This is a genomic window from Olsenella uli, from assembly GCF_901212655.1.
GTDB classification, from domain to species: Bacteria; Actinomycetota; Coriobacteriia; order Coriobacteriales; family Atopobiaceae; genus Parolsenella; species Parolsenella uli_A.
The window spans coordinates 86045-143715 of sequence record NZ_CAAKON010000021.1 but is presented as its reverse complement, the minus strand read 5'-3'; the positions used below and the strand labels follow the sequence as shown (position 1 = coordinate 143715).

Here is a 57671-nt window from a genome sequence, read left to right as displayed (position 1 = left end):
CTGCCGCGCGGTCGTGGTTGCCCGGGAGCAGCTGGGTGGGCGGCCATGCGGGTCGTGGCCGCCCGAGGGTCGTTGGGCAGATGGCCTGGTTGTTGCCGTCGTCCGAGAGCCGTCGAGTGGGGAGCGCCATGTCTGACACACGAGAATCCGTTGGCCCCGCCGCGCCCGCGGTGCGTCCCGATGGGCGGGGGATGGTGATTCCGGGCTCCACGCGAGGGGGTGACGGGGGCGGAGCTGCGCCCGACGGCGGAGGGCTTGGCGCTGCGCCCGGGGATGACGGGCTCGGCTCCGTGCCCGAGGCCGGCCGCCCTGGCGGGAGCGTCCGCTCCCGGGCCCTCCCGCTTGACGTTCCCAACGAGATAGGACGGCTGCGTCGTGTGTGCCTGCACCGGCCGGGCGCGGAGCTTCTGAACCTCGTGCCGTCCGACCTCAGCCGCCTGCTGTTCGACGACATCCCCTTCCTCGAGGTGGCGCAGGCCGAGCACGACCGCTTTGCCGAGCTCCTGCGTCGCGAGGGCGTCGAGGTGCTGTACCTCGAGCGCCTCGTGGCAGAGGCCCTCGAGGCGGTTCCGGGCGCGCGCCAGGAGTTCACGAGCCAGTTTCTGGCCGAGTGCGGCGTGCACGACCGCTATGCCCTAGCCGCTATCCGCGAGCTCCTGGATGGCATCGCCAGTCCCTATGACCTCGTGCTCAAGACGATGGCGGGCATCTCCAAGCGCGAGCTGGAACTGCCGCTCGAGGGCAGGGGCGGGGCGCTCTGGGGGCGGCCCGGCGCGACGACCCTGGCCTCGCTCGTGGGCGAGGCGGCCGAGCCCGACACCGAGCTCATCGTGGACCCCATGCCCAACCTCTACTTCACGCGGGACCCGTTCTGCGTGGTGGGCCCGGGTGTGTGTCTGAACCGCATGTATCAGCGCACGCGCCGGCGCGAGACCATCTACGGCCGCTTCCTGTTTGCGTGCCATCCCGCGTACCGTCAGGTGCCACTCTGGTATGACCGAGACCTCACCTACCATGTGGAGGGTGGTGACGTCCTCGTGCTGGGCGAGCGCGCCGTTGCGGTGGGCCTGTCCCAGCGCACGGAGGCGGCCGCCATCGACACGCTCGCCGCGCGGCTCATCTGGGACGAGGCGTGCCCGGTGGAGGAGGTCTGGGCGTTCCGCATTCCGGAGAGCCGGGCGTTCATGCACCTCGACACGGTGCTTACGCAGATTGACGTGGACAAGTTCACCGTCCACCCGGGCGTCCTCGGCACGCTCCAGGTCTTTCGCATCTCACGTGGCGCCCACGAGGGCGAGCTTGCGGTGGAGGAGGTCGACGTGTCGCTCGCGCGCGTGCTGGCGCGCATCTTGGGCCTCGATGGCGTGCGGCTCATCCGCTGCGGCGGGGGAGACCCAATCGCCGCCGCACGCGAGCAGTGGAACGACGGCTCGAACACGCTGGCGATCGCCCCAGGCCGCATCTGCGTCTACCAGCGCAACACCGCCACCAACGAGGCGCTCGCCCGCGCAGGCCTGGAGCTCGTGGTGCTTCCGAGCTCCGAGCTCTCGCGCGGACGCGGCGGCCCGCGCTGCATGTCCATGCCCTTCGTCCGCGACCGGCTGTAGGGCCGGCTGGGCATTGCACTGGGCGGCGCGTCGTGCAGCGCGTCAGGTATTGCGCTGGGCCTGAAGGTGCTTGAATCGGCATCTTGACGTCGCTATAATCGCGAAGATGTTGTTCTTACGGCATATTATGCAAGAACATGAATAGAACCGACAATAGTACGCATACGGGTGAAACAAGCTGAGCCCAAGCGGGGTGCCGCGCGGCCCGGTAGACATGCGAGAAGGGTCACACCATGAACCACACGAAGGCAGACGAGGCCGCCGCGGCCAAGGGCATCAACCTCTCCGGCAGGAACTTCCTCAAGCTCCTGGACTTCACACCGGACGAGATCCGCTACCTCATTGACCTCGCAGCTGAGCTCAAGGCCATGAAGAAGGCCAAGCAGGCCCATGACTGGCTGCACGGCAAGAACGTGGTGCTGCTCTTTGAGAAGACCTCCACGCGCACGCGCTGCAGCTTCGAGGTGGGCGCCATGGACCTGGGCATGGGCGTCACGTACCTGGACCCCAAGAGCTCGCAGATGGGCAAGAAGGAGTCCATCGAGGACACGGCCCGCGTGCTTGGCCGCATGTACGACGGCATTGAGTACCGCGGCTTTGGCCAGGCCATCGTCGAGCAGATCGCCGACAAGGCGGGCGTGCCCGTCTGGAACGGCCTCACCACCGAGTTTCACCCCACGCAGATGATTGCCGACATGCTCACCGTGCTCGAGCGCTTCGGCCACCTCAAGGGCCTCAAGCTCACCTTCATGGGCGACGCGGGCAACAACGTGGGCGACTCGCTCATGGTGGTCTGCGCCAAGCTCGGCATGGACTTCTGCGCCTGCGGGCCGGTCGCCCAGATGCCGCACGCCGAGCTGGTGGAGCAGTGCCGGGAGATTGCGGCGGAGAACGGCTCGAGCATCCTGCTCACCGAGGACGTGGACGAAGGCCTCGCCGGCGCCAACGTGGTCTACACCGACATCTGGGTCTCCATGGGCGAGAGCGCAGACCTCTGGGCCGAGCGCATCAAGCTGCTCTCCCCGTACCAGGTGAATGCCGCCGCCATGGCCAAGGCCGCTGACGACGCCGTCTTCATGCACTGCCTGCCGAGCTTTCACGACCTCAACACCACCACGGCCCAGGACGTGCACGAGAAGTTTGGCCTCGCCGAGATGGAGGTCACCGACGAGGTCTTCGAGTCTGAGCGCTCGGTGGTCTTCGATGAGGCCGAGAACCGCATGCACAGCATCAAGGCGGTCATGTACGCAACGCTGAAGGACGAGTAGCCGGTCTGTCGCGCTGGCGTATCCCGAGGGCGCCCCACTTCGACCTTGAACGCGCTCAGGCAAACCTGAACTCGCGCGAAGGTGACAGTTAGTCACCTTCGGCTCGTGCGGAATCTCGCGTGTTCAAGGTCGGGGTGGGGCGCTTGCTTTGTTGGAGCGATGCGGGCGGAGGCCTTTCAGTGGCGCGCAGCTTGAGGCCTGCAACTCGTTTTTTCTTGTTGCATCGCTGATGGGATTCGTGTAGAGCGGCCGTCCGATTGACATACCCTTGAGGGAGTAGTTGGCACCCTATGGTGCGGCCTGTCAACATACTGACCTGCGGAGCATTGAAACTCTGCGAGCGTCTGGCATGCCTAAATATACGAGACTCATGTGTGGCTTGGGCGCCTGCAGCCAGGCCGAGCGCGCGAACTATGCGCTCGGATCAAGGTTGTGGAGCCCACCGGGGCCTCCCGCTTTGGGAGGCCCCGTGCCGCGCATGGAGTCTTGCTTGCGTTCGAGACCCCTGCGTGGCTTGTGCCGCGTGGGGGTCTTTCGTTGTGCGGGGGCGGTTTGCGCGGCCGTCCCCGCACGGCCCGTCGCGGCGTGCACCGCGTCTGGGCCGCGGACAGGCAGGGCGTGCCGTTACGTCGCGGCACGTCCCTCGTCCGCCGTCGTCGCACCCGCGGCGCCGCGCACGCAGCGATGGAGTAGGGGTGCCATGAAGTTCTACCTGACAAGTGCCGATGACGCGCTGCGCGAGCTTGGCTGCGACGCCACCCGGGGCCTCGCGCCCGGCGAGGTGCGCGCCTCCGCCAAGCTTCACGGGGCCAACGAGCTCACGCGCGAGAAGCCTGAGCCGCATCAACGACAACGTCACGGTGAGGGTGCTCCGCGAGGGTAAGGCGCAGGTCATCTCCCAGACGGAGCTCGTCGTGGGCGACGTCGTGGAGCTCGCGAGCGGCGACCACGTGCCTGCCGACGGTCGTCTGCTCGCCGCTGTCTCCCAGACCGGCGTCGAGTACGGTCTCGAGCGCAACGCCGCCGCTGTCGAGCGGGTGTGGCTGTTCTCGTCTGACGAGAAGCACATGACCACGCTCGTGCGGGAGGGTGTGGAGGCGCTGGCGCTCGTGAAGGGCTCGCCCGAATGCGTGCTGGAGATGTGCGCCATGAAGCCCGAGCTTCGCGCCAAGACCGAGGCTGCCATCGCCGACGCCCAGGCCCACGCCTATCGCGCGCTCGGCTTTGCCCACAAGTACGTGGAGGGTGGCACGCCGGAGGGGCTCTCCCACGACGCGCTCGAGACTGCGATGACCCTCGACGGCTTCGTTGCCATCGCAGACCCCCTGCGTGCGGACGTCCTCGACGCCATCTCCGAGTGCCGCTGCGCCGGCATCTCGCTCAAGATACTCACGGGAGACAACATCGTTACGGCCACGGCCATCGCCGTCGAGCTGGACATCATTGACGAGACTCATGTTGCCGTGGAAGCCCGCGACATCGTTTTGCTGGACGACTCCTTCTCCACCACCCTCAAGGCCATCCGCTGGGGTCGCGGCGTCTACGAGAACTTCAAGCGCTTCATCAGCTTTCAGCTCACGGTCAACGTGGCGAGCGTCATCGTGGTGTTCGTGTCCGTCGTGCTGGGCCTCACCTTTGTGCTGCAGGTGGTGATGGTGCAGTGCGCCGGCGCCTTCTTTGGCACGGTGCCGCTCCCGGCCGAGCTCTGGGCGCGCCTCTTTGCGCTCGCGGCCTCGGTGGTGGCGCTCGCCGAGCTCGCCAAGCTTGGGCTGCGTCTGGCTCGCCGCTAGGAGAGGCGCAAGCCGCCTGCGGCAGCCACCTGCTGCAGTCATCTGCGGCAGACGCTGCCCCGCGAGACCGTGGCTTTCTTGCGGGCGAGGTGCGCGGCAGAGGCTCCCTGTTCGGCGGCCCGCATCTTTGTGGCAGACGCAGGCGCGTTTCGTCCAAAGGGGCAGGGAGCCACTGCGCGCGCGGGCATCGTGATTGCGCTCGTGGTTTCGTCCGAAGGGGCGGGGGAGTCATCCCTCGCCCCATTTTGCGCAGAATCGCGCACGGCCCCTACCGTTCACCGGGCGAAATCCACCACTTACGTTCAAGAGTACGCAAAGACGCGCACGAACGCGCAAATTTGCGCGATACTCACGCTCGCAGCGAAAGGACCGAGCATCATTGAGGAGGCACACGTGCTCGCTGAGGACCGCCATGCAAAGATCGTCGAGATGGTCTCGGAAAACGGCAGCGCCACCGTGCCGGACCTTGCCGAGACCCTGGGCATCTCCGAATCCACGATTCGCCGTGACCTCGAGAAGCTCGACGCCGCGCGCAAGCTCGTGAAGGTGCACGGAGGCGCCACGAGCGTCGAGAAGGTCCACGTCACGCGAGACGTGGACGTGGCCGAGCGCTACTCGCTCAACATCTCCGAGAAGCGCCTTATCGCCGAGTATGCCGCCTCGCTCATCTCGCCGGACGACTTCGTCTACATCGACGCCGGCTCCACCACCGACGGGCTCATCGACTGCCTCGGCGAGGTTCGCGCCTCCTACGTCACCGGCTCCGTCTCCCACGCGTTGAAGCTCGTCTCTCGCGGCATGCGGGTTGTGGTCATCGGGGGCGAGCTCAAGGGCGTCACCGAGGCGCTCGTAGGCCCCGAGGCGCTTGAGTGTCTTGAGCGCATGAACTTCACCATCGGCTTCTGGGGCACCAACGGTATCTCCGCCGAGCGGGGCCTCACCACCCCGGATCGCAGCGAGGCCATGGTCAAGCGCCTCTCCATGGCGCGCTGCGACCGTCGCTTCGTCCTCGCCGACGCCAGCAAGTTCGATCGCATAGCGCCGGTCACCTTCGCCGACTTCACCGATGCCACCATCCTCACTGATTACAGGCCGCGCGCCTTCGAGGCCTTCGAGAACATCATGGAGGTAGGGAAATGATCTGCACCGTCACGTTCAACCCGTCAATCGACTACATCGTGCGCGTTGACGACATGCGCCTCGGCGTCATCAACCGCACCACCTACGAGCAGGCGCTGCCGGGCGGCAAGGGCATCAACGTGTCCATCGTTCTCGGCAACCTGGGCCACAAGAGCCGCGCGCTGGGCTTCCTTGCCGGCTTCACCGGCGCCGAGATTGCCCGCCTCGTCTCCGAGGGCGGCGTTGACGCGGACTTCATCCAGGTGGACGAGGGCATGAGCCGCATCAACGCCAAGATCAAGTCCAACGAGGAGACCGAGCTCAACGGTCAGGGTCCCAAGATCACCGAGGCCAACATCAAGGAGCTCTACGCCAAGCTCGATGCCCTCGGCGAGGGTGACACGCTCGTCATCTCGGGCTCGGTGCCCAACACGCTGCCCGGCGACATGTACGAGCGAATCATGGAGCGCCTGGCCGGCCGTGGCGTCCGCATCGTGGTCGACGCCGAGCGCGACCTGCTCACAAAGGTGCTGCCGCTGCGCCCGTTCCTCGTCAAGCCCAACAACTTCGAGCTGGGCGAGATCTTTGGCGTCGAGCTCAAGACGCGCGACGAAGTCATTCCGTACGCCAAGAAGCTCCAGGAGAGGGGTGCCCAGAACGTGCTCGTCTCCATGGCGGGCGAGGGCGGCGTCTTCGTGGGCGACGACGGCTCGGTCTTCCAGAGCCCGGCCGCCAAGGGCACCGTGGTGAACTCCGTGGGCGCCGGCGACTCCTCCGTGGCGGGCTTCCTGGCTGGCCTCATCGAGACCGGCTCCTACGAGACCGCCTTCAAGATGGGCCTCGCCGCCGGTAGCGCCAGCGCCTTCTCCGACCATCTCGCCCGCCGCGACGAGGTCGAAGCCCTCATGGCCGCCAACTAGTTTTTCTGAGCCATGCAGGGCCCTACGGCGTGAGCGTGCCTCCGACAAGCAACCGGAGTCACCCAGGTCAAACCAATCGGTACCGTAGTCCCAAGCCTCCGGCGAGGCTTGGGGGTCACAGGTACGAAGCGTGTCAAACATGGGGTCGTCCCCGTGAGAGAAAGGTAGGAAGCATGAGAATCAACGACCTGCTCAAGCCTGAGGCCATCAAGATCGGAGGTGCCGCAGCCAGCAAGGAGGATGCCATCGACAAACTCGTCGCGCTCATGTGCAACGAGGGCAACGTCGTCGACGTCGAGGGCTATAAGGCTGCCGTCCGCGCCCGCGAGGCCGAGAGCACCACGGCGCTTGGCGAGGGCATCGCCATCCCGCACGCCAAGACCGCCGCGATTTCCGCGCCCGGCCTGGCCGCGATGACCCTGCCCGACGGCGTCGACTACGACTCCCCGGACGGCCGGCCCACCAACCTGATGTTCCTCATCGCCGCGCCGGACACCAAGGCCGACGTTCACCTTGAGGTGTTGGCCCGCCTGTCCATGCTGCTCATGGACGAGCAGTTCCGCGACGACCTGCGCGCCGCCAGGACGTCGGAGGAGTTCCGCGCCGTCATCGACAAGGCCGAGGGTGCCAAGATTGCCGCCGAGGAGGCCAAGCATGCCGCCCAGGCGGCGCTTGTCGCCGCCGACGAGACCAAGACCGGCTATGACGTCGTGGCCATTACCGCTTGCCCCACGGGCATCGCCCACACCTACATGGCTGCCGAGGGCCTCGAGCAGCAGGCCAAGAAGATGGGCGTCCGCATCAAGGTCGAGACCCAGGGCTCGGGTGGCGCCAAGAACGTGCTCACCGCCGAAGACATCGCCGGCGCCAAGGGCGTCATCATCGCGGCCGACAAGAACGTCAACCTCGATCGCTTCGACGGCAAGCCGGTCTATAGCTGCCCCGTCTCCCAGGGCTTCAATGCCCCCGAGAAGCTCGTCAACATCATCCTGAACGGCGAGGCCCCCATCCACCACGGCTCCGGTGCCGGCGCTGATGCCGCTCCCGCCGCGGGCGAGAAGGAGTCTGTGGGCCGCAAGGTCTACAAGGACCTCATGAACGGCGTCTCCCACATGCTGCCGTTCGTGATTGGCGGCGGCATCCTCACCGCCATCGCGTTCCTGCTCGACCAGCCTGGCCTGGGCACCGCCGCCTACGGCTCCTCCACGCCGCTCGCGGCCCTGTTCAAGACCATCGGCGGCGAGGCCTTCGGCTTCATGCTCCCGATTCTCGCGGCCTACATCTCCATGTCCATTGCCGACCGTCCCGGCCTTGCGCCCGGCTTCGTTGGCGGCGTGTTCGCTAAGGCCGGCTACAGCTTTGGCTACCTGGCCTTCGCGCCCGAGCTTTCCGGTGACGCTGCCCAGGCCACGCTCATCTCCGGCGGCTTCATCGCGGCCCTGTTCGCCGGCTTTGCCGCTGGCTACCTGACCCTCGCCATCGAGAAGGCGTGCGACAAGCTGCCCGCCTCGCTCGAGGGCATCAAGCCGATGCTCATCTACCCTGTGCTCGGCGTGCTTGCCATCGGTCTCGTGATGCTCGCGCTCAACCCGCTGTTCGCGCTCATCAACACCGGCCTGAACGGCTTCCTCAAGGGCCTCGGCACCGGTAACATCGTCGTGCTCGGCCTCGTGCTCGGTGGCATGATGTCCATCGACATGGGTGGCCCCTTCAACAAGGCTGCCTACGTCTTCGGCACCGCCGCCCTCGACCCGAGCTCCGGCCTTGGCACCACCGGTCAGGTCATCATGGCCTCCGTCATGGTCGGTGGCATGGTTCCGCCCATCGCCATCGCCCTGTCCACCACGTTCTTCAAGGATCGCTGGACCAAGTCCGATCGCAACGCCGGCTTCGTGAACTACATCATGGGCCTGTCCTTCATCTCTGAGGGCGCCATTCCGTTCGCGGCTGCCGACCCGCTGCACGTCCTGCCGAGCTGCATCGTCGGCTCCGCCGTCGCCGGCGCGCTCTCCGCGGCCTTTGGCTGCACGAGCCCCGCTCCCCACGGTGGCGCCTGGGTGACCCCGGTCATCGGCAACTGGCTCATGTGGCTCGTTGCCTGCATCATCGGTTCTGTGGTGGCGTGCCTCATCCTCTCCTTCTGGAAGAAGCCGCTTCCGCCAGAGGAGTCTGGCCTCGAGAAGTAGGGTTTGCCACGCCCGGGCGGCGTTGCTGATATGCAGGAGCTGCCACCTGAGCGCTGGACCCGCTAGGTGGGACTGGCTCGCAGGTATACTGGAAGGCCGACGGGATTCGTCCCGGCGGCATTTTTTCATGACGATGGGGGATGCCATATGACGAACGAGAGCAGGACGGCCGACGCGCGCCCCGAGACCACGCGCGTGGCTGACGGCCCCGCCAAGACCGACTCGATCCCAGACGTCGTGGTCATCACCGGCATGAGCGGCGCTGGCCGCACCGAGGCCATGCACACCTTCGAGGACCTCGGCTACTACGTCATCGACAACCTGCCGCCGCGCCTCTTGCTCACGCTCGCGCAGGTGGTGGGCATCAACTCGGGCGTGGGCCGCCACCTCGCCATTGTGTGCGACCTGCGCAGCCAGGGCCTTTTCGACGAGCTCATGGACGCGCTGGACGCCCTCGCAGACCATGACATCTCCTACAAGATCCTCTACCTGGACGCCTCTGACGAGGTGCTCCGCCGCCGCTACAGCTCCGTGCGCCGCCGCCATCCCCTCGCGCGCGAGGGGGAGAGCAACGCCGAGGCCATCCGCCGCGAGCGCCTCGAGCTCACCGACGTGCGCGAGCGCGCGGACTACGTCATTGACACCACGGGCTACCGTCCCATCCAGCTGCGCCGGCGCATCCAGGGGCTCTTTAGCGAGCTCTCCGACCAGCAGTTGCTCGAGGTTCACGTCTTCTCCTTTGGCTTCAAGTACGGCATGCCCGTGGAGGCCGACCTCGTGATGGACGTGCGCTTCCTGCCCAACCCCTACTACGACCCCGAGATGCGCGCGCTCACGGGCATGGACGAGAAGGTCTACAGCTATGTCCTGGGCAGGCCCGAGACCAAGCACTTCCTCAAGGCCTGGTATGACCTGCTCGACGCCGTGATGCCGGGCTACGTGGCCGAGGGCAAGAGCCAGCTCTCCATCGCCATCGGCTGCACGGGTGGCCAGCACCGCTCCGTGACGCTCGCCAACTCCACGGCGAGCTACCTCGCGGCCCAGGGCTATCGCGTGGACGTGGCGCACCGCGACCTGCCACGCGCGGAGAGGCAGTAGCGTGTCGTTCACGGCCGAGGTAAAAGACGAGCTCTCCCGCGTGGAGGGCACGTGTCCCGAGTGTGACGTGGCCGAGCTCGCGGCGATGGTGCGCGTCTGCGGCGCGCTGTCGTTTCGCGGGTCGGGCAACTACGCCATCCGCGTCTCCACCGAGACGGGTGCCGTGGCGCGCACGGTCATCCGGCTTGCCCACACGATCTTTGACCTGGAGACCACGCTCACCGTGCGCCGCTCCAACCTGCACAAGACGCGCAACTACCTCATCGAGATTCCCGAGCAGAAGGGCCTCGAGCAGGCGCTCATCAAGATGGGCGTGCTCGTGCTGGGACAGGGGCTTGCCTCCGGCGTGGCGGCGCGCGTGGTGGCGCGTCCCTGCTGTCGTGCATCCTACCTGCGCGGGGCCTTCATGGCGGGTGGCTTCATCGCGGACCCACGCGGAGACTTCCACCTGGAGATCGCCGTCACGGGCGAGGAGCTTGCCGCAGACCTCGTGGAGCTCCTGGACGACGAGGGCGTGACCGCCCGCGTCAACAAGCGACGCGGGGCCTACGCCATCTACCTCAAGAGCTTTGATGACATCGTGCGTCTGCTCGCCATCATCGGCGCGAGCCGCACGGCCCTGGCCGTGGAGAACGTTCGCGTCATGAAGTCCGTGAAGAACGACGTGAACCGCCGCGTCAACGCCGAGATGGCCAACCAGGCGCGGAGCACCGGCGCTGCGGCGAGCCAGATCGAGCTCATCGACCGAGTCGAGCGCGAGGTGGGCCTGGACACGCTACCGCCCGCGCTCGCGGATTTCTGCCGCGCTCGGCGCGCGTATCCGGACCTGTCGCTCCGCGATCTTGGCCAGGCTATGGACCCGCCCATGAGCAAGAGCGCCCTCTACCATCGTGTGCTCCGCCTCGAGCAGCTGCTGAAGTAATTGACTGGCTGCTGGGGCAATCTAATGGCTGCCGAGACAATCGGGCGACCGTTGAGGCAATCGTGCGTCTGTTGAGATGGCCTCGAGCCGCATTCCCGCTGCCTTGCCTCCCCATCGGTCGACTGAGGTTGTGGCTTGCTGGTCCCCCGATTCCGGACATGCGGCAACCCGACCGTTGCGTCACATTGAGAAATGGTCTGAAAACTGTTCCCAGCCTGTATATCGAGGGCTGTACAACTTATCGAGGTGTCCAGAAATCAGTAGACATTTCGCAGCTCAAGCAGCATTTTTTTTCAATCTCATTACGCGTTGAGTGACTCGAATCGCAAAAGAAGCGGTACTATAACCAACGGTGTTCCAACGTGTGGCCCACAGGGCGCAAGGGGCGTCCAGAGGGCCTTCGAAAGGAGAAAGCATGGCAGTTAAGGTTGCTATCAACGGCTTCGGTCGCATTGGCCGTCTGGCGTTCCGTCAGATGTTCGGTCACGAGGGCTCCGAGATCGTCGCCATCAACGACCTCACCTCCCCGGACATGCTCGCTTACCTGCTGAAGTATGACTCCACGCAGGGCAACTACTCTCGTGACCATAAGGTCGAGGCCACCGAGGATGCCATCATCGTCGACGGCAAGAAGATCACCATCTACAAGGAGGCCGACGCCAACAACCTCCCGTGGGGCGAGCTCGGCGTCGACGTCGTCCTCGAGTGCACCGGCTTCTACACCTCCAAGGCCAAGGCCCAGGCTCACATCAACGCTGGCGCCAAGAAGGTCGTCATCTCCGCTCCTGCCGGCAATGACCTCCCGACCATCGTCTACAACGTCAACCACGAGCAGCTCACCGCTGATGACAACATCATCTCCGCTGCCTCCTGCACCACCAACTGCCTCGCCCCGATGGCCAAGGGCCTGAACGACTTTGCCCCCATCGTCTCCGGCATCATGACCACCATCCACGCCTTCACCGGCGACCAGATGCCGCTCGACGGCCCGCAGCGCAAGGGCAACAAGCGTCGTAGCCGCGCCTGCTCCGAGAACATCGTCCCGAACAGCACGGGTGCCGCCAAGGCCATCGGCCTGGTCCTCCCGGAGCTCAACGGCAAGCTCATCGGTGCCGCCCAGCGCGTCCCGACGCCGACCGGCTCGCTCACCAACCTCTACGCCGTCGTTGACAAGACCGTTACCGTCGACGAGGTCAACGCTGCCATGAAGGCCTACGCCGAGACCATCCCCGAGACCTTCGGCTACAACGAGGACGACATCGTGTCCCGCGACATCGTCGGCGAGACCCACGGTTCCATCTTCGACGCCACCCAGACCATGGTCCAGGACCTCGGCAATGGCCAGAGCCTCGTTCAGGTCACCTCTTGGTACGACAACGAGAACTCCTACACCTCCCAGATGGTCCGCACCATCAAGTACTTCGAGAAGTTCGTCGCCTAACTCGCGATTCGCGAACCTGGCGTGAGCCTCACGTAGCACAGCAGGGGCGCGGTCGCAGCATTTCCGCCGCGGCCGCGCCCCTTTTGTTTGGAGTGGGGGGAGGCGAAAGTCCCGCCCACTTGTGAGAGAAAGGACCACAGCATGGCCTTTACCAAGAAGACTGTTCGAGAGATCGACGTCGACGGCAAGCGCGTCCTGTGCCGCGTCGACTTCAACGTGCCCATCAAGGATGGCGTCGTGGGAGACACCACGCGCATCAAGGCCGCACTGCCCACGATCAAGTACCTCGTCGAGCACAACGCCCGCGTCATCCTCATGAGCCACCTCGGCCGCCCCAAGGGCGACGGCCCCGAGCCCGAGCTCTCCCTCAAGCCGGTCGCCGAGAAGCTCGCCGAGATGAGCGGCCTTCCCGTTTCCTTCGTCGCCGACACCTATGGCGCCGAGGCCAAGGCTGCCGTTGACGCCGTCGAGCCGGGTCACATCCTCGTCCTCGAGAATGTCCGCTTTGACAAGCGCGAGAAGAAGAACGACCCCGAGATCGCCAAGACCCTCGCCTCCTATGGTGACGTCTTCGTCCTCGACGCCTTTGGCACCGCCCACCGTGCCCAGGGCTCCGTCGTGGGCCCGGCTGCCTACATCCCGGCTGTCGCCGGCTTCCTGCTCGAGAAGGAGGTCGACACCCTCACGGGCATCTTCGCCGACCCCGAGCGTCCGTTCGTCGCCATTGTCGGAGGCTCCAAGGTCTCCAGCAAGATCGGCGTGCTCGATCACCTCATCGACTCCGCTGACACGCTGATCATCGGCGGTGGCATGGCCTACACCTTCTTCCTGGCCAAGGGCTACACCGTTGGTACCTCCCTCAAGGAGGAGGACTGGGTCGAACGCGCTGGCGAGATGCTCAAGAAGGCCGAGGACAAGGGCGTCAAGATCCTGCTCCCGATCGACAACGTCGTTGCCGATCACTTTGGCGAGGACGCCACGGGCGAGGTCGTCGACTCCGACAACATCCCCGACGACCGCATGGGCATGGACATCGGCCCCAAGACCGTTGCCCTCTTCGACGAGGCCATCAAGGGCGCCAAGACCGTCTTCTGGAACGGTCCGATGGGCGTCTTCGAGATGGATCAGTTCGCCAAGGGCACCGAGGCCGTCGCCCGTGCCGTTGCCGACTCTGACTGCACCTCGATCATCGGCGGTGGCGACTCCGTGGCCGCCATCAACAAGTTTGACCTTGCCGACAAGATGAGCTGGATCTCCACCGGCGGTGGCGCGTCCATGGAGCTCGTCGAGGGCAAGGCCCTTCCTGGAGTGGAGGCGCTGCTCGATGCGTAACCTCATGATTGCTGGCAACTGGAAGATGAACAAGACCTACACCGAGGGCGTCACCCTCGCCCAGGGTCTTGCCGACGCCCTCGCGGGCAAGGACCTCAACGGCGTTGACGTCGTGGTCTGCCCGCCGACGGTCGACCTCAAGGGCGTCTCCGAGGTCATCGACCAGAACAACGCCCCGTTTGCCCTTGGCGCGCAGAACGTGTACTGGGAGGAGTCCGGCGCCTACACCGGAGAGACCGCCCCGGACATGCTCACGGCCGTCAACGCCACGTACTGCATCATCGGCCACTCCGAGCGTCGCGGCTACTTTGGCGAGACCGACGAGGACGTCAACAAGAAGGCCAAGGCCCTGATGGCGCACAACATCGTGCCGATCAGCTGCTGCGGCGAGCCGCTTGAGGTCCGCGAGGCCGGCAAGCACGTCGAGTTCGTCGTTGACCAGATCAAGAAGGACACCGAGGGCCTCGACCTCTCCGATCCTTCCAAGTACGTCATTGCCTACGAGCCCATCTGGGCCATCGGCACCGGCAAGACCGCCACGGCCGATGACGCCCAGGAGGTCTGCGGCGCCATCCGCGCCACCCTCGCCGAGCTCTTTGGCCAGGAGACCGCGAACCAGGTTCGCGTGCTCTACGGTGGCTCCGCCAAGCCCGGCAACATAGCCGAGCTCGTTGCCAAGCCCGATGTGGACGGCGCCCTGGTGGGTGGCGCCTCGCTCAAGGCCGACTCGTTCTCCGAGATGGTCCTGAACGCGATCGCGTAGCAGCGACTAGGTCAACCTGAGGGAGGCCCGGCACACTCCACGCGTGAGGTCACTTGCTTCGCAAGTCCCTTAGTCTCACGCTTGGGAGTGTGTCGGGCCTCTTGCTGTTATCGGGGTCGCTGCGGTAAAGCCGGTTTGGCCTGCTGCTGAGGAGTCGGCCTTGAGCGCAAGGGCTCTAGCTTGCTTGGGTGGGCCCTGGGCATTCGTTGGAGCTGGGGCTTGTGGGCGTCGGCTTGTGGTATTGTTAGAAACTGTTTTGGCTGATTCCTGCTTGAAGGAGCAATATCTTGGTTCCGATGAATACGATTCTGCTGGTTGCGTGGGCCATCTCGGCCGTGGCGCTCATCATTCTGGTGCTCATGCACTCCGGCAAGGGCACGGGCGTCTCCGACATGATTGCGGCGTCCATGTACAACTCCAATGCCGGCAGCGGTATCTGGGAGCGCAATCTCGACCGTCTCACGGTCATCGCCGCCCTCGTCTTCATCGGCACGATCGTTGTCTTCATGCTCACCTACCCGCTGGGCACCATCGGTTAGGGTAGCTCGTTTTTTCCAATTGGCTTTGCGTCAATCGGGTTTATTGCGCGGCATGTTTGCGTGCGATCTTTCTGGGCCCCGCGTCTTCATGACGTGGGGCTTTTTGGTTATACGCAAGTTTGATTAGAGACTTTTGGGAAGCTATGTGGTCTTGTCAAGAAGTCAATCGAGCGTGCATTGCATGACCTTTCCTTCGGTATTCTGCGATTACCGATTACCGATTACCGATTACCGATTGCCGATTGCCGATTGGCCTTACATGCGTCGTTTTCGCTGGCACCAGGATCGCTGGGCAATCATTTTTGAAAATGGGGCTTGCGCGGGGGTAGAGGGGCATGTATATTACATCTCGCGCAACGGGAGCTGGAAATCCGGTAATCGTTAAGCACTTGAAAGTCGGAGTGGCGGAATTGGCAGACGCGCTAGCTTGAGGTGCTAGTGACTGACTAAAAGGTCGTGCGGGTTCAAGTCCCGCCTCCGACACCAGCAAAAGTACGGGCCTTCGGGCCCGTTTTTGCTATTTAGGCAGAGTGCTCCTGCCATCCTAAGGTGCCGCCGGCCAAGGCATGGACGCCAATCCGGTCGTGTTCCCGTCAGCCTATGGGGAGGGCCCATGTCAGACCAGAAGGCGCTCGCAAAGATCGGCAGCGTTGGCCGCCAGGCAGTTCCCGGCGTTCTCTCCACGCTCATGTCGCTCACCTCCGATGCCGTGCTCGTCTTCGACGGTGACGGCCGCATCATTGGGGGCAACCCCCAGGCGGAGGCTCTCACGGGGCTCGCGCTCCACGAACTTATCGGCACGAGTGCGGGCGACCTTCTGTTTGACGCCAACCGGGTTCATGGGGAAGATGCGAGCACGATTCCCCTTCCCACGGATGGCTCGCGCGTTGAGCTCTCCCTGCGGCTTGCCTCCGGCGGCGCTACCATCGTTGGCGCCCGCTGCGACCGTGTGAGCGCGCCGGGGGAGACGTACCTGCTCGTGATGCGTTCGCAAGACCGCTCCGTGGAGGCGAGGCGCGAGCACGACCGCCTGGTGGACGAGCTATCCCTCGCGAACCGACGCCTCTCGGGCACCCTGCGCATCGTGCTCGAGACCATCGACGCCCAGAACCTGGACATCCTCTTCAACGAGGTACTGGAGCAGATCTCCGACACCCTCGACGCCTCCGGCGTGCTCATCTTCCTCTCGGAGGCGGACGGCTTTAGGCTTCGTGGCCGCACGCGTTCGCTCTCCGGTCGAACGGTTCCGCAGTTCATGGCCTATGGCGAGGGACTCGAGACGATGGTGACGAAGGCCGGCGTGGCGCTGCGCCTGCGCCTCATGCCGCCGAGCGAGGAGAGCCTGCGCTCCGGAGCCCTCCAGACGCGCGAGCTGCTTGACGAGGACGCTGGCGTGCGTCGCCGCATCCCGGCGCGCCGGGTGCCGCCGTTCTCGAGCCTCATCTGCGTGCCCGTGTGGTTTGGCGGGCATGTCATCGCCATCATAGAGGTGGGCTGGGCCGAGGCTCGCGCCGTCCGCAGGGACGACGCGCGCCTGCTGGACTCGGTGGCCCAGTACCTCTCCGTGGAGCTCGCCGCCGCCATCTCTGCCATGCACGCCGAGCGCAGCCAGCGCCTGGATGCCGCTGCCGCCCGCCTCCATGACCATATCGACGCCCATCCGGAGCAGATTCTCGATGGTGACCTCTCCGAGGCCGCGCGCACCCTTTGCGAGGAGATGGACGTGCGTCTCGTCCCCATCAATGTGGGTGCGCACCAGGGTAGATGCATGGTTGACCTGCCGGAATGTGGCATCACGGAGTTCCCCTTTGCCATCGACAAGCTGGTCTGCGGCTTCCAGGACGCGGACATCGCCGTGGTTCCCATGACGCGGGGCTCCGAGCTGGCCGCCTGGCTGGCGCGGAGCGGCTGTCCCTCCACGGGTGCCCTGCTCGACCTTGGTGCGATCGCAGGCGAGCGCAGGGCGGCCCTCGTGCTGCGGTCGCTCGACAAGGAGCCTCTGGAAGACGGCGAGCTCGACCTCCTCAGGCGCGTGGCGCTCGACGTACGCCTTACGGCCGAGGCGGGCGAGCGACGGACGAAGGACACGCACATCTCCCAGGCACTCCAGAACGGCATGAGAAACGAGCTCCAGCACGTCGATGGCATCACGGGCCACGACCTCTATTCCTCGGCCACCAAGACCGCTCTGGTGGGCGGTGACTTCTATGACCTCATTCGCCTGCCCAATCGGCGCGCCTGCGTGATTCTGGGAGACGTCTCGGGCAAGGGCATCGAGGCTGCGAGCGTCTCCGCTGCCGTCAAGACGGCGCTTGGGGCCTACGCGTGGGAAGGGCAGCCCCCGGCGCGCATGGTGCGGCTGCTCAATGACTTCCTGCTGGGTTTCTCCCGGCTCGAGACCTTCGCCACGTTGTTCGTGGGCATGATCGACCTCAGGCACGCCACGCTCACCTACTGCTCGGCGGGCCACCCGCCAGCGCTTCTGCTGCGCGCCTCCACCAACGAGATGGAGACGCTCGACGAGCAGTCCAGCGTGGTGGGTGCCTTCAAGGGCATGATTTACCGCGACGGTCACGTGCGGCTCTTGGAGGGGGACAGGCTCCTGCTCTACACGGACGGCGTGACGGAGGCGCGGAGCCCCTCGGGTGCCTTCTTTGGCGAGGCGGGTCTGCGCGACGCCGTTATGGACGAAGCCTCGGCTGACTTTGACGGGCTGCTGGCAAGGTTGCTCGGTAGGCTCGACGTGTTTACCGAGCGCAACCTGGACGACGACGTTGCCATGGTTGCGCTGCGCTTCGATACGCTTGGCCACGCTCGCCGTTCCTCGCGCTCGAAGGGATAGGCTGCGCGTAGGGCCTAGGGCGTAGGACCTAGGGCGTAGGGTGTCGTGTACCGGTGCCCGGCGTCGGCCTCCACTCGTTGGACGTCGGGTGGTGGGCGTCGATCCCTGGCGCCGGGCTCCGCCCGCTTGGCGTCACTTGCCAGGGAATGTGCGCCGCTGGCACCTAAATCAAGCTTGCAAGGTTAGTGGGCGGGGATGCTGGGCAAAATGGCCACATGGCTACTGCATCCGACATACTCGTGATTCCCCTCGAGGGCGACCTGGACGTCGCCTCCGTCCCAAGGGTGCGCAGCTATCTCGAGCAGCGTATCGCGGAGGGCTGCACGCGTGTCATCCTCAACCTCGCGTGCACGGAGTATGTGGACAGCCTTGGGATGGGCCTCATCCTTGCTACGGCGAGGCGGCTGGCAGACCGTGGCGGTCAGCTCTCCCTTATCTGCGTGAGCGACGATGTGTACCGCATGCTGTGCATCTGCCGTCTCGTCGACTTCATCCCCGTGCGTAGAAACGCCCCCAAGCCCGCGATTCCCGCGCTCGACCCCATGGTGCTGCCCGTGTGGAAGAGCACGATGCGCGTGCCCGCCGAGCAGCTACAGGCTGCGCGCCGGCGCCTCGAGGAGCTGCTCGCGCGCACAGACCTCACGCCCGACGAGGCGTTCGACCTCACGCTTGCCGGGGGAGAGGCCCTTGGGAATGCCGTCGACCACACGTGTGCCGAGGGCGTGCTGCTGACGATCGCCGCATATCCGGACCGCGTCGTCATCGAGGTGACCGACTGCGGCGACGGGTTTGAGCTGCCGGCAGGCGAGGAACCTCCCTGCGGGTCTTCCGAGGGGGCGCCTGGCGAGATTGAGCGTGGCCGTGGCATCAAGCTCATGCGCATGCTGGCCGATGCGGTGGACATCCGGCGCAAGACGACGGGCTGCGGGACGATGGTGCAGCTCGTGAAGCTCTTCACGCCCCCTGCGGCGCGCGCGGTGGCAAAGGACTGACGGGTGGCCGTCGACGCTGCGTTCGGAATTCGTCTTCCAGGGGCTTGGCAGGGGCGTGATGTCCCCAAATGGCAATTACGAGTCACTCGGTTTGCCCTGTGCGGGCAATGTGCTCGCGGTTTTTTTAATTTAGGGCTTGCATTATTTGGCGCGTTCCCGTAACTTACTATCACGCACGCGGACATGGCTCAGTTGGTAGAGCACCACCTTGCCAAGGTGGGGGTCGCGGGTTCGAGCCCCGTTGTCCGCTCCATGAATTTGCAAGCCGGCCTTCGGGTCGGCTTTTTTTGTCCGGTTTGTTTGCGAAGCTTGTGCGAGAGAGTTGGCAATCTGGGCCTACCTGGCTGACGCGGCCGACAGCGGGCCGTTCGTCCCACTCTGCCCGGCTGCAGGCCTGCTGCGTCATACCGCCCGTTGGCAATGGCCAGCGCGACCAGACGGAGCTCATGAGGAGGAGTCCCATGGATATCATCGAGACGCTTGCGAGCGAGCTGGGCGTGGATGCCCGACAGGTACGTGCCGTCGTGGAGCTCATCGATGCGGGCAACACAATCCCGTTCGTCGCTCGCTACCGCAAGGAGGTCACGGGCGGGCTCGACGACGTTGCCCTGCGCGCACTCGAGGAGCGCCTCGCCTACCTGCGCAACCTCGAGGCTCGCAAGGCGGAGGTGCTGCGGGCCATCGACGGGCAGGGCAAGCTGACGCCTGAGCTGAGGCGCCAGATCACGGAGGCCACGGTCATGAGGCGCGTGGAGGACCTCTACAAGCCCTTCAGGAAGAAGCGCACCACTCGTGCCTCCAAGGCGCGCGATGCCGGACTGGGGCCTCTTGCCGAGCTCGTGCTCTCCCAGGCCGCGGGAGCCTCCTCGGCACTCGAGGCCGCCGCCTCCTACGCGAACGCGGCCGGAGGCTATGCCACGCCCGAGGAGGCGCTTGCGGGCGCCTGCGACATCGCCGCCGAGGCCATTGCCGAGGATCCCGAGAGCGTGGAGGACCTGCGCGGTTTCACCGCTCGCGAGGGGCTGCTCGTCACCGAGGCCGTGGACGAGGGTGCCAAAACGCCTTATGAGCAATACTACGGACACTCGGAGCCTGCCCGCTCGATGCCCAACCATCGCGTGCTGGCCGCGAACCGTGGCGAGCGTGAGGGCAAGCTGCGCGTTCGCCTCGACGTTGACAAGGACGTTGCCGTCGCTCGCCTTGGCAGGCACGTGCCGCGCCGGCGTGGGGTCTTTGCCGATGCGCTCGACGCCGCCGTGGCGGACGGCTACAAGCGCCTCATGGCGCCCTCGCTCGAGCGCGAGCTGCGCGGCGAGCTCACGAAGCGCGCGCAGCAGGACGCCATCCGCGTGTTTGCCAAGAACCTCGAGGTCCTGCTGTCCCAGCGTCCGGTAAGGGGGGCGCGCGTCATCGCCATCGACCCCGGCTTCAGGACGGGCTGCAAGGTCGCCGTGCTGGACGAGTTCGGCGGCCTGCTCGACCACACGACCATCTATCCCACGCCGCCGCGCTCAGACGTTGCCGGCAGCAGGCGAGAGCTGACCCGCCTTGCCAGCCGACATGCGACCAACACCGTGGTCATTGGCAACGGTACGGCAAGCCGGGAGACGGAGGAGGTCGTGGCGGGCTGGATCTCGGAGTATGGGCATGGCCTTCGCTACACCATCGTGAACGAGGCGGGGGCCTCCGTGTACTCCGCCTCCGAGCTCGCGAGCAAGGAGTACCCAGACCTTGACGTCACCACGCGCGGCGCCATGAGCCTGGGCCGGCGTCTCCAAGACCCGCTCGCGGAGCTCGTGAAGATTCCGCCTCAGTCCATTGGCGTGGGCCAATATCAGCACGACCTCGACCAGAAGGAGCTGGGGCGTGCCCTGGCGGCCGTGGTGGAGGACGTGGTGAACCGCGTGGGCGTTGACGTCAACACTGCCAGCGCGAGCCTGCTGGGATATGTGAGCGGCATCTCGCCAACCGTCGCCAAGAACATCGTGTCCTACCGGGAGGAGCGCGGTGCCTTCACGAACCGCCGGCAGCTCAAGAATGTGCCCAAGCTCGGCCCCAGGGCCTTCCTCAATTGCGCAGGCTTCCTTCGTATATCCGGGGGCGACAACCCGCTGGACGCCACGAGCGTCCACCCGGAGAGCTATGACGTGGCGCTTGAGGTGCTCAGGCGTGCCGGGGTGGGGCCCAAAGCGCTTGCTGCCGGTGGCGTCCCGGGTATCGGCAAACGCCTGGGCGACGTGGACGCGCTGGCAGATGAGCTCGGCTGTGGCGCACCCACGCTGCGAGACATCGTGGGGGAGCTCGAGAAGCCCGGCCGGGACCCGCGAGACGAGGCGCCCGAGGTGGTCTGGAGCCACTCGGTGCGTAGCCTCGAGGACCTCAAGCCCGGCATGAAGCTCAAGGGCACCGTGCGCAACGTCGTTGACTTTGGCGCCTTCGTGGACGTGGGCGTTCACCAGGACGGTCTCGTGCACATCTCCAAGTTAGCGCGACGCTTCGTGCGGCATCCGAGCGAGGTCGTGACGGTTGGCGACGTGGTGGACGTCTGGGTGCTTGCGGTGGACGTGGAGCGGGGCAAGATCTCGCTGTCCCTGGTGGAGGGCGAGTAGGCGCTCTGTGGCGACGGTGGATGCCGGGCGGTGCCTCGCCTCGCGGATGTGGGGCGGCTCGAGTCGCAGCGGGCGCGGGAGCGTGCGACCGCGAGCACACCTCTCGGTCGCGGCTCTGCCCCTTCTCGAACGCACCTCTCGGTCGCGGCTCTGCCCCTTCGGGAGCGTGCTCCTCGGACGAGGCTCAACCCTTTGCTGAAATTCGCAAAAAAGTGCTTGCGCGAATGCCTGGGTTTTCGTAGAGTATTTTCTTGCACGCGGACATGGCTCAGTTGGTAGAGCACCACCTTGCCAAGGTGGGGGTCGCGGGTTCGAACCCCGTTGTCCGCTCCATGATAATGAGCGGCCGGCCGAGCTGCCGGCCCTTTTCAGTGGCGACGTGGCCAAGTGGTAAGGCATGGGCCTGCAAAGCCCCTACCCCCAGTTCGAATCTGGGCGTCGCCTCCAAGTATGTGCAAGGACCTCGGCTGTGCTGGGGTCCTTTTTATTGGGTACCATGGGTGTGTGCGTGCTGTAAGCCTTCTTCGGGTGGCTTGCTGCTGGCGTCGTGTTGGCGGCGGGCCCTGAAGACGGCGGGCACCTCGTGCTCCGCACAGAAGGCCCTCGTGTCAGCGGAGAGCCGAACCGTCCTGAAGACCCGATGATGGGAGCCATGGGCCCGTGGTCAGCGTTCTGCTCATACTCATGCTCGTGGGTGCTGCCTATGTGCTGTTCCTCTGGATCGCACGCACGGTGGGGTATCGCCGGGCGAGCGGGCAAAGCTTCCGGAAGCTTGCCCGGCGCGGGCGCGTGCCAGAGGACATGCGCGAGGTGGCAGACGAGGTCATTCTCGACAGGCAGGAGCGCAGGGCTGCCAAGCGTCGCCGCGACCCCGCCTACGCCCAGATGCGCACGAGGCCCAAACCGCGCCTCTCGGCAGAGCAGGTCAAGGCGCTCAAGGCGGCGCGCAGGTCGGTCCGGGACGACTGGCTCGACCACATGCATCCCGGCTTCTACCACTACGTGATCATCTTCATGGTTGCGAGCGTGGCGGGGCTCATCCTCGAGATGACGTGGATGCTCGTGAGCTCCGGGCGGACGGAGCTGCGCGTGGGGCTCGTCTGGGGTCCCTTCTCGCCGCTGTACGGCTTTGGCGCGGTGCTGCTCACCATCTGCCTGTGGAACTTCCGCACCGCCCCGTCGATTCACGTGTTTTTGGTGTCGGCGGCGTTGGGCGGCGGCCTCGAGCAGACCACGGGCATGCTCATGGAGGACCTCTTCCACGCGCAATCATGGACCTATTTGGGACTTCCCGACGCTATCACGCAGTGGATAGCCTGGCGCTTCCTCTTTGCGTGGGGCGTCATCGGCCTCGTTTGGTGCCGTGTCGTGATGCCGGAGGTCATCTACCGCATAGGCGAGCCCACGACGCGTGCCCAGGTGGTCATCGTGACCTTCATGACGGTGTTTCTCGTGGTGGACATGCTTGCCACGGTGTACTGCTTCTACCGCAAGGCGCAGCGCGACGTGGGGATTCCGCCCGCCAATGCGGCTGACGTGTATGTAGACCAGCACTTCTCCGACGAGTTCATAGCAGACCGCTTTCAGAACCTCGTTGTGGGAAAGGACCTGGAGCCAAACGCGTAGTTCAGTGGTGCTTTGACTGGCTGCCGTGAGGGTCTGCCTATGGTGAGCGCGCATGTGCGGGGTTCCCTTCCGGGCGCTTGGGTGTGTGGCTGTTGGACGCATGTGGGTGTTGCGCTGGGCACGTTGGGGCTGCCCCCTGAGTTTCGCTACGCTCCTCGTTTGCTCCGGGTCCATAGGGCGCGGCGGCCCAGTCTAGCTTGCGTGCAAGCACACGCCGAGCAAAGCGCATACGTGACGGTTTAGTTTGTACGCAGGCATGCGCAGCGGCCGTGCCGAGCAGATGGAGGGCTGGCGCCCGGACTCTGGTGTGGCGGGAGTGGGTACAGACATCTCAAGGACGTTTGGAGCGTCAGCCGCCTCAGCGGTGGCGCCTGAAGATTGGACTGATATGGCAGAGAATCGCAACCCCTTCGATGCCCAGGGTGGCATCGAGCCGTATTCGCCCTTCGTAGTGGAGGAGCGTTCGGCTGGCAGCGGCAAGCCGCTGTCGCTCCGCGGATACACCCTCGCGCTCACGGGGCTCGTGTTCGTGGGCTTTCTTGTGATGGGCGCGTGCGCGAGCCTCTTTGGTGACACACGCGTGCTGCTCCTGTTGCTCGACCACTACCTCACGGTGACGATCGTGAGCCTGGTGGCGAGCATCGCGGGCATTGTCATGATGGGCCGCGCGAGAAGCTCGCAGTCCGTGGGCCTCTCGCTTGCCGGATACGCGCTCTTCGTGCTCTCGTTTGGCTTCACCACGTCGACGATTCTGCTCATGTACTCCGCTCAGACCATCAGCACGGCGTTCTTGGCCACGGCGGGGCTCACGGCCACGTTTGCGTGCCTGGGCATCGCCTTCCCCAGGGCGTTCGCGAAGATCCAGGGCATCCTGGGCATGTCGCTTTTGGCCCTTATCGTGGTGCAGGTTGTGATGGGCCTCATGGGAGTAAGCCAGACGGGCATCGACCTGCTTGTCATCGTGGTCTTCTGCGGGTTCATCGGCTATGACTTCTACCGCGCCATGCAGGACGAGCCCACGCTCGTGAATGCCGTGCACAACGCTTCCAACCTGTTCCTGGACATCATCAACGTGTTCGTACGCGTGCTGTCCATCTTTGGGCGCAGGGATTAGACGCTCGATCGTCTGTTGGGATGAGGGCGCTCTGGGTGCCAAGAACGCTTGTGCCTGCATCAAGTCGGTCTGGTTGGGCCCGCCTCCGGTTTTTCCGGGGCAGGCTCTTTTGTTGTCTGCACAACAGTTTGCTTTGACGGACTCTGCTACCATTACGGTGTCAATTTGAGTGAGGGGAGCCCCCATGTCCGAGAACATCCAGCACGGCGCCGTCGCCGGAACCGATGACGCCAATCTTCGCGCGCAGATCGAGGAGGTCGCCCGCTGCCAGGACGAGCTCGTCGCCGAGCTTGTTGGCCTGGGAGCCACCATGAGCGCCGCCATGGACGCCCTGCCGGGCTTCGTACCGTGCGGCCATGCCTTTGGTGTGGTCATCGAGGGCCTGAATGCCTCCGCCGGCCACTTCGACCCCGCCTATATCCGCCAGCTCACCGAGGCGGTGCGTGCCCGCAGCGAGCATGTCTCCGACCATCGCGGTGTTCCCCAGGGCAAGGTCGTGGACGTGCGCTCCGCGCTCGGCTCTCAGGACAGGCTCGCGGCCATGAGGGCCCAGCTGCTCGTATCGTTGCAGGGCATTGCCCCGCACGCCATGCGCGCCATGGAGCTTGGGGTCATGAGCGATGACGTGGACGTTGTCCTTGCGCGCGGCCTCGCGGCGCTCGGCAATGGCGAGGCTGGGGCTTCCGAGCTGCACGCCGCCCTCGCCGCCACGAGCGAGGCCGCCCGCATCGCGCTGACGATGTAGCGGAGTGTCGTGGCCGTTCGGGCCCTCTCCGCCGCGAGCGAGGCCGCCCGCGGCGCGCTCATGACGTAGCCGTTCGTTGGGGCTGGCGCTTGTGCGTGCTCCCGCGTGCCTTCCCGGTTGTCCGGGAATCTGGCCGTTGGGTGTCGCTGACTGGCGCGGCTGCCGTTGCTGCGAGGCGTGTGAATCGTGGGCGTCTGGGTTGCTTTCCGAAACCGCTCGTTGGGGCTGGCGGCTGGCGCTCTTCCGCACGGGTCCCAGTTGTCCGGGAATCTGGCCGTTTGCGAACCCAGACAGACTTGTGACGGGCTTCCGCATTCTGGTTCCTGGGAAAAGCAGGTTCCGGTTCCTTCCTGTCCAGGAATCCGGCCGCTTGCGTAGTGCGGCAGTGGAGAGGGCCTGTTTGTCCACGGATTCGCGCGATTGCGTAGTTGAGGCACGAGAAGAGGGCCGAGAAAGCCGAATCGGGTGCGCGACGTGGGCCGTGCAGGATGCATTGAATAGACAGCTTCTTATTGATAGTTTAGAAAACTGCAGGTAGATAGCTTGTTGCGACTGCCGTGATGCGTCTTGGCCGAGAAGGCCGGGGCGCCCGTTGCGTTTGAGCCTCGGTCGCCGAAGCCTCAATTGCGCAATCAGCCGAGTTTCTGGACAAACTACCCTGTCGCTTTGCCTCAAGAACGCAACCGGCCGTATTCGTGGACAGGCCGTGCGGTTAGGGCTGGGGTGCGGACGATTTCTTGGACCAACTCGGGCTCAACTCTATGTCGGCAGCGCAACCGACCGTATTCGTGGGCGGAGTGCGGTTTGTGGCGACCCATGGCTCCGCCTTTGGGAGTGCACGGGGTTCATGGCTGCAAGAGGCCGTCACGCAAAAGCTCGCGATTGCATGGGGCATCCAACTTGTGGTGGCAGGCCCCGTGCGGACCCGATTCGTTCCTGCCCCGCGGAACCCGGGCCCACGCGAGCAATCAAACGCTTCGTTACTCGTGGCCCAGGTCCGAGAGGGCATCGGCGACAATCTGGGCCTCGGTCATGCCGCAGCTCTTGAGCAGCTCCTCGGGCACATAGCGGTCTGGGAAGCCGTGCGGCAGGCCGTAGCAGCGCACGTGCGCGTCTGAGTCACCCAGGATACGGGCGACGTGCTCGCCAAAGCCGCCCTCGAGCACTCCGTCCTCCAAGGTCATGACGAGCCTGGCCCCGCGCGCCGCATCTCGGATGGCGCCCTTGTCCAGGCAGGTGGCCCTGCGCGGATTCACGACGCGCGCGCCCACGCCGCGGTCTGCCAGCGCGTCGCTCACGCAACAGCCCAGCGGCAGCGTAGCTCCAAGTGCGAGAATCGCCATCTCGTCGCCCTCGCGTACCATCTCGAACGGCGCGTTGTCATAGCCGTTCGCGCACAGCTGGACCCTTGGCCTCGAGACGACGGCCTTGCCCGGCACACGAATGGCCACGGGTCCCCTGCGGCCGTCGAGCGCCCACTCGAGCATGGAGAGGTACTCCTCGCGGCAGGTGGGGGCCAGGTAGGCGAGCCCGGGCATGTCCCCGAGCATCGCGATGTCATAAAACCCAAGGTGGGTGGCATCGGTGGTCCCATAGACGGAGGATCCGAAAACGAGGATCACCACAGGCGCCGCGTTGAGGCAGACGTCATGCCAGAGCTGGTCGTAGGTGCGCTGGAGGAACGTCCCATAGACGCCCCAGACTGGCGTGGCGCCCGCCTGGGCGAGGCCGGTGGCAAAGGTGGCCGCGTGCTCCTCGGCGATTCCCACGTCCACGAACTGGCTGCCCGCAGCCGCGCGGCGGTCGGGCGTAAAACCCATCATGTAGGGCGTGGCCGACGAGATGGCAACGAGCGAGCGGTCGCGGCGCATGCGGTCGAGCAGGAAGGAGCCCGTGATGTCCGCATAGGTCTCGGGCGGCGTGGCCACGATGCCGCCATGCTGGTCGTGCGCGAAGGGGTGCCTTTTCTCGCCGGTGACGGGGTCGAATGGGCCCACGTGGTGCCAGGACTCCTCGTCTGCGAGGGCCGGGGCAAAGCCGAGGCCCTTGCGCGTGTGCACATGGAGCACGACGGGTCTCTCGCTCCCGCGCAGGCTCTCGAGCGCTGCTTCGCAGGCTGCCTCGTCGTTGCCTTCCTCGAGGTAGCGGTACTCGAGGCCCATCGCGCGGAAGAGGTTGTCACGGGCCGTGCCGCGCGTCTCCCGCAGGTGGGCGAGCCCCTGGTAGATACCACCGTGATCCTCGGCAATGGACCACTCGTTGTCGTTCACCACGATGATGAGGCCACCGCCGAGCTCGGCGGCGTTGTCGAGGCCCTCGAACGCGAGCCCGCCCGAAAGCGAGCCGTCGCCGATGACGGCCACGACGTCGTGGTGCTCGCCCCTGAGGTCGCGCGCCTTGGCGAGGCCGCAGGCGAGGCTTATGGAGGTGGAGGTATGGCCCATGGCAAAGAGGTCGTGCTCACTTTCCGCGGGGCTCGTGAACCCGGAGACCTCGCCGTAACGGGAGGGGTCCAGGAACGCCTGGGCGCGCCCGGTGAGCATCTTGTGGGCGTAGGTCTGGTGGGAGACATCAAAGACGAGCTTGTCCACCGGCGAGCGGAAGACGCGGTGGAGGGCAACCGTGAGCTCGACGATGCCGAGGTTGGGGCCAACGTGGCCACCCACGGCGGCGGAGCTCGCTATGATGGCGGAGCGAATCTCCTCGCAGAGCGCGGACATGGCGGACGCCGGGAGGGCGCGCAGGTCCTCGGGTGTGTGTATGCCCTCGAGATACATGCGACCCATTCCTTCCATCATCGGCTTTCGAGAACTTCTAGTGTTGCACACTTGGGTATATGAGTTGTGGATAAGCAACTAAGGTACCGGGCGAACGGCTCTATCCAGGGGCGACGCAAGACCGGGGAGCGGTTTTGCGGCGTTGGCGTACGGGGTGGTTCCTGCGCGCTGGTAGCGGGCTGCGTGAAGAAGGGGGCCGCGTCCGTAGGATGGCACTGAGGGCAGGGCTGTGGTCAGGAGCGAGCATTGAATCTGTCTGACAGGACGCGACATGGAGATGGGGCGCGCCCCGCGGAAGAGGCACGCCGTGCGGCCGAGGTGCGCCGCGAGGCGGCCCGGCTCGAATACGAAGGAAGGCTGGGGGAGTGCCGAGGCTTCGTGCAGCACGGCGACGTCTCGGTGTACGCCCACGTCTGCTCCGTGGCGCTCCAGAGCCTGCGCATGGCCGATGCCCTCGGGCGCCGTGGCATCCGCGTCGACCGCGCGTCGCTCCTGCGTGGGGCGCTGCTGCACGACTACTTCCTCTACGATTGGCATGTTCCCGACCCCTCGCACCGGCTCCACGGCTTTCGGCATCCCTTCACGGCCTTGCGCAACGCCGAGGCGGACTTCCGGCTCGGCGCCCGCGAGCGCAACATCATCGTTCGTCACATGTTTCCGCTCGTGCCGATCCCTCCCTGCTGCCGCGAGGCCTGGATCGTGTGCTGTGCCGACAAGCTGGTGGCCCTGCGTGAGACGCTTGTCCCTCGCGTCCCGTCGCGCCTCTTGCCCGCGTGGCTGAGGAGGGCCGGGGCATGAGCGCCTACGACCTCGGCACGGCCTTCGTGCCCCAGGCGCCGCTTGCCGCGCTCTTCCTCTCGTTTCTCGTCTACAGCTTCGTGGGCTGGGCCTGGGAGTCCACTGCCTGCGGCCTCATGAACCGGGGGAGGTTCGTCAACAGCGGCTTTCTACTCGGCCCGGTCTGCCCCATCTACGGCGTGGGCGCGCTCGTCTGCTGGCTTCTTTTGCGCGGCATCGACGCCGTGCTGGCCCAGTTCCTGGCTGCGGGCGTGGTGTGCTGCGGCATCGAGTACGTGGTGGGGCTCATGCTCGAGCACATCACGGGCGCGCGGTTCTGGAACTACGAGGACCAGCCGTTCAACATCAAGGGGCGCGTCTGCCTCTATGGCTTTCTGCTCTTTGGGGCGGGCGCCACGCTGGTGTGTAAGGTGACCCAGCCGGCGCTGAACTTGGTGCTCGGCCACGTGCCGGCCGCCGTGCTCGCGCTCGTGGCCGCGGCATGCGCGGTTCTGCTCGCGGTCGACCTCGTGTTTGCCATGGCGAGCTGGCGTAGGCTCTCGTCCCGCCTCGAGCAGCTGCGCTGCGAGATCTCGCTCAGGCTCAACAATCAGTTGGGTGAGGTCTCCGAGCGCATGATCGAGCGGCTCCCGCCCGAGGCGGTCGAGCGCGTGGGGGAGGCGTACGAGCGCACGAGGGACGCCTCGGCGGGTGCACTCAACCGTCTTGCCGAGCGCATGCCCTCCAAGCTCGAGCTGCCGGAGCTACCCGAGTGGCTCTCTGCCGCCACGGATGCGGCCGTGTCGCAGCTTGGCCGCAGGGACCTGCGCTTCTTCGAGGCGTTCCCGCAGATTCGCTTCACGCGCTATGACGACGCCATCGACCGCGCCCACCTGCGCGACCGCGTGCGCGACCTGTTTGGCGGCAAGTAGGACAACGGGGTGGCGCGCGCCCCAGGGCCGCTAGCGGCGGACGAGGTTCCTGAGCTCGGTGCCTTCCTGGAGGTGTCCCAGGTTCTCGATGGCGATGTCGACGATGTTGTCGAGCACGACGGGCAGGTGGAAGCCGCCCGAGACGTGCGGGGTGACGAGGGCGTTCGGGGCGTCCCAGAGCGGGTGGTCCGCCGGTAGCGGCTCCGGGTTCGTGACGTCGAGGGCGGCTCCCGCCAGGTGCCCGCGCTTAAGCGTGTCGATGAGGGCCTGGGTGTCCACGAGGTCCCCGCGGCCGCCGTTTGCGAAGTAGGCGCCGGGCCTCATGGCCGCGAAGAAGCTGGCGTTCGCGACGCCGCGCGTCTTGGTCGTGCTTGGGAGAAACGACGCCACGACGTCCGCCTGCCCAAGGAGGCTGGGCAGCTCGTCCATCGTGCCCATGGACTCGAAGCCCGGTCCCGGTTCCGCAGCGTGGCGTCTCACGCCCGTGACGTGCGCCCCGAGCGCCGAGGCGAGCCGGGCGAAGTGACCCCCGATGTCACCTGCGCCCAGCACGAGGACGCTCGCCCCGGTGATGGTGACAGAGGGCCCGCGGTCTCCCCAGACGTGGGCGCGCTGGTCGTCGCGGTAGGCAGGCAGGTTCTTCATGAGCGAGAGCAGCATGACGAGCAGGTGCTCGGAGACTGCCTGCCCGTAGGCGCCGCTTGCCGAGCAGAGCGCTGCCTTGGGCGAGAGCCCGATCGAGGCGAGGTAGTTGTCGTAGCCGGCGGAGTTGAGCTGCAGCAGGCGGAGGCTCGTTGCCTCTTCCAGACGGCTTGGCGCGAGGTTGCCAACGATGACTTCGGCCGCGCCAACCTGCTCGGGCGTGGCGTCCTCGTAGCTTGCGTAGGTGAAGCTCGCGAAGGGGGCGCCGGACTCGAGCCGGGCGCGCTGCTCCTCGCTCAGGGGCAGCAGGACGAGAACGTTTAGGGGTTCGCTCATGAGGCTCCTTCTTTCGGGGCTTATATGTTCGGTGTGTGTCGATCGCTTGCGCGCGACGGCCGACTGCGCGTGCAGTGACTGCCTGCGCACGCGGTGGCGCCCGCACGCGTGGCGGCCGCCTGCAAGCGTGGCGGCCGCCGGTCCGCGCGGCGGCTACTCGTGCGTGTCACACAATAGCTCGAAGTCGCTTCGCCTCGTCTTGATGAGGCCGTCGCGCTGCATGCGGCTTAGCTCGCTCGAGAGCGCGCTGCGATCCACCCCGAGGTAGTTTGCGAGCTGTTGGCGGTTGAAGGGAATTGTGAACCGTCGCGATCCTGTGCGCGTGGCCTCCGCAGAGAGGTACGAGAGCAGCTTGCCGCGCATCGTCTTGGGGCTTGTGTGGAAGGCGCGGCGCGAGAGCTCGATGTTCTTGCGTGCAGAGATGGCGAGCAGGTTGGCGAGCAACTTGCCGTGGTAGGCGCAGGCGCCGGGGCACATGGTGGCGATGCGCCGAACGTCGAGGAACAGCGCCTCCGTCGGCTCCGCCGCAACGACGTTCACGAGCAGGGGCATGTCGGGCGCGCAGGCGTAGCTCTCGGCAAAGACGTCGCCCGCACCGGCAAAGCCGAGGACGGCGGTGTTTCCCCACGGGTCTGCCCGCTCTATGCGAACACCGCCTGCGAGCACGATGCCGAGCGAGCGAACCGTGTCGCCCATCCGTAAGATGGCCTCCTCCGCGTCGTACGTGCGGCGGTGCGCGTCCAGGCAGCCGAGGAGCGTGGGAAGCTCCTCGTCCCTGATGCCGCGGAAGAGCGGCGTGGTGGCGAGTCGTGCGAGGTGGGTTTCGTCCATGGGTGGCTCCTTTTGCTTGAGCGTTGACGACTTGGGGTTTGAGCGGCGGTCTTTCGCGGGGGACCGGCACCTTTCGGCTGATGCTGCCGGGACGTGGACGCTTCTTTGTGTCCGAATGACGCATTGTGTTGTGTAAACAACATACACGTCGTAGTCACCACCGTATAGTCCTTCCTTGCCGGAAGGGGCACAGCTCGAGATGCTCGCGAGGCGTCGACGTAACGAGTCTCGTGTGTGGCACTGTTGCCAAGAGCGCCCGGGCGAGGCGCTTGCGCCATGGCCTGCGCGAAGTCCTGGCGCCGCTTTGTCTCGCGCGCGGCGCTGGTGCCGAGAAGCCAGGGATAGGCGTGACGGCGCGTGAGCCCGTGGCGCCACTTCCGGAGCTGACGATCACCAAGGAGAGGACATCGCATGGTCGACATCGATACCAGCAAGCTCGCATCCATGTTCTGCTTCCAGTGCGAACAGACGGCCGGCTGCTCGGGATGCGCCGGCTCGGCGGGCGTGTGTGGAAAGGACGCGGTCACGGCCCACGATCAGGACGAGCTTACCGGGGCGCTCGTGGGTCTTGCTCGCGCCGTCGAGGGCAACCCAACGGATGCGAAGACCGACGAGCTCATGCTCGAGGCCCTGTTCGCCTGCGTCACGAACGTGGACTTTGACGCGGGCGCCGTCCGGGCGCTCACCGGGCGCGTGCGCGAGTTTGCGGCAGGGCTCAACGGCGGCGTGGCACCCGAGGAGTACGACCTCGACCAGCTGTGGAACGCGGCCAACGAAGACATCCGCTCCGTGAAGTCCCTTATCCTCTTTGGCCTGCGCGGCATGGCCGCCTACGCGCACCACGGCTTCGTGCTCGGCTACACGGACGAGGCGCTTGCCGCGGACTTCTATCGGTGCCTGCGCGCCCTGGGGTCCGAGGCTGGTGTGGCGGACCTGCTGCCCGTTGCCCTCTCGGTGGGCAAGGCCAACTTCGCCTGCATGCGCCTGCTCGACCAGGCAAACACCGAGACCTTTGGCATGCCTGCGCCCGCCGAGGTGTCGCTCGCCGTGGAGCCCGGTCCCTTCATCGTTGTCACCGGTCATGACCTCAAGGACCTGAAGCAACTCCTCGAGCAGACCGATGGCCGTGGCGTGAACATCTACACCCATGGCGAGATGCTGCCCGCCCACGCCTATCCCGAGCTTGCCAAGCACCCGCAGCTCAAGGGCAACTTCGGCACGGCCTGGCAGAACCAGCGCCACGAGTTTGACGGCCTGCCCGCGCCGGTGCTCTTCACTACGAACTGCCTCATGCGCCCCAAGGCGAGCTATGAGGACCGCGTGTTCACCACGGGCGTGGTGGAGTTCCCGGGTGCCGTCCACATTGATGTGGCTGAGGACGGCACGAAGCACTTCTCCGCCCTCATCGAGCGGGCCATCGAGCTGGGCGGCTACGCGGAGCGGCAGGAGCTCACGGGTATCAACGGCGGCACGAAGGTGACTACGGGATTTGGGCACGATGCGGTGCTCGGCGTGGCCGACAAGGTCATCGAGGCCGTGAAGAGTGGCGTGGTGAGGCACATCTTCCTCGTGGGCGGCTGTGACGGCGCGCGCCCGGGCCGCAACTACTATACGGAGTTCGTGAAGCAGACGCCCGCGGACACGCTCGTGCTTACGCTGGCCTGCGGCAAGTACCGCTTCAACGACCTTGACCTGGGCACCGTCGGCGGGCTGCCGCGCCTGCTCGACATGGGCCAGTGCAACGACGCCTACAGCGCCCTCGTGGTGGCCACGGCACTTGCCGAGGCATTTGGCTGCGGCGTGAACGACCTCCCGCTCACGCTCGTGCTCTCCTGGTACGAGCAGAAGGCCGTCGCGATTCTGCTCACCCTGCTCGACCTGGGCCTCAAGGGCATCTACCTGGGTCCGACCCTACCGGCTTTCGTGAGTCCGAACGTGCTCAACACCCTCGTCGAAGGCTACGACATCCACCCCACCTCCACCCCCGAGGCTGACCTCGCCACCATCCTGGGCTAACCAAAAGGCCGCTCGCGCCAAAGGCACGAGCGGCCTCCCTCGTCCCCATCAAGTTAGGCGAGCTCCCTGGTTCGGCCCGGCGTACCGCATCCGTTCGTCGCCTAGCGCCCCTAAGCGAGACAACGCAGGTCGGGGCCGCCGGCATCCGTTCGCGAGGGCTAAGGGACTTGCGCAGCAAGTGACCCGAGCGCACGGATGCCGGCGGCCCCGACCGGCGGGACCTTATGTGGGGGGCGCTAGTCGCCGAACGAGATGCCGAGCGCCTTGGCCTCTCGGACCAGGTCGCTCTCCGGGTCCACGTACTTGAGCTTCCCGGCAACCTCGGTGAGCGGCACGCAGCACATCTTGTTGTTGCGCTTGGCCACCATGATGCCAAACTCGCCGCGCAGGCAGGCGAGCGCACCCTCGACGCCACACTGCGTGGCAAAGATGCGGTCCTGGGAATCGGGCGCGCCGCCGCGCTGGGTGTGGCCCGGCACCGCCACGCGCACCTCGCGTCCCGTGCGCTGGGCAATCTCCTCGGCGATGTCGTAGGCCACGGAGGGCTTCACGCGGGCGGCCACCTTCTTCTTGTAGGCCTTTTTGGGCATGGCGGCCTCCTCCTTGGTGATGGCGCCCTCGGCTACCACCACGATGGCGAAGCGACCGCCGTCCTTCTCGCGCTGCTCGATGGCCTTGACCACGTTCTCCATCTCGTAGGGGATCTCGGGGATGAGGATGACGTCCGCACCGCCCGCGATGCCCGCATGCAGCGGAATCCAGCCCACCTTGTGGCCCATGATCTCGATCACGAAGACGCGCCCGTGGCTGCTTGCCGTGGTGTGGATGTCGTCGATGCAGCGCGTGGCCACGTCGATGGCGCTCGTGAAGCCAAAGGTGATGTCGGTGCCCCAGGTGTCGTTGTCGATGGTCTTGGGCAGGGCGATGATGTTCAAGCCCTCCTGCGCCAGGCGGTTGGCGGTCTTGGTGGAGCCGTTGCCGCCCAGCATGAAGAGGCAGTCGAGCTTGAGCTTGTTGTAGTTGCGCTTCATGGCAGGCACCTTGTCCACGCCGTCGGCCTCGGGCGTGTCGAGGCGCTTGAAGGGAGTGCGGCTCGTGCCGAGGATGGTGCCGCCCTGGGTGAGGACGCCAGAGAGGTTCTGCCACTCGAGCTTGTGCCAGCGGCCGTAGATGAGGCCCTGGTAGCCGTCCTCGATGCCCCAGATCTCGACGGGCTCCTTGGACTTGTTGAGGATGGTCTTCACGACGCCACGCATGGTGGCGTTGAGCGCCTGGCAGTCTCCGCCGCTGGTGAGCAGCCCGATTCTGAGCATGGGATCCCCTTTCGGGAGTGTCGCGCCCCGGGTGCTGACGAGCGGACGCGGCCATGGTCATGTCGGCGCTCCAGTTTGGCACAACGCGGCGGCCGATGTTGCGGGCGTGGCTGTGCGGCTGGCGTGTTTTGGCTCGTGCGGTGGCCAGCACAGTCCGCTCGGTGGCAGCTGGGCCCCCTTTGGTGGCCAGCACAGCGCAAGGACAGTGTACGGGCGCCGCGTACCGCACAATGGAGGTAACCGAACCCGCGAGTCAGGAGACACATGGCCAGCCGAGAAGACGCCAACACCCAGATGCCCCCTCGCCCAGCGCTCGCAGAATGTGGCCCGGAGAGTCCCCAGGATCCGGGCAAGGGCATCGGCGGGCACAGCGTGCAGCAGGGCATCATTGCCGGCACGAGATTCATGGCTGCCATCCCCAGCGTGGGGCTGCTCGTGGCGGCGCTCACGCTCACCATCCGCACGCTGATGGACGTGGGCGTCATTACCACGGGCGTGCTGCGCGGCGAGCTCGACATGCAGACGATGCTCGTTGAGTACATCGAGTGCGCGGACTTCTTTCTGCTCTCCATCGTCATGTACATCATGGCGGTGGGCCTCTACTCGCTCTTCATTGACCCGGACGTCCACATGCCCGAGTGGCTCGAGATCCGCGACCTCGACGACCTCAAGGAGAAGCTCGTGGGTGTCATCGTCGTGGTGATGGGCGTCTACTTCCTGGGCCAGCTCATCCACGGCACCGATGCGTTCGAGCTGCTCTACATGGGCTTTGGCATCGGCGCCGTGGTGACGTCGCTCACGCTGTTCGTGCGCTTCGTGATCTCGGGCAAGCATGGCAGGTAGGCGAGGGCGTCCGGGCGGAGGCCCCGTTCAAACGCTGAGTTCACAAGGGGCGGCAGCTCCTGGCGCATGCAGCAGGGATTGCCGCCCCGCTTGTCTCGCCGAGTCCATGGAGCTTGTGTTGATGATGACGCCATGCGTGCCGGGGCCTCGAACACGCGAACCGCGGCCTGGCAGCCGTTCAGCGCGCTCTTGACGTTGATGTCGATGGGGCGGACGGCCCGCGGCGATCCCGGGGCCGCATCATGCCCGCATCGCCGCAGGCATCTCCAATCCGTGGCATTCTCATGCGCGCGGCGGCGGGCGTTGTACACTACGCCGCATGACCGATGAACGTATACAGATTGACGGGCGCGGCGAGCTGTCTGATGGGCCGTCGGCGGGTTGTGAGCACAAGGGCCCTGGGCGCTCGCGGGACGACGCTGCCGCCCTGGGACGCGGGCGCGTGCGTGGGGGCGAGCGCTTGCGGAGCCGCGGGCTCTGGCTCCTACGCGTCGTCTCGCTGGTGTGCCTCGTGCTCTCGCTCGTGGCCATATGGGCGCTAACCGAGCAATCCGCCGAGGGCACCTCGCGGCTCTCGGCTTCTGCCGAGCGCGTGGCGAGCGAGGTCGTGGCCTCGGCCGCAGGGGCGGCCTCTGGCGGAGAGGTGAGCGCCGGCCACGGGGAGGCTGCCACCGCGACGGACGGGGGAGAGGCACCTGCTGTCGGCAGTGCCTCCTCTAAAGCCGATGACTCGGACCCGAGCGAGGCGACCCAGGGCGCGATTGACTCCACGCAGGCGTCCGAGGGCGCATCCGATTCCTCGCAAGCCCCCGACCTCTCGAAGCTGCCGAGGGTTGCCGCGTTCTGGCTCCAGCGCGTGCGTCGCGTGGCGCATGCCGTCGAGTTTGCCGCGGTGGGCCTCTTCGCCTCGCTTACCGCGATCTTTTGGCGAGGCGTCCTTGGGGCCGGGCCCGGCGCTTCTCGGCGTGGGGACACCCATGGCCCAGGGCGCACCGCCGGCCGCGCGTCGGCCACCGGGCGCGGGCCCTCGGCTTGCGCGCTGTTCGCGGCTACGGTCTGCTTCTGCGCCCTGTGCTCGCTCGTGGACCAGACCCACAAGATCTTCGTGCCCGGGAGGCACTTCGACGTCAAGGACCTCCCGTTCGACCTTGCCGGGTACCTGGTGGCGTCGCTTGTTGTATTCGGCATCTGGAGGGCACAGGATCGGGTCCGTGCGGGGCGCTCCGCGACGGGTAGCCCGAAGCACTGGGGTCGTCAGCGGCGATGACGCACGGCTCGCTTTGCGCCGTCGGTCCCGAGGCCACGACGGGTGTCGACGGGAGGCCTGCTCGAGGCGCGCCGTGCCGGCGACGCCAAAGCCGTAACGGGTGCCGATGGGGCGCCGCCTCCGGCGCTCTACGCGCTACACTGGTTTGGACTGAACCTATCTGCGCCGCTCGCCGGCAGCGCGCGCCGCGCATGGAGACTAAGGAGGCCCCATGGCCAATAACGACCAGCTCAAGCATGATATTGACGCCTTTGTGGACCGCGTGTGGCCCGAGGTGCTCGAGGATATCGCGGAGCTCGTGAGCCACCGCAGTGTGGAGGAGCTCGACCGTGCCGAGGAGGGCGCCCCCTGGGGTCCCGGCCCGCGCGAGGCCCTGGACGAGGCACTCTGCATCGCGGACCGCATGGGCCTCAACGCCCACGACTGCGACGGCTACCTCGGCTATGCCGACCTTCCCGGCGTCTCGGAGAAGCAGATTGCCACCATCGCCCATGTAGACGTGGTTCCCGAGGGCCCGGGCTGGCACACCGACCCCTACAAGATGGAGGTCCGCGACGGCTGGCTGCTTGGTCGCGGCGTCATCGACGACAAGGGCCCCGCCGTGCTCTCGCTCCACGCCGCACGCTTCTTTGCCGAGCGGGTCGAGGAGACGGGCGAGAGGCTCCCGTACACGCTGCGCGTCATGCTTGGCGCCAACGAGGAGACCGGCATGGGAGACGTGGACTGGTACCTCGAGAACTATGAGCAGCCGGCCTTCCTGTTCACGCCCGACGCCGAGTTCCCGGTGTGCTGCGGCGAGAAGGGCCAGCTCTCGGCCACGTTCCGCTCTCCTGAGGTGGCGGGGGGTGCCGCTGAGAACGAGCCGGCTGCCATCGTCTCGCTCGACGGCGGCACGGTGACCAATGCCATCCCGCGCGAGGCCCAGGCGTACGTGCGTGCCGACGCCGCCAAGCTTCCCGAGGCCGAGGGCATCGTCATCGAGGCCGCCTGTGACGGACTCGTGCACCTCACGGCGCACGGCATCGGTGGCCACGCATCGCTGCCGGCGGGCACCAAGAACGCCATCGGCATGCTGTGCGACTACCTGCTCGAGAACGGCGTGTTCTCCGAGGCACAGCGCCCGTTCCTCGAGCTCGAGGCGCAGGTCATGGGCTCCACGGACGGCTCCACCTTGGGGATTGACGCCACCGACGACATCTTTGAGCCGCTCACCTGCATCGGCGGCACCGTTCGCACCACGGCCGACGGCCGCTTCGAGCAGACGGTGGACTGCCGCTACCCCAAGTCCACGACCTCCGAGGCCATCGCCGAGCGCCTGGCCGACGTCTCGGCCTCGCACGGCTGCGAGTTTGTGCTGGGCAACACGGTGCCGCCGTTCTATGTTGACCCCTCCTCGCCCGAGATCCAGACGCTCGTGCGCAGCTACAACGAGTACACGAGCCGCGACACCCAGCCGTTTACGATTGGCGGCGGCACGTACGCTCGTCACTTCGCCAACGCCGCGAGCTTTGGCCCCGAGGAGCCCGAGGCCGAGACGCCCGAGTGGGTGGGTCAGATGCATGGGCCGGATGAGGGCGTGAACGAGGAGCAGCTGCGCCTCGCCCTGAAGATCTACATCTACGCGATTGCGCAGCTCATGGAGCTTGAGCTGTAGCGTCACCTGCATTGGTCCATCGAACCTGACCTTTGGCTGCGCTCCCGCGGCTGAACTATCACAGAGAAGCGCCTCGGCACCTGATGGTGTCGGGGCGCTTCTTTTGTTTGCACGCTCGAATTGAGGGGGCTGGCGCAGGCGAGGCGGCCTGCCCGTGTTTGCAGCCGTTACCAGTCTGGGTCGAGCTCGATGGAGTTGGTGACGCCGTGCATGACGTCGTCGCCGGAGAGGGCGCCAAGCAACGCCGCGAAGCTCCTGGCCACGGGAAAGACCTCGGCGTCCGTGGCGCCCTGGGCCGCCTCGAATAGCACGGTAAGGATTTCGTCGGTTGGCGCGAGGGGGATGTCGGCGCGCTCGAGCACGTCCTCGACGTCCTTGGGCTCCACGCCGCCCGTGCCCGTGACGGCGCGCATGGTCTTGAGCTCCACCATCGCCGCGCCCGAGCAGCTTGCGCGGCTCACGGCCGCCTTCTGGTAGCAGGCGTCCGCGAGCTCGGTCTTGCCAAGGCGCCAGTACATGAAGGCGAGCCGGTAGTAGACGACGCCCAGACCCTCGGGATCATAGGCACGCCCGAGCTGGCGAACCAGCTCCTCGGCTGCCTCGTCGCGGCGCTCCAGTACCTCCAGGCAGCGCACCACGCGGAGCGTTCCGGCAATGCAGAACGGGTCCAGGTCCTGGGCGCGTCGGGCAAAGCCGAGTGCCTGGCCGGGGCGGTTGCTGGCCAAAAGCGCCGTGGCCATCAGGAGTTGGGCGTTGTAGTAGGCATCCGGCACGAGGCAGACCTGCTGGCCGTCCGTCGCGAGCAGGCGGTTGTAGAGCGTGCGCTCCACGTAGCCCATGAACTCGCGCCAGGCCACGGCGTCCGTGTCCGTGTAGGTGTCGAGCGCGTCGACGGGGGCAAGGGCCTCCGTGAGCACGTCCACCGCCTCGCTGGCGCGGCCGGCCCTGAGGAGGCTCGCCGCGCGCTCGCAGGCGCGCGAGAGGTCGTCGCCAAAGATGAACTCGTCCGAGAAGGCGAGGGCGTCGCTGTCTGGAAGGCTTCCGTCGATGAGGCGCTCGGCCGTACGCTCGCCCGCCTCGCGAACCGAGGGGTCCTTGTCGCCCTGCGTGAGGTCGAGGATCTCGCGCACGTTGTGCTCGGTGGAGGTTCCCAGCGTGCGGGCCAAGACCTGGGCCATCTCGGCACGGTGCGCATTCTCGTTGATGGCGAGGTCGCTCACGCGCGTGACGCCGAGGAGCCGCGACTCAAAGCGCGGCAGGATGCGGTTGGAAAGGTCTACGGACTCGTAGCGCGTGCGCGGGCAGAAGCGCTCGGAGTCGAGCGAAAAGCCCTGTTCCACCTCCTGTAGCACGCCGCCCTCGAGCCGCATGCGAAAGCCGAGCATGCGACAGACGGACTCGGGGTTGAACGGCGCGGAGAGGTCGAACTCGCCGAGGCGCTCGCGCTCGACGTCGCCCGAGAGTAGGCACGCGTGGCGCGTGGGCGAGTCCTCCGAGACGGCTACGAAGACGTGGCAGAGGCGCCTCGAGCAGCGGAAGGCGTGGCTGGCCAGCAGCAGGGCCGTCCGCATGGCGTAGGCGCTCGCCGCCTGCTCGCGCATCTGGCGCGTGGCGGGAATGACGCGGCCCAGCTCCTCGGACCACACCGAGGCGGGGAACACGTTCCACGGCACGTGCTTGATCGCGATGGCGGCGTCTCCGCCCATCAGGTTTACGCGGAAGCTTGCGCTGAGCCGCACGGGAAGACGGAACGTCTCTATGCCGGCCGCGATGGCCTGGCGGGCGCCCCACTCGCCCAGCACGTCTGACATGCTGGCGCGGCGGATGGGCGAGGACCCGAGCTGCGCGGTGATGGAGGAGGCGAGGGCCTGGTTGAAGCGGTAGCAGTCCTCGAGCGAAGGCGATGGGCTGGCGGTGCGGGATGCGTTCTGAAGGGCGGTGTCCGACGCGTGCGGCTCCGCCTCGCTGGGTTTGTGGCGCCGCGGGGCGCCGGTCTCGGCCACGCCACCGGCAACGTCTCCGTCGTCTGCCTGGGCGTCCCGCACAAGGTGCTCCCAGGCAAACAGGGTGCGGTTGAGGGCGCTTTCGACGGCGAGCACGCGCACCATGTCCGGCCAAGCGATCGAGGAATCGTTGACGCGCAGGTAGAACGTCTTGCTGCGGCTGGGGAGCACGACGGTGACGTCGGGCGTGCCGGCGTCCTTGGAGAAGAGGCCCGCCTCGTCGAGCGCGCGGGCGAGGTAGGAGTCGAGGCTCGAGGGCTCGATGCCCCCGTCGTCTGCCGCATGGGCTTCGGCGGTGCGTATGCGGCCAGCCTCGTGCTTGAGGTCTGAGATGGGGTCTGCGCTGCGCAGGAGCGTGGCGGTGAGCTCCTCCATGTCGAGCGGGGCGGCGTGCTCAGGTGCGGCGGGCTCTGGTGCGGCGTCGGGCTCTGGTGCGGCGGGCGCGCCGTGCGAGGCAGTCGCAAGTTCGGTGGCCTCGGGCGTTGCGACGAATTCGGCGGCACTCGAGTCGGCAGCGAGTGCGGATGCCTCTGCCGTTACGGAGGGGCCTGCCGCCACGGCGATGGCCCCCTTGCCATCTCGGGGGCTGGCCGCCTTGGTAGTGGCCTCCTTGCTATCCTTGGCTCCATCCGCCTTGGCAACGGCCTTGTTGCCATCCTGGGCTCCGGCAGCTGAAGAGGTGCCATTAACCTCGGACTTTCTGAGCGTGGGCTGCGGGTTTGCGGCTTCCGAGCCCTCGGCAGCGTGTGCGGCCTCCTCTCGTGCCCCCTCGGCGTCCTTGCGCTCGGATTCCCGCTCGGCGATGCACAGGCGCACGACGACGGTGATCGTAAAGGCCATGGCGGCTCCCAGCGCAAATGCCGCCAGCGCCCACTTGCCAGAATCCATGACCTCTCCTTCGCCTTCGTTTGTCATCGGTGGTATCTGCTCATCATACCCACCTTGGCTCGCGCGGGGCGTTCGCGGCGAAGTAGTATGCTCGATCGAAACGTTTAACTACCGCTCGTCCTTGCCGCCTCGGTACGGGCGGCGACGCGCGGGCCTCAGCTCTACGGAAGGTTGGCTCATGGGTCCGGTGACCGTTGGCAGGATTGGGATGCATCACCATCATCAGAATTCGGGCCATGGGGTGAGGATGCGCCCCCATCACATGCAGGCCGCCTGGCACGAGGTCGTTGCCGCGGGCGACATGCCGGCGGTGCAGGCGCCCCTGCCCGACAAGTCAACCATCATCTGTCGCACGGGTCTGCTGGCCCTCGCGAGCGGCACGGGCGCCTGGCGGGTGCGCGACACGATGAACCGCGTCGCGAGCGTGTTGGGCGTCACCATCCACGTGGACATCTCGCTGCTCTCGATCGAGTGCACCTGCATCGAGGGTCACGAGAGTTTCAGCGAGGTGGTGAGCCTTGCCACCACGGGCGTCAACACGCACAGGATCTGGCTCATGGAGAACTACCTGCGCGAGGTGGAGACCCTCGGCCGCGAGATCACGGTGCACGGCTACCACGAGCTGCTCGACTTGGTGGAGAAGTCCAAGCCGGATTACACGCCCTGGCAGCTGGGGCTGGCGTCGGGCTTTGCCTGCGGCGCCTTCGTGTTTCTGCTGGGCGGCGGCCCCATCGAGATGTTCTGCGCTACGGTGGGCGCGGGCCTTGGCAACTTCGTGCGCGCACGCATGGGCAGGCGCAAGATCGGGCAGTACAGCGGCATCGCCTGTGGCGTCGCCGTTGCGTGCGTGGCGTACCTCGTCATCCTGATGCTCCTGGGAATGGCGGTGCCGGGCGCCATGTCCCACCAGGCGGGCTACATCGGCGCCATGCTGTTCGTTATTCCCGGGTTCCCGCTCATCACGAGCGGGCTCGACATCGCCAAGCTCGACATGCGCAGCGGCATCGAGCGCCTCACCTTCGCGGTGTCCGTCATCGTCCTGGCAACGCTCGTGGGCTGGCTCGTCGCCGAGGTGGTGGGGCTTGCCCCGGACGACTTCCAGCCGCTGGGGCTTGCGCCGTGGTTCACGACGCTGTTGAGGCTCACGATGAGCTTCGTGGGCGTCTTTGGCTTCTCGGTCATGTTCAACAGCCCAGCGAAGATGGCCGCGACGGCGGGAGTCATCGGCATGATTTCCAATACGCTGAGGCTGTCGCTCGTTGACCTCCCAACGCTTCTGCCGGGGCTTGGGCTCTCCGCGGGCGTGCCGCCCGAGGCGGCGGCGTTTATCGGCGCCCTCTGCTCGGGGCTCCTTGCGGCGGTGCTGGGGCTGCATACGAGCTTCCCGCGCATTTCGCTCACGGTGCCCAGCATCGTGATCATGGTGCCGGGCCTGTATATGTATCGCGCGATTTACTATATGTGCGTGTTCGACACGCTCAACATGATGGGGTGGATGATTCGCGCCGTCCTCATCGTGGCCTTCCTGCCGGTGGGCCTGGGCGTGGCACGCTCCATCACCGACCCTCGCTGGCGTCATACGAGCTAGCTGGGCAGGGTAGCGGAGTCGGTCGGCGCGCCTGGGCTGGTGTGACGTGCCTGCCGGGTTTCCGGCGTGGGAGACAACGAAGAGCTTGAGGAGACAACATGGACGTCCAGACGATTGCCGTCACGGTTGCCGAGGCCGTTCAGGCGGCGCCCGAGCGAGCCCAGGAGCTCATTGCCCATCCACGTGAGGCGGTTGAGGCCATCACCGGCGCGGGCGGCTTTGATGTCACGGAGGTCGTGCAGGCAACGCTTGCCAGGCTTGCGGAGACGGGCATGGACCTCTCGTTCGTTGATTTGTCGCAGTTGAACCTCGCGGAGATCGACGTCTCCAAGCTCGATATTGCGCAGCTCCAGGGCGCTGCCGACGCCCTGCACGTCGACATGTCCAAGCTGGACATGGGCGCCATTGCCAGCAAGCTGCTTGGCGGAGGGCTGGGCGGCCTCTTTGGAGGGCTTGGCGGCCTGTTTGGCGGACGATAGCGAAGTCGGCTTAATTAGCATAATCCACTCGCAGCTCGCAGCTCGCAGCTCGCAGCTCGCAGGCCGCAGCTTGAGTTGGGAGCCGAAGGCCTTAGCGAATGCGGTGCATAAGAAGGCCTGCGGGGATGCTGAAGGTGTCGGCGCCGGCCTGATTTTGAGGAATGAGAACCGCAAGCGCGATGTCGCTTGGCGCGGGAATGCCCTGGGTCTTGACGGCTGCGTGATGCTCCCGGGCAAGCGCTATGTCCGCTTCGGCCACCAGGGCATCTGCGCTTGTGGCAAGGGAAAGCCCGAGCGTGCCGTATGTGGCCTTAAGCGCGTCGATAGCCTCGGGACGACTGACTCGCCAGACGGTCAGGCGTTGCCCGCTGGGTCCGTCGAGCGCGTAGAGCGGCGTTGCGGTCTTTGCCGCCCCGAGGATGATGTCGAGCGCGAAGTTGCCGGCGTGCAGAAGCCTGACAGGATGCACCTGAGCCCCTAGACGCTTGATTTCATCAAGAAGGGCGCTCGCGTCTTGGTCGCTGGAGATGTCATCTCTGGTTGCGCCCTCACTGACGCCGGCCTCGACGGCTTGCTCTGAAGAGGATGCCCCTTTGCCGGAATCTCTCGGGGCCGCCTCGTCCGTTGGCATGAGACCCGCCATTTCGTCCACCGGGATGCAGCAAGCGAGTCCCATTGTGGCGCCGGCGACGCCTGCATGCTCAATTACGTAGAGCGCTCGCGAGGCGTCCAGCGTGAAGAGGCTGCTGTCTGCAAGCGCGTCCGGGCCGGCCACGAGGGCATCGGTGATGCGGTCCGGGTTGGGCCGCGTGCAGGAAAAGGGCTGGATGTCCATGCGAAACGCTCCTCTATGACTTCTGGAATGAGGCAGCTCGAATAATGAGTCAAGGTGGATGGCGACCAGGCGGCGGCTGGGCTGAGACGGCGCGCAAAATGAGTCAAAGTAGACGGCAGCAAGGCGGCTGGACTGACTCATCGTCTGCCAAACAAAAGGCCGCGCGAGCTCCCGCAGCTGGGAGTCCGCGCGGCCCTGCGCCGCAAGAAGAATGCTACTTGATCACGCGCACGCGATAGATGGCGGGAATCTGCTTCAGGGCCTCGATCGTGGCGTCCTCGAGGTGCTCGTCGGTGTCGAACATGGTGTAGGCGTTCTCGCCGGCGCTCTCGTTGACCATGCGCTGCACGTTGGCGTTGTCCTTTGCCAGGATTGCCGTGATCTGGCCGATCATGTTGGGCACGTTGGCGTGCAGGCACGCAACGCGACTCGCGGCGCGGGCCTTGCCCATGGAGCACGCCGGGTAGTTCACCGAGTTCGCGATGTTGCCGTTCTCCAGGTAGTCCTTGAGCTCGGAGATGGCCATGTCGGCGCAGTTTGCCTCGGCCTCGCCGGTGCCGGCGCCGGAGTGCGTGGTGATGAAGGTGTTGGGCATCTTGACGGTGCCGGGCGTGGCGAAGTCCGTGGAGAACCAGGAGAGGCGACCGCCGCGCAGGGCAGCGTCCACGGCCTCTTCGTCCACGATGGTCTCGCGCGCGTAGTTGATGAGCACGGCGCCCGGCTTGAGCAGGCCCAGCATGTCCTCATCGATCATGTGGATGGTGTCGGCCTTGCTGGGCACGTGCACGGTCAGGTAGTCGCAGCCGCGGCAGAGGTCCTCGAGCGTGCCCACGCGCTGGATCTCGCGGTTGAGTGCCCAGGCGTGCTCCACGGAGATGAACGGGTCGTAGCCGTAGACGTCCATGCCAAGGTCAACGCAGGCGTTGGCGACCTTGGAGCCCACATTGCCCAGGCCCACCACGCCGATGCGCTTGCCCTTGAGCTCGCGGCCCACGAATGCCTTCTTGGCCTTCTCGGCGTCGACCTGGATGTTGGGGTCCTCCTCGTGCGCGCGCACCCAGTCCATGGACTGCACCACGCCGCGGCTGGAGAGGATGAGCATCGCGATGACGAGCTCCTTTACGGCGTTGGCGTTGGCACCGGGGGAGTTGAAGACCACGACGCCCTTCTTGGCGTACTCGTCGATGGGGATGTTGTTCACGCCGGCGCCGCAGCGGGCGATGGCGCGGATGCCCGCGGGCAGCTCGTAGCCGTGCAGGTCGGTGGAGCGCATGAGGATGGCGTCTGCCTCCTCGGTGGTGTCCACGAAGTCGTAGCCATCGCCGAACTCGACGCTGCCGTCCTTGGTGATGTCGTCGATGGTCTTGATGTGCCTCATCTTTGATTTCCCTTCCCGTCGGCATCTGACTTCCGTGCTCAACGCTCGGACAGTCCCGCTCGTCCGGGGGAGTGGCCCCGGACTCGTGCGGAGCTCGCGCCGAGCGCGGGCGCCAGGTGCCTGAGTGTCAATTCTTGTGCTTGGCTTCTTGGGCTACTTGGCAGGATGACTCGACTCGAACTCCTCCATGTACGATCGTAGGGCACGGACGCCTTCGAGGGGGACGGCGTTGTAGACGCTGGCTCGCATGCCGCCCACGAGGCGGTGGCCCTTGACGCCCGCGAGACCCCGCTCGGTGGCTCCGGCGACGAACTCGGCGTCGAGGGCCTCGTCGCCGGTGCGGAACGTCACGTTGGCGATGGAGCGGCTGGATGGCTGGGCGTGTCCGTGGAAGAGCGTGCTGTGGTCGAGGTAGTCGTAGAGCAGCCGTGACTTCTCAAGGTTGCGCTCGCGCATGGCCGTGAGGCCGCCGGTGCGCTCGACCCAGTGGAACACCTTGTCGCACAGGTAGATGCCGAAGGTGTTGGGCGTGTTGAGCATCGAGCCCTTCTCGGCCTCGACCTTGTAGTCGAGGTAGGTGGGGCAGATGGGCAGCGCCGGGCCGCCTGCGATGAGGTCCTCGCGCACGATGACGACGGTGACGCCGGCCGGGCCCGCATTTTTCTGCGCGCCTGCGTAGACGAGGCCGTAGCGGGTCACGTCGAGCGGCTCGGAGAGGAAGCAGCTCGAGACGTCGGCAACGAGCGGCGTCTCGCCGCACTCCGGCAGCTCGTGGAACTGCGTGCCAAAGATCGTGTTGTTCTGACAGATGTAGACGTAGTCAAGCCCGCCTTTGGCCACGCGCTCGGCAACTGGCGCGAGGTTGGGGATGCGGTCGAAGTTGGTGTCGGCGCTTGTTGCGAGCACCTCGGCCTCGCCATACTTCTGGGCCTCCCTCCAGGCCTTCTTGGCGAAGTTGCCCGTGACGAGGTAGCCGGCGTGGCCGCCTCGCATGAGGTTCATGGGGATGCCCGCGAACTCGAGCGTGGCACCCCCCTGGAGGAACAGCACCCTGTAGGTGTCGGGGATGCCCAGCACGCGGCGCAGGGTTGCCACGGTGTCATCGAAGATTTGCTGGTAGGCGGCAGATCGGTGACTCATCTCAAGCACGCTCATGCCCTGGCCCTTATAGTCGAGCATCTCGTCGGCACACTCGCGCAGCACCTCCTCGGGAAGTGCGGCGGGACCTGCGGAGAAATTGAACACGCGAGCCATGTGGCATCTCCTTCTTCGTCGGCGCTGACCGGCGAGCCTGACGTGCAAGCCGGAGCGGTCCGGCGAGCCTGACGTGCAAGTCTCATAAGGATACTCGGCGCGTCCCCACTTTGATGTTACGGCTTGGTAAACGCCCCTCTTTGGTGTAGGCGGGGGAGTGTCTTTTACCTGGGGACACACATCAACATGTACACCATTCTTGCCGCCCCCTCGTACTGCGCCACGCTGCCCGCCGCCCGCGGGTGTTTGGGCGTGCGGTGAGAAAATGTGCCTCATACCACTCACATGCCGGCGAGCGGTAGGCGAGGAAAAGCGAATGGTGCGGCATTCTTTGGGGCGTGGTGCCCACGGCGGTGCATGCTGGGCCCAACGCTCCTGCTAGAGACCCCTATCTACAGAGGACGCCCCCGACGTTGTCCCTTCATATCCCGCACTTCTGGTCTGATGGGCTAACTTTATATCAGGGGTATCAACATCCGCTGTTAGAATTAGGCAATCAGTCCTGATGCCAAGCCCACGTGTTTAGTTGGGTCCACGGGTTTGACACGACTGCTCTCGTCCGCTCGATCGAAGGCCGGCGTCAAAGAGCCGACACTCGCTCACCCAACCGAAAGACGGCGCTTATGGATGCTTCCCAGATCGACTTCTATACGCGTCTTGCTCACGGCATCGCAGCGCAATTCGGCTCAAACTGCGAGACGGTCGTTCACGACCTCGAGACCAGCGATCCCGCGCGCTCCATCATCGCCATCGAGAACGGCCACGTGACGGGCCGAGCCGTGGGCGACGGGCCGAGCCACGTGGTGCTCGAGGCCATCAAGGCTGGAAGCGTCCACAAGCTCTCCGATCGCCTCGCCTACCTCACGAAGACCTCGGACGGGCGCATCCTGCGTTCCACCACGGTGTTCATCCGCAATGCGGAGGGCCGTACGACGGGCATATTTGGCATCAACTACGACATCACAATGTTGTCGGCTGCGGCCGACGCCCTGAGCAGCCTTACGGGCACCGGCCCCGGCGACGATCCCACCGGAGAACCCGAGCCCATCGTGCGAAACGTGGCCGACCTGCTCGACGACCTCATTGAGCAGAGCGTCGAGCTCGTGGGCAAGCCGGCGGCGCTCATGAACAAGGACGACCGCGTGCGCGCGATCCGCTACCTCAACGACACCGGCGCCTTCCTCATCACCAAGAGCGGTCCCAAGGTCTGCAAGTACTTTGGCATCTCGAAGTACACCCTCTACAGCTACCTCGACGAGGCTAAGGGATCGGGCGAGGCATAGCGCAGCTGGGTGCACCTTGTCTCGCAGCAATACACCGACGTCACGCCGTTCGACACGGGCGCCTATGCCTCGTGCCAGAGCTACGTGAGCGGCCATGCCGTGCGCAAGACCGCCACGACGCTCCGCAAGAACAACCTCGACTTCCTCAACGTGCACGACTCGGACCGCATCCTCGACCCGGCCACGGCCGAGGGCCAGGTTCAGGGCGGCATGGCACAGGGTATCGGTGCCGCGCTCTACGAGGAGCAGCTCGTCGACCCCGCGCCGGGCCGGCTGCGCAACAACAACCTGCTCGACTGCAAGATCCCCTCCTCGATGGACGACCCGAGCTTCGCTGCATCTTCGTGGAGGCCGACGACCCGAGCGGCCCCTACGGCAACAAGGCCCTGGGTGAGCTGCCGCTCATGCCGTTCACGCCCGCCATTCGCAACGCCATCCTCGACGCCACGGGCTGCGCGCTCTACCAGATTCCGATGACCCAGCAGCGGCTGGTCGAGAAGTTTGCCGAAGAGGGGTTGATCTAGCATGTATGACTTCGAGTCCATCCACCTCTCTACCAGCGTTGACGACGCGGTGGCGGCCCTCGTGGCCGATCCGGAAGCCATCATCATCTCGGCTGGCACCGACGTGCTCGCGCAGATTCGCGAGGGCCGGCACGCTGGCCGTACGCTCGTGAGCGTTCACGAGCTGGAGGAGCTCAAGGGCATCCGGATGTGCGACGATGGAACCATCGAGATAGGCGCCGCGTCTACGTTTCGCGAGGTGCATGAGAGCAAGATCGTGGCGCGCTGCCTGCCTGCGCTGTGCATGGCCGCCAATACCCCGGGCGGTCCCCAGCTGCGCGCCGTGGGCACCATCGGCGGCAACGTCTGCAACGGCATCACCTCGGCCGATACGGCCTCGAGCGTGGTGGCCTACGATGCCGTGATGCGTGCGAAAGGAGCCGCGGGCTGGCGTGACGTGCCCGTGGGCGAGTGTTCACCGTGAATGGGCGAGAGACCGAGATCGGCGCCGACGAGCGCGATATGCTGCTCGACACCCTGCGCGACCGTCTGGGGCTCACGAGCGTCAAGCGCGGCCGCGAGGTGGGGGAGTGCGGCGCGTGCACCGTGCTGCTTAATGGTCTTGCCATCGACTCGTGCCTGTACCTCACGGTGTGGTCCGAGGGCGCAGCGATTGTCAACTGCGAGGGGCTCCAGAGTGCCGATGGCTGCCTTACCCTCGTCCAACAGGCCTTTGTTGACGAAGCGGCCATCCAGTGTGGCTTCTGCACGCCGGGCATCATCATGGGTGCCACCGAGATCGTGGGTTCGGGAAAGCACTACAGCCGCGACGAGATCCGCAAGCTCATCTCGGGGCACCCCCTGCCGCTGTACTGGCTACCAGAACATCGTCAACGCCGTCGAGCGCGCGGTAGACGAGTGCGCCGCCGTAGCTGAGCGTCATGCGTGACGCGGCTGGGCGGTGGATTGCGAGCGCGGAAAGTCCCGGTCCCATCTTTCTTGTGGCCCCGCGTCTCATCGTCATATCTTTGCCCGCCGTTCGCCGATTCGTGAACGACGGACATTTGTTTGGACACACGTAGGAAATCTGCATTTTTAACAATTAGTTAGGTAGAAAGATTATCCGTTTGGTTCAATGCCGCTCGTCAAGGGAAGGTCAGCGCCCTTGGTCAGATTGGTGAGAATGAGCATCACGGGTGACTTGTGCGGGCGTATTGTTCGGTTCGGCCCGGGTCCCAAGATGGGGCGACAAGCCGCTACGCCACGAGCGTCCAGATACCAAGGGGAGGGCTGCATGCCGTGGCCCTGCCGCCGAACTGTCGAAGGGAACGTGCCGATGCCCGATACATCTGTAGCCAATGGGGGAGTGTCGTGCGAGGGCGCGGGAGAGTCATCGGAGCGTGCCACTCGGGCCACCCGAGCCGGTGAGGTCTCGCAGGAGCGCACGCAAAAGCGCACGGACGTGCACGCCAGCAAGGTCGAGGAGAAGGCCGCGCTGTTCAGGCGAGGCGGCATGCCTCCCGTCAAGGACCTCATCCCCATCACCCTGCAGCACGTGCTGTCATCGTTTGCCGGCGTCATCGCCCCGGCCATCATCATCGCCGGCGTGTGCAACTTCTCCGAGGAGCAGGAGACGGCCATCATCCAGGTGGCGCTCATCCTGTCGGCCATCGATACCATCCTGCAGCAGTTTCCGCTGTTTGGGCGCATCGGGAGCGGCCTGCCCATCCTCACGGGCGTCTCGTTCGCGTTCCTCCCGGCCTTCCAGGCCGTTGGCATCGAGTTTGGGTTCCCCACGCTGCTCGGCGCCGAGCTCGTGGGCGGGACGGTGGCCATCCTGTTCGGCACGTTCTACCCCAAGGTGAAGTGGCTGTTCCCGTCGCTGGTTACGGGCACCGTCATCTTCACCATCGGCGTGTCCCTGTATCCCACGGCCATCAAGTACATCGCCGGCGGCGTGGGAACCCCGGGCTTCGGTGGGGTTCAGAACTGGGTCGTGGGCCTCGTCACGTTTGCCGCGGTTTTTGGGTTCTCCAACTTTGGCAAGGGCATCCTCAAGCTCGGCGGCATCTTCTTTGGCATGCTCGTGGGCGTGCTCATCTCCCTGCCGCTTGGGATGGTCGACCCCTCGGGTGTGGCAAGCGCCGGCTGGTTTGCTCTGCCTGGGTTCCTGCCGTTCGGGATCGTCTTCAACCCGGCAGCATGCCTCACGCTCGCAGTGGTCTACGTGATGGTGAACGTGCAGCTCATCGGCGACCTCTCGGCGGCCACGATGGGCAGCATGGACCGCATGCCCAACGCGCGCGAGATCGGCGGGGCGCTCAAGGCCCAGGGACTCGTGAGCATGGTGTCATCGGTGCTGGGCGGCCTTCCCACCTCGGCCTTCGGGCAGAACGTGGGCATCATCGTGTCCACGCGCGTCATCAACCGCTGGGTGTTCGCGGGCGCCGCCGTGGTATTTGCCGCCGCGGGCCTCGTGCCCAAGCTCTCCGCCGTGCTCACGATGATCCCGCAGCCGGTCATCGGCGGAGCCACCATCAGCGTCTTTGGCACCATCACCCTCAACGGCATCCGCATCCTGGTGAAGGACGGCCTCACGCCGCGCGCCTGCACCGTGTTTGGCGTGTCGGTGGCGTTTGGCCTGGGCATCGCACAGGTCACCGGTTCGCTCACTGGCCCCGGCATGCCCGACTGGGTCAACACCATCTTTGGCACGAGCGCCATCACGCCCTGTGCCATCATGGCCATCATCCTTAACAACGTTTTGCCGCCCGAGGACCATAAGCGCGATGCCGACCTGCGCCGTGAGTTCGATGCCTCCGCAGACGCCCCCGAGGGTCCCGAGGGTGTGGCGTAACGGGGTGCCCCCTGATGTACCTTCCAACCAAACGCGCCCTGTAGCTGCGACGATATGCATTTCAGGCTACAACGCGCCGTTTCCGTTTCTCCTAATTTCGCCATATCGCCGCCTTCGACGCAATATGAGCCGTTAGACTGGACATCGAACAAAATGCGCAAACAAAAGTTAAGGGATACGAAATAATTGTCATGTCATCATAGGGCATGATCGCGATGGGGAGCGGGGTCGAGAGCCCGCGTTGGAGAGGAGGCCGTCGTGGCCGAGATGCTCAGGATGGAGGGGGTCAGCAAGTGCTTTGGCTCATTCTATGCCAACAAAGGCGTCACGCTGACCATCGAAGAGGGTGAGGTCCATACCCTGCTCGGCGAGAACGGGGCGGGAAAGTCCACCCTCATGAACGTGCTCATAGGGCTCTACCAGCCCTCTGCCGGCAAGATCTTCATGCACGGCAAGGAGACGAGGATTGCCTCCCCGGCAGAGGCCGTGGCGCTCGGCATCGGCATGGTGCACCAGCACTTCATGCTCGTCGAGGACATGACAGGGCTCGAGAACATCATCTTGGGAGACAAGCGCCATAAGTCGCTCACGCTCAAGATGGCCGAGGACCGCAAGGCCATCGAGGAGCTGATGGGGCGCTATGGCCTCGAGATCGACCTCGACTCCAAGGTCGCTGACATGTCAATCGGCATGCAGCAGCGCGTCGAGATCATGAAGGTGCTGTTCCGCGGCGCCGAGCTGCTCATTCTCGACGAGCCCACCGCCGTCCTCACCGACCTCGAGGTGCAAGGTCTCTTCGACATCATGGAGTCGCTCACTGCCGAGGGCAAGTCGATTATCTTCATCTCGCACAAGATGCGCGAGGTCATGCACATCTCCGACCGCGTCACGGTGCTGCGCCGCGGCGAGGCCGTCGAGACCGTCCGCGTGGCCGACACCACCGAGCAGGAGCTTGCCGACCTCATGATTGGCCAGAAGTTCACCGAGAACAGCTACGAGAAGGTGAGCGAGGTTGGGGCGCCTGAGCTTTCGATCTCGCACGTCTCCTACCACCCCGACGTCAAGCACGGGGGGCTGAAGGACGTCTCGCTCACGATCCATCGCGGCGAGATTCTCGGCGTGGCCGGCATCGACGGCAACGGCCAGTCGCCCCTCGCGGCGCTCGTGACGGGCCTCATCGCGCCCGAGTCCGGCGAGGTCTCGGGCCCCGACGGCAGCAAGATCGCCGTGTTTTCGCCCGAGTCATTCATCAAGGCAGGCCTGGGCAACATTCCCGAGGACCGCAACAAGATGGGCCTCGTGGGCGAGATGACGGTCGCCGAGAACCTCGTGCTCAAGCAGACCAACTCCGACCGCTTCTCGGTCGGGCACGGCGCGTGGCTCAAGATGGGCGCCATCGCTGAGTTTGCCGAGCGGAAGCGCGAGGAGAACGACATCCGCTGCGCCTCGGTCAACCAGACCGCCCGCAGCCTCTCGGGCGGCAACCAGCAGAAGATCATCCTCGCGCGTGAGCTCGAGGGTGAGCCGTCGCTGCTCGTGGCCGTCTATCCCACGCGCGGCCTCGACATCGGCGCCACCGAGTTCATCCACAACCAGATCGTCGCCCAGCGCGACGCGGGCTGCGCGGTGCTGCTCATCTCGGCGGACTTCGACGAGGTCCTGAAGCTCTCCGACCGCATCGTCGTGCTGTTCGAGGGGCAGATCATGGGAACGTACCCCGGCGCGAATCCCCCCATCAAGGAGATCTCGCTTGCCATGGCGGGTAAATAGGAGGCAACGGTGTCCAAGTCAAAGCAATCGCCTAGCGTGGAGGAGCGGCGCGAGAAGGCCCTCTCGGTCCTTACGCCCATCATCTCCGTGCTGCTCGCCCTCATCGTGGGGGCCATCATCATCCTGGCCCTCGGCAAGAGCCCGCTGCAGGGCTACGGTGCGCTGCTGCAGGGGTCGCTCGGCGACGTGGGCAAGGTCGTCAAGACTCTCGAGCGCTCGTGCCCGCTGATCTTCACGGCCCTCGCGGCGGTGTTCGCCTATAAGTGCGGCGTCTTCAACCTCGGCGGCGAGGGCCAGTTCATCATGGGTGCCTGCGCCTGCGCGACGGTCATCCTGGGACTGGGGCTCACGGGCCCCGTCGCCATGGCGGCGGGCCTCATCGCCGGCCTCATCGTGGGCGGCATCTGGGGTTTGCTCCCGGGCATCATGAAGATCACGCGCGGCCTTAACGAGATGATCACCACGATCATGCTCAACTACGTGGCCCTCTACCTCATGGAGTACGTCTTCAAGAACGTGTTCTCCGACCAGGGACTGCCCAAGACGGTGGCCATTCCCCAAAGCGGGCGGCTGCCCAGCGTCGCCGGCGCCCACCTGGGCGTCCTGATCGCCATCATCCTGGGCGTCTTCCTCTGGTACGTGCTGTTCCGCACGTCGTTTGGCTTCAAGATCCGCGCCACCGGCATGAACCAGATCGCCTCGCGCGTCAACGGCTTCCCGGTGCGCTCGCTCGTCCTGCTATCGTTCGTGATCTCGGGCGCCATCGCGGGCCTGGGCGGCGGCATTGAGCTGCTGGGTCGCGCGCCCTACCGCCTGGCCGATGGCTTCGGCTCGGGCTTTGGCTTCGACGGCGTCGCCATCGCGCTCATCGCGCAGCTCAACCCTGTCGCGTCCATCGTGGTGGCAATCCTTTTCGGCGTCCTGTCCACGGGCGGCACCATGATGCAGAGTGTCATCGGCGTCCCCACCGCCATCATTGAGATCATCCGCGGCATGATCATCATCTTTGCCGTGGCCGGCATGGCCATGATCAAGCTTCCCGCGATCAAGGCCCGCTTCGCATCTGCTGGCTCCAAGACCAAGAAAGCCGAGGCGAGCGCGTAATGGACGTCTTCCTCACTGCTCTGCCTACGATTCTCAAGGCGATGGCGATGGGCGCCGTGCCCATCCTGCTCGCCTCGCTCGGCGAGCTCTTCTCCGAGCGTGCCGGACTGGTGAACATTGGCCTCGAGGGCATCATGGCCGTGGGCGCCTTCGTGGGTTTCGCCGTTGCCAAGATGAGCGGCAACCTCTGGGTGGGCCTCGTGGTGGCCATGGTCGCCGGCGTGCTTGTCAACATGCTCTACGCCTTCTGCACGGTGACGCTGCGCTCCGACCAGGTGGTCACGAGCATGGCCATCAACATCCTCGCGCCCGCCATCGCGCTGTTTGGCTACAACCTCTTCGTGGGCAATAATACCGCCAACGCCACGGGCTCGCAGATGGCAAGCCTCGCGATTCCCGGCCTGGCAGACATCCCGTTTGTGGGCAACGCCCTGTTCAACCAGACGCCCGTGGCCTATCTGGCGTTTCTTCTCGTGCCCGTGGTGGCATGGTTCTTCAAGCGCTTCCGCGCGGGTCTGTCGTTCCGCTCGGTGGGCGAGAATCCGCAGGCGGCCGAGACCCTGGGCATCAATGTCATCGGCATCAAGTACGTGGCGTGCGTGCTGTGCGGCGCGCTGGCCGCTGCCGGCGGTGCCTTCCTCACGCTGTGCTATACGCCTATCTACACTGACGGCATCGTGATGGGCCGCGGCTTCATCGCACTCGCCACGCTCATCTTCGGCCGCTGGAACGCCTACGGCGTGCTCGCCGCGAGCCTGCTCTTTGGCTTCTTCGACGGCACGAGCGTGGCGCTGCAGGCGCAGTTCCAGGCCGCGCCCGTCATGTTCTTCAAGATGATTCCCTACATATTCACCATCGTCGCCCTCATCTTCTTTGGCTCGCGCAACGCCGGCCCCAAGGCGAGCGGCAAGCCCTACATGCGCGAGCAGCGCTAACAGGCACGACGGGGGCCTGGTTGTGCCGGGCTCCCTCAAGGTAGGACCAGATGGGGCGCGTCAGAGCCCCCAGCGATCACAGGAAAGGATCCGACCATGAGCAAGAAGAACCTCCTCTCGACCCCCATTAGCAGGCGCGGCGTTCTCGGGCTTGGCCTGAGCGCGGCGGCGAGCCTGGCGCTCGCGGGCTGTGGCTCGTCTGGCAGCGGAGACGCGGCTGCCGCCTCTGGCTCCGCCTCCACGGGCGACGGCGGCAAGAAGTACAAGGTCGCCATGATCATGAGCGGCACCGTCACCGACGGCGGCTGGGACCAGGGCCACTACGAGTCGCTCAAGCGCGCCATCGAGAGCCATCCCAACTGGGAGATGCTCGAGCCCAAGGAGAACACCGCCGATGCCGACGCGGCCACCGCGGCGCAGTCCTACGTCGACATGGGCGTGAACCTCATCATCGGCAACGGCAACCAGTTCGTCTCCACGTGGGCCGAGGTTGCCTCCGACGCGGCCGACTCCAACCCCGACGTCAACTTCCTCATCACCAACACCAACGCCGACGAGCTCTCCGATTTCCAGAGCCTCGACCACGTGATGACGGTGCTGCCCAACTTCAAGCAGACCGGCGCCTGCGCGGGCGTCGTGGCTGGCCTCATGACCAAGACCAAGTCCATCGGCTTCATCGCGGGCATGAAGCTGCCGTCCTCCACCAAGAAGTACTCGGCGTTCCTCGCCGCGGCCCAGAAGATCGAGCCGAGCATCACCGGCCAGTACAACTTCGAGGCCGGCTTCACCGATGCCTCCTTCGGCACCAAGATGGCCGAGCAGTGGATCAACTCCAACAACGTCGACGTCATGTGGGGCGACGCCTCGGCCGTCGACAACGGCGTGCGCCAGGCCCTCGAGGCCGCTGGTGGCAACACGCACTTCGACATCGCCCAGCCCATCGACATCGTGGGCTCCGACCAGCCCACGGTCATCGTCTCCACCATCACCGACTGGATGATTGGCTCGGCCATGGACAAGGTCGAGGACGGCTCCTTCGGCGGCGGTGACTCGCTCGAGGCCAACATGGGTAACGGCGGCATCTCGCTGGGCAAGTTCTCCGACAAGGTCCCGGCTGACGTCCAGGAGAAGGTCAAGGGCTATCTCGACGAGATCAAGGCTGACACCTTCATCACCGACGATGAGGTCTCCGCGATCGAGTCTGGGCTGTAGGCCATCCTGCGCGCGGGTTCCCGGTCTGTTCCGGGCGCCCGCACCGCGGGGCGTGTGACGTGGGCGGGTGTTATCCTTTGCCTGAGTCGCGGCTCCGTGACTTGGCTCGCTGGGCCTCTTGAGGAGGACCGCGAGGGTAGACCCGCGAGGGTTCTCGCACAACCGAAGTTCCACCATGCCTTCCGGCGTCTGCCGGTCACGCGTGCCACGAGGTAGCCACGTGAGCATGACAGGGAAGCCCACAGACGATGCCGCCCCATCGTCTGTGGGCTTTACCGTTTTTTTATTGGCGTCACGAGGGTTGGCTGGGCCGGGCGCGACCCCCGCGCGTGGGGTCCAGTCGCGACGTGACACGGACGAAAGGCAAGAGACATGACAGCAGAAGAGCCCTCTTGGGCGGTTGCACGGCGCGCGAGTTATACGCACGAGGAGGACGTGGCGTTCTTGCGCCAAGCGATCGAGGTGTCGCGCCACTCGCGTGAGCACGGCAACACCCCGTTTGGGGCCATCCTCGTGAACGAGCACAAGGAGGTGGCCCTTGCGCAGGAAAACGTCGAGATCGACACGCACAAGTGCACGGGGCATGCCGAGACGCAGCTGTGCGAGGCGGCCTCCCAGCGCTTCGACCACGACTACCTGTGGCAGTGCACGCTCTACACCACCGGCGAGCCCTGCGCCATGTGCACCGGGGCCATCTACTGGGCAAACATCGGGCGCGTCGTCTACGCGATGACGGAGCGCGACATCCTCGCGCAGACGGGATCGTCGGAGCAGAACCCGACGCTCGACACGCCTTGCCGTTCCATCTTTGCCACGAGCCAGAAGGACATCGAGGTTGTGGGTCCCTTCCCCGAGCTCGTGGAAGAGGCCGCGGCGGTGCATGCCGGCTACTGGAACTAACGAGTGGCTAGCGAGTGGCTGGCGGGCGGCTGACGGGCGGCTGGCGTCAGGCTTGCGAGCAACCAGCGATTAATTGTTGATCAACCAAGACAGAAGGAGATTCCCATGACCAAGTCCATCTCACGCCGTTGTGCACTCAAGCTCGGGTTTATTGGCACCGCCGGGGCCATGGCGTCGCTTGTGGGCTGCGGCGGCAGCTCGAATGACGCGGCCGCATCCGGCGATGCTTCCACCACCCAGGGTAGCTACAAGGTGGCGCTCGTCATCAGCGGGCCCAAGAATGATGGCGGCTGGGGCCAGGGGCACTACGAGTCGCTCAAGGCGGCAGTCGAGAGCCATCCCAATTGGGAGATGCTTGAGCCCAAGGAGAACACCGCCGAC

The 57671-nt window shown here is 65.8% G+C and carries 45 protein-coding genes, 4 tRNA genes and 1 pseudogene; 42 read left to right on the top strand and 8 right to left on the bottom strand.

Annotation, left to right across the window (positions count from 1 at the left end):
• Positions 1 to 128 precede the first annotated feature (128 nt).
• The 23 genes from EFAMC2_RS04315 (at position 129) to EFAMC2_RS04205 (ending at position 24913) form a co-directional block, all read left to right on the top strand.
• Positions 129 to 1607 (top strand): arginine deiminase, encoded by a 1479-nt coding sequence (locus EFAMC2_RS04315; RefSeq protein ID WP_261980062.1) that lies wholly within the window; start codon positions 129 to 131, stop codon positions 1605 to 1607.
• 233 nt (positions 1608 to 1840) lie between these two features.
• On the top strand, positions 1841 to 2875 hold the full coding sequence (gene argF, locus EFAMC2_RS04310) for an ornithine carbamoyltransferase (RefSeq protein ID WP_154027431.1): 1035 nt from the start codon (positions 1841 to 1843) through the stop codon (positions 2873 to 2875).
• Positions 2876 to 3575: 700 nt separating this feature from the next.
• A complete protein-coding gene (locus EFAMC2_RS04305) occupies positions 3576 to 3758 on the top strand; it encodes a cation-transporting P-type ATPase (RefSeq protein ID WP_187325145.1) in 183 nt (60 codons plus the stop codon).
• Positions 3736 to 4665, top strand: coding sequence for an HAD family hydrolase (locus EFAMC2_RS04300; protein ID WP_187325144.1), 930 nt, complete (start codon positions 3736 to 3738; stop codon positions 4663 to 4665). Before EFAMC2_RS04305 ends, EFAMC2_RS04300 begins: the two co-directional genes overlap by 23 nt.
• A 393-nt stretch (positions 4666 to 5058) precedes the next feature.
• Positions 5059 to 5805, top strand: coding sequence for a DeoR/GlpR family DNA-binding transcription regulator (locus EFAMC2_RS04295; protein WP_154027426.1), 747 nt, complete (start codon positions 5059 to 5061; stop codon positions 5803 to 5805).
• The gene (gene pfkB / locus EFAMC2_RS04290) at positions 5802 to 6704 is read left to right on the top strand and encodes a 1-phosphofructokinase (RefSeq protein ID WP_154027425.1); all 903 of its coding nucleotides are present in this window, start codon (positions 5802 to 5804) and stop codon (positions 6702 to 6704) included. Before EFAMC2_RS04295 ends, pfkB begins: the two co-directional genes overlap by 4 nt.
• A 173-nt stretch (positions 6705 to 6877) precedes the next feature.
• Entirely contained in the window at positions 6878 to 8890 is a 2013-nt protein-coding gene (locus EFAMC2_RS04285; RefSeq protein WP_154027423.1) for a fructose-specific PTS transporter subunit EIIC, read from the top strand.
• Between the two features lie 147 nt (positions 8891 to 9037).
• On the top strand, positions 9038 to 9988 hold the full coding sequence (gene rapZ, locus EFAMC2_RS04280; RefSeq protein ID WP_154027421.1) for an RNase adapter RapZ: 951 nt from the start codon (positions 9038 to 9040) through the stop codon (positions 9986 to 9988).
• A gap of 1 nt (position 9989) precedes the next feature.
• Entirely contained in the window at positions 9990 to 10910 is a 921-nt protein-coding gene (gene whiA / locus EFAMC2_RS04275) for a DNA-binding protein WhiA (protein ID WP_154027419.1), read from the top strand.
• Between the two features lie 415 nt (positions 10911 to 11325).
• Positions 11326 to 12351 carry a type I glyceraldehyde-3-phosphate dehydrogenase gene (gene gap, locus EFAMC2_RS04270; RefSeq protein WP_154027417.1) on the top strand — a complete coding sequence of 342 codons (1026 nt, stop codon included), beginning with the start codon at positions 11326 to 11328 and terminating at the stop codon, positions 12349 to 12351.
• Positions 12352 to 12492: 141 nt separating this feature from the next.
• A complete protein-coding gene (locus EFAMC2_RS04265; RefSeq protein ID WP_154027415.1) occupies positions 12493 to 13683 on the top strand; it encodes a phosphoglycerate kinase in 1191 nt (396 codons plus the stop codon).
• Positions 13676 to 14446, top strand: a complete 771-nt coding sequence (tpiA, locus tag EFAMC2_RS04260) for a triose-phosphate isomerase (RefSeq protein WP_154027413.1) — start codon at positions 13676 to 13678, stop codon at positions 14444 to 14446. Before EFAMC2_RS04265 ends, tpiA begins: the two co-directional genes overlap by 8 nt.
• A gap of 287 nt (positions 14447 to 14733) precedes the next feature.
• Positions 14734 to 14985, top strand: coding sequence for a preprotein translocase subunit SecG (gene secG / locus EFAMC2_RS04255; protein WP_187325143.1), 252 nt, complete (start codon positions 14734 to 14736; stop codon positions 14983 to 14985).
• A 395-nt stretch (positions 14986 to 15380) separates the two neighbouring features.
• A tRNA-Leu gene (locus EFAMC2_RS04250) sits at positions 15381 to 15471 on the top strand.
• Positions 15472 to 15598: 127 nt separating this feature from the next.
• The gene (locus EFAMC2_RS04245; protein WP_154027412.1) at positions 15599 to 17827 is read left to right on the top strand and encodes a SpoIIE family protein phosphatase; all 2229 of its coding nucleotides are present in this window, start codon (positions 15599 to 15601) and stop codon (positions 17825 to 17827) included.
• Positions 17828 to 18042: 215 nt separating this feature from the next.
• Positions 18043 to 18819 carry an anti-sigma factor antagonist gene (locus tag EFAMC2_RS04240; RefSeq protein ID WP_154027411.1) on the top strand — a complete coding sequence of 259 codons (777 nt, stop codon included), beginning with the start codon at positions 18043 to 18045 and terminating at the stop codon, positions 18817 to 18819.
• Positions 18820 to 18996: 177 nt separating this feature from the next.
• Positions 18997 to 19072, top strand: a tRNA-Gly gene (locus EFAMC2_RS04235).
• 208 nt (positions 19073 to 19280) lie between these two features.
• The gene (locus EFAMC2_RS04230) at positions 19281 to 21428 is read left to right on the top strand and encodes a Tex family protein (RefSeq protein WP_187325142.1); all 2148 of its coding nucleotides are present in this window, start codon (positions 19281 to 19283) and stop codon (positions 21426 to 21428) included.
• A gap of 257 nt (positions 21429 to 21685) precedes the next feature.
• Positions 21686 to 21761: transfer RNA gene (locus EFAMC2_RS04225), tRNA-Gly, on the top strand.
• A 40-nt stretch (positions 21762 to 21801) separates the two neighbouring features.
• Positions 21802 to 21875: transfer RNA gene (locus EFAMC2_RS04220), tRNA-Cys, on the top strand.
• A gap of 213 nt (positions 21876 to 22088) precedes the next feature.
• On the top strand, positions 22089 to 23054 hold the full coding sequence (locus EFAMC2_RS04215; protein ID WP_261980061.1) for a putative ABC transporter permease: 966 nt from the start codon (positions 22089 to 22091) through the stop codon (positions 23052 to 23054).
• 388 nt (positions 23055 to 23442) lie between these two features.
• On the top strand, positions 23443 to 24168 hold the full coding sequence (locus EFAMC2_RS04210) for a Bax inhibitor-1 family protein (protein ID WP_187325141.1): 726 nt from the start codon (positions 23443 to 23445) through the stop codon (positions 24166 to 24168).
• 184 nt (positions 24169 to 24352) lie between these two features.
• The gene (locus EFAMC2_RS04205) at positions 24353 to 24913 is read left to right on the top strand and encodes a hypothetical protein (RefSeq protein ID WP_154027406.1); all 561 of its coding nucleotides are present in this window, start codon (positions 24353 to 24355) and stop codon (positions 24911 to 24913) included.
• 980 nt (positions 24914 to 25893) lie between these two features.
• On the opposite strand, the gene EFAMC2_RS04200 is transcribed toward EFAMC2_RS04205, so the two are convergent.
• A complete protein-coding gene (locus tag EFAMC2_RS04200; protein ID WP_315985350.1) occupies positions 25894 to 27699 on the bottom strand; it encodes a 1-deoxy-D-xylulose-5-phosphate synthase in 1806 nt (601 codons plus the stop codon).
• A gap of 369 nt (positions 27700 to 28068) precedes the next feature.
• Between EFAMC2_RS04200 and EFAMC2_RS04195 the strand changes: the two genes are divergently transcribed.
• Together EFAMC2_RS04195 and EFAMC2_RS04190 are read left to right on the top strand one after the other, a co-directional pair.
• Positions 28069 to 28488: an HD domain-containing protein gene (locus EFAMC2_RS04195; protein ID WP_315985349.1), complete on the top strand. Its 420-nt coding sequence runs from the start codon at positions 28069 to 28071 to the stop codon at positions 28486 to 28488.
• Entirely contained in the window at positions 28485 to 29399 is a 915-nt protein-coding gene (locus EFAMC2_RS04190; protein ID WP_154027402.1) for a putative ABC transporter permease, read from the top strand. The genes EFAMC2_RS04195 and EFAMC2_RS04190 overlap by 4 nt, the downstream gene beginning before the upstream one ends.
• Before the next feature lie 30 nt (positions 29400 to 29429).
• Here EFAMC2_RS04190 and EFAMC2_RS04185 read toward each other — a convergent pair whose 3' ends face one another.
• Both EFAMC2_RS04185 and EFAMC2_RS04180 read right to left on the bottom strand, forming a co-directional pair.
• Positions 29430 to 30377, bottom strand: a complete 948-nt coding sequence (locus EFAMC2_RS04185) for a D-2-hydroxyacid dehydrogenase (protein WP_154027400.1) — start codon at positions 30375 to 30377, stop codon at positions 29430 to 29432.
• A gap of 153 nt (positions 30378 to 30530) precedes the next feature.
• On the bottom strand, positions 30531 to 31208 hold the full coding sequence (locus EFAMC2_RS04180; protein ID WP_154027398.1) for a Crp/Fnr family transcriptional regulator: 678 nt from the start codon (positions 31206 to 31208) through the stop codon (positions 30531 to 30533).
• A gap of 411 nt (positions 31209 to 31619) precedes the next feature.
• Between EFAMC2_RS04180 and hcp the strand changes: the two genes are divergently transcribed.
• A complete protein-coding gene (hcp, locus tag EFAMC2_RS04175; RefSeq protein WP_222838516.1) occupies positions 31620 to 33224 on the top strand; it encodes a hydroxylamine reductase in 1605 nt (534 codons plus the stop codon).
• A gap of 236 nt (positions 33225 to 33460) precedes the next feature.
• Here the strand turns inward: hcp and EFAMC2_RS04170 are convergent, their stop codons facing one another.
• Positions 33461 to 34537: a 6-phosphofructokinase gene (locus tag EFAMC2_RS04170; RefSeq protein ID WP_154027396.1), complete on the bottom strand. Its 1077-nt coding sequence runs from the start codon at positions 34535 to 34537 to the stop codon at positions 33461 to 33463.
• Positions 34538 to 34801: 264 nt separating this feature from the next.
• Here EFAMC2_RS04170 and EFAMC2_RS04165 point away from each other — a divergent pair, with 264 nt between their 5' ends.
• From EFAMC2_RS04165 to EFAMC2_RS04155, 3 genes are all read left to right on the top strand, one after another.
• A complete protein-coding gene (locus tag EFAMC2_RS04165) occupies positions 34802 to 35380 on the top strand; it encodes a YqhA family protein (RefSeq protein WP_154027394.1) in 579 nt (192 codons plus the stop codon).
• Between the two features lie 319 nt (positions 35381 to 35699).
• Complete coding sequence (locus EFAMC2_RS04160) at positions 35700 to 36647, top strand: VanZ family protein (RefSeq protein ID WP_222838515.1); 948 nt, start codon at positions 35700 to 35702, stop codon at positions 36645 to 36647.
• A gap of 211 nt (positions 36648 to 36858) precedes the next feature.
• On the top strand, positions 36859 to 38301 hold the full coding sequence (locus EFAMC2_RS04155) for a Sapep family Mn(2+)-dependent dipeptidase (protein WP_154027390.1): 1443 nt from the start codon (positions 36859 to 36861) through the stop codon (positions 38299 to 38301).
• Between the two features lie 167 nt (positions 38302 to 38468).
• Here the strand turns inward: EFAMC2_RS04155 and EFAMC2_RS04150 are convergent, their stop codons facing one another.
• Complete coding sequence (locus tag EFAMC2_RS04150; protein ID WP_154027388.1) at positions 38469 to 41192, bottom strand: tetratricopeptide repeat protein; 2724 nt, start codon at positions 41190 to 41192, stop codon at positions 38469 to 38471.
• Between the two features lie 247 nt (positions 41193 to 41439).
• Between EFAMC2_RS04150 and EFAMC2_RS04145 the strand changes: the two genes are divergently transcribed.
• Complete coding sequence (locus EFAMC2_RS04145) at positions 41440 to 42780, top strand: threonine/serine exporter ThrE family protein (protein WP_261980059.1); 1341 nt, start codon at positions 41440 to 41442, stop codon at positions 42778 to 42780.
• Between the two features lie 98 nt (positions 42781 to 42878).
• Positions 42879 to 43259 carry a hypothetical protein gene (locus tag EFAMC2_RS04140; RefSeq protein WP_154027386.1) on the top strand — a complete coding sequence of 127 codons (381 nt, stop codon included), beginning with the start codon at positions 42879 to 42881 and terminating at the stop codon, positions 43257 to 43259.
• A gap of 91 nt (positions 43260 to 43350) precedes the next feature.
• On the opposite strand, the gene EFAMC2_RS04135 is transcribed toward EFAMC2_RS04140, so the two are convergent.
• The 3 genes from EFAMC2_RS04135 to serC all read right to left on the bottom strand — a co-directional run bounded on the left by EFAMC2_RS04135 (position 43351) and on the right by serC (position 46726).
• The gene (locus EFAMC2_RS04135; protein WP_154027384.1) at positions 43351 to 44094 is read right to left on the bottom strand and encodes a DUF1015 domain-containing protein; all 744 of its coding nucleotides are present in this window, start codon (positions 44092 to 44094) and stop codon (positions 43351 to 43353) included.
• A gap of 214 nt (positions 44095 to 44308) precedes the next feature.
• Positions 44309 to 45472 carry a phosphoglycerate dehydrogenase gene (locus EFAMC2_RS04130; RefSeq protein WP_154027382.1) on the bottom strand — a complete coding sequence of 388 codons (1164 nt, stop codon included), beginning with the start codon at positions 45470 to 45472 and terminating at the stop codon, positions 44309 to 44311.
• 153 nt (positions 45473 to 45625) lie between these two features.
• Complete coding sequence (serC, locus tag EFAMC2_RS04125; RefSeq protein WP_154027380.1) at positions 45626 to 46726, bottom strand: 3-phosphoserine/phosphohydroxythreonine transaminase; 1101 nt, start codon at positions 46724 to 46726, stop codon at positions 45626 to 45628.
• Positions 46727 to 47349: 623 nt separating this feature from the next.
• Between serC and EFAMC2_RS04120 the strand changes: the two genes are divergently transcribed.
• From EFAMC2_RS04120 to EFAMC2_RS04075, 11 genes and pseudogenes are all read left to right on the top strand, one after another.
• Positions 47350 to 48009 carry a transcriptional regulator gene (locus EFAMC2_RS04120; RefSeq protein WP_154027378.1) on the top strand — a complete coding sequence of 220 codons (660 nt, stop codon included), beginning with the start codon at positions 47350 to 47352 and terminating at the stop codon, positions 48007 to 48009.
• 9 nt (positions 48010 to 48018) lie between these two features.
• A pseudogene (locus EFAMC2_RS10440) lies at positions 48019 to 48321 on the top strand (molybdopterin cofactor-binding domain-containing protein); the annotation flags it as partial.
• 32 nt (positions 48322 to 48353) lie between these two features.
• Positions 48354 to 48533 carry a hypothetical protein gene (locus EFAMC2_RS10290; RefSeq protein WP_261980077.1) on the top strand — a complete coding sequence of 60 codons (180 nt, stop codon included), beginning with the start codon at positions 48354 to 48356 and terminating at the stop codon, positions 48531 to 48533.
• Between the two features lies 1 nt (position 48534).
• Entirely contained in the window at positions 48535 to 48996 is a 462-nt protein-coding gene (locus EFAMC2_RS04110; RefSeq protein WP_154027376.1) for an FAD binding domain-containing protein, read from the top strand.
• A complete protein-coding gene (locus tag EFAMC2_RS04105) occupies positions 48984 to 49448 on the top strand; it encodes a (2Fe-2S)-binding protein (RefSeq protein WP_261980058.1) in 465 nt (154 codons plus the stop codon). The genes EFAMC2_RS04110 and EFAMC2_RS04105 overlap by 13 nt, the downstream gene beginning before the upstream one ends.
• A 400-nt stretch (positions 49449 to 49848) precedes the next feature.
• Positions 49849 to 51369, top strand: coding sequence for a uracil-xanthine permease family protein (locus EFAMC2_RS04100; RefSeq protein WP_154027374.1), 1521 nt, complete (start codon positions 49849 to 49851; stop codon positions 51367 to 51369).
• Between the two features lie 267 nt (positions 51370 to 51636).
• Positions 51637 to 53139 carry an ABC transporter ATP-binding protein gene (locus EFAMC2_RS04095; protein ID WP_261980073.1) on the top strand — a complete coding sequence of 501 codons (1503 nt, stop codon included), beginning with the start codon at positions 51637 to 51639 and terminating at the stop codon, positions 53137 to 53139.
• A gap of 9 nt (positions 53140 to 53148) precedes the next feature.
• Positions 53149 to 54243 carry an ABC transporter permease gene (locus tag EFAMC2_RS04090; protein ID WP_154027370.1) on the top strand — a complete coding sequence of 365 codons (1095 nt, stop codon included), beginning with the start codon at positions 53149 to 53151 and terminating at the stop codon, positions 54241 to 54243.
• Positions 54243 to 55178 (top strand): ABC transporter permease, encoded by a 936-nt coding sequence (locus EFAMC2_RS04085; protein ID WP_154027368.1) that lies wholly within the window; start codon positions 54243 to 54245, stop codon positions 55176 to 55178. The genes EFAMC2_RS04090 and EFAMC2_RS04085 overlap by 1 nt, the downstream gene beginning before the upstream one ends.
• Positions 55179 to 55274: 96 nt before the next feature.
• Positions 55275 to 56390, top strand: a complete 1116-nt coding sequence (locus EFAMC2_RS04080) for a BMP family protein (RefSeq protein WP_154027366.1) — start codon at positions 55275 to 55277, stop codon at positions 56388 to 56390.
• 372 nt (positions 56391 to 56762) lie between these two features.
• Positions 56763 to 57290 (top strand): nucleoside deaminase, encoded by a 528-nt coding sequence (locus EFAMC2_RS04075; RefSeq protein ID WP_154027364.1) that lies wholly within the window; start codon positions 56763 to 56765, stop codon positions 57288 to 57290.
• Positions 57291 to 57671 lie beyond the last annotated feature (381 nt).

What these genes read in the sequence shown, in the direction of transcription:
- rapZ (WP_154027421.1), top strand. Translation starts at nt 9,038, where the DNA reads ATGACGAACGAGAGCAGGACGGCCGACGCGCGCCCCGAGACCACGCGC.
- EFAMC2_RS04265 (WP_154027415.1), top strand. Translation starts at nt 12,493, where the DNA reads ATGGCCTTTACCAAGAAGACTGTTCGAGAGATCGACGTCGACGGCAAG.
- EFAMC2_RS04110 (WP_154027376.1), top strand. Translation starts at nt 48,535, where the DNA reads ATGTATGACTTCGAGTCCATCCACCTCTCTACCAGCGTTGACGACGCG.
- EFAMC2_RS04170 (WP_154027396.1), bottom strand. Translation starts at nt 34,537, where the DNA reads ATGCTCAGAATCGGGCTGCTCACCAGCGGCGGAGACTGCCAGGCGCTC.
- EFAMC2_RS04285 (WP_154027423.1), top strand. Translation starts at nt 6,878, where the DNA reads ATGAGAATCAACGACCTGCTCAAGCCTGAGGCCATCAAGATCGGAGGT.
- hcp (WP_222838516.1), top strand. Translation starts at nt 31,620, where the DNA reads ATGGTCGACATCGATACCAGCAAGCTCGCATCCATGTTCTGCTTCCAG.
- EFAMC2_RS04130 (WP_154027382.1), bottom strand. Translation starts at nt 45,472, where the DNA reads ATGAGGCACATCAAGACCATCGACGACATCACCAAGGACGGCAGCGTC.
- EFAMC2_RS04145 (WP_261980059.1), top strand. Translation starts at nt 41,440, where the DNA reads ATGCGCCCCCATCACATGCAGGCCGCCTGGCACGAGGTCGTTGCCGCG.
- EFAMC2_RS04185 (WP_154027400.1), bottom strand. Translation starts at nt 30,377, where the DNA reads ATGAGCGAACCCCTAAACGTTCTCGTCCTGCTGCCCCTGAGCGAGGAG.
- argF (WP_154027431.1), top strand. Translation starts at nt 1,841, where the DNA reads ATGAACCACACGAAGGCAGACGAGGCCGCCGCGGCCAAGGGCATCAAC.
- EFAMC2_RS04095 (WP_261980073.1), top strand. Translation starts at nt 51,637, where the DNA reads ATGCTCAGGATGGAGGGGGTCAGCAAGTGCTTTGGCTCATTCTATGCC.
- EFAMC2_RS04240 (WP_154027411.1), top strand. Translation starts at nt 18,043, where the DNA reads ATGGCTACTGCATCCGACATACTCGTGATTCCCCTCGAGGGCGACCTG.
- EFAMC2_RS04190 (WP_154027402.1), top strand. Translation starts at nt 28,485, where the DNA reads ATGAGCGCCTACGACCTCGGCACGGCCTTCGTGCCCCAGGCGCCGCTT.
- pfkB (WP_154027425.1), top strand. Translation starts at nt 5,802, where the DNA reads ATGATCTGCACCGTCACGTTCAACCCGTCAATCGACTACATCGTGCGC.
- EFAMC2_RS04200 (WP_315985350.1), bottom strand. Translation starts at nt 27,699, where the DNA reads ATGGGTCGCATGTATCTCGAGGGCATACACACACCCGAGGACCTGCGC.
- EFAMC2_RS04160 (WP_222838515.1), top strand. Translation starts at nt 35,700, where the DNA reads ATGACCGATGAACGTATACAGATTGACGGGCGCGGCGAGCTGTCTGAT.
- EFAMC2_RS04165 (WP_154027394.1), top strand. Translation starts at nt 34,802, where the DNA reads ATGGCCAGCCGAGAAGACGCCAACACCCAGATGCCCCCTCGCCCAGCG.
- EFAMC2_RS04305 (WP_187325145.1), top strand. Translation starts at nt 3,576, where the DNA reads ATGAAGTTCTACCTGACAAGTGCCGATGACGCGCTGCGCGAGCTTGGC.
- tpiA (WP_154027413.1), top strand. Translation starts at nt 13,676, where the DNA reads ATGCGTAACCTCATGATTGCTGGCAACTGGAAGATGAACAAGACCTAC.
- EFAMC2_RS04180 (WP_154027398.1), bottom strand. Translation starts at nt 31,208, where the DNA reads ATGGACGAAACCCACCTCGCACGACTCGCCACCACGCCGCTCTTCCGC.
- gap (WP_154027417.1), top strand. Translation starts at nt 11,326, where the DNA reads ATGGCAGTTAAGGTTGCTATCAACGGCTTCGGTCGCATTGGCCGTCTG.
- EFAMC2_RS04075 (WP_154027364.1), top strand. Translation starts at nt 56,763, where the DNA reads ATGACAGCAGAAGAGCCCTCTTGGGCGGTTGCACGGCGCGCGAGTTAT.
- EFAMC2_RS04315 (WP_261980062.1), top strand. Translation starts at nt 129, where the DNA reads ATGTCTGACACACGAGAATCCGTTGGCCCCGCCGCGCCCGCGGTGCGT.
- EFAMC2_RS04205 (WP_154027406.1), top strand. Translation starts at nt 24,353, where the DNA reads ATGTCCGAGAACATCCAGCACGGCGCCGTCGCCGGAACCGATGACGCC.
- EFAMC2_RS04140 (WP_154027386.1), top strand. Translation starts at nt 42,879, where the DNA reads ATGGACGTCCAGACGATTGCCGTCACGGTTGCCGAGGCCGTTCAGGCG.
- EFAMC2_RS04100 (WP_154027374.1), top strand. Translation starts at nt 49,849, where the DNA reads ATGCCCGATACATCTGTAGCCAATGGGGGAGTGTCGTGCGAGGGCGCG.
- EFAMC2_RS04230 (WP_187325142.1), top strand. Translation starts at nt 19,281, where the DNA reads ATGGATATCATCGAGACGCTTGCGAGCGAGCTGGGCGTGGATGCCCGA.
- EFAMC2_RS04245 (WP_154027412.1), top strand. Translation starts at nt 15,599, where the DNA reads ATGTCAGACCAGAAGGCGCTCGCAAAGATCGGCAGCGTTGGCCGCCAG.
- EFAMC2_RS04080 (WP_154027366.1), top strand. Translation starts at nt 55,275, where the DNA reads ATGAGCAAGAAGAACCTCCTCTCGACCCCCATTAGCAGGCGCGGCGTT.
- serC (WP_154027380.1), bottom strand. Translation starts at nt 46,726, where the DNA reads ATGGCTCGCGTGTTCAATTTCTCCGCAGGTCCCGCCGCACTTCCCGAG.
- EFAMC2_RS04150 (WP_154027388.1), bottom strand. Translation starts at nt 41,192, where the DNA reads ATGGATTCTGGCAAGTGGGCGCTGGCGGCATTTGCGCTGGGAGCCGCC.
- EFAMC2_RS04085 (WP_154027368.1), top strand. Translation starts at nt 54,243, where the DNA reads ATGGACGTCTTCCTCACTGCTCTGCCTACGATTCTCAAGGCGATGGCG.
- EFAMC2_RS04120 (WP_154027378.1), top strand. Translation starts at nt 47,350, where the DNA reads ATGGATGCTTCCCAGATCGACTTCTATACGCGTCTTGCTCACGGCATC.
- EFAMC2_RS04210 (WP_187325141.1), top strand. Translation starts at nt 23,443, where the DNA reads ATGGCAGAGAATCGCAACCCCTTCGATGCCCAGGGTGGCATCGAGCCG.
- EFAMC2_RS04135 (WP_154027384.1), bottom strand. Translation starts at nt 44,094, where the DNA reads ATGGACATCCAGCCCTTTTCCTGCACGCGGCCCAACCCGGACCGCATC.
- EFAMC2_RS04155 (WP_154027390.1), top strand. Translation starts at nt 36,859, where the DNA reads ATGGCCAATAACGACCAGCTCAAGCATGATATTGACGCCTTTGTGGAC.